Genomic DNA, 57032 nt, shown 5'->3' with positions numbered 1-57032 from the left:
GGCGAGAACACCGCGCCCGGCATCGGCACCCAGACCTGGTGGAACGGCGGCGCCGAGGGTGGCCACAACTTCATCACCCTCTACGACGCCTCCTACAAGGTAATGGGCTGACCTGCCCCGGGGCTCCGCGCGGAGCCCCGCCAGGCCCTGGCGCGGCGGCAGGCCGTGCCCCAGCGACGCCCCGGTCCCCCGCGGACCGGGGCGTTTCGCGTTTCCGGGCCCACCGGCAGCCGGTGGCGGCGTGAAATTTCCGTCCCGGCGCCCCTGCCCGACCCTGCCATGCCCCGGCAACGACCAGCGCCGCTACAGCCTGCAAGCCCTTGTCCGCATGGGCTCCGGACCTCCGCCATGGCGTCGGGGACACAGTTTTCATTCAAAAATCGAATGAAAAACGTGATCGTTGGATCACAACTCGGCGATTGATCGCGTAGGTTGTGTACGACATACCGTGTTCCCGCACGGTGCAATCACGTTTTCGTGCGACACGAAACTGCGGGGAAAGAGCCTGGGTCACGCGGCAGGTCGGGGCAGATCACGTCCACGATCTCAACTTATGGTTGTTCGTCGATGGCGTTCCACGCCTCCGCGGCGACCAGGCCGGTGACCCAGGCCTCCAACCCCGCCCAGCGCAGGAAGCCCGATCATGGCCGCAACTTCCAACCCGCCCGTCCTCCGCACCATCGGCACCGGCGCCGACAGCCTGGTGCTGAAGATCTCGCAGGACGCCTACCAGGGCAGCGCGCAATACACCGTCAGCGTCGACGGCAAGCAGGTCGGCGGCACGCTGACCGCCGGCGCCGCGCATGCCGCGGGCCAGGACGACACCATCACCGTCCATGGCGACTTCGGCATCGGCGCGCATACCGTCACGGTGAACTTCCTGAACGACGCCTTCGGCGGCACCGCCGCCACCGACCGCAACCTCTATGTCGACGGCATCACGCTGAACGGCAAGGCGGTCGCCGGCGGCAACGCGACGCTCCTCGCCGCCGGCCCGGTGAACTTCGGCTTCACCAAGGCCGCGACTCCGGTGACCACCACCATCGGCACCGGCGCCGACAGCCTGGTGCTGAAGGTCTCGCAGGACGCCTACCAGGGCAGCGCGCAATACACCGTCAGCGTCGATGGCAAGCAGGTCGGCGGCACGCTGACCGCCGGCGCCTCGCATGCCGCCGCCCAGGACGACACCATCACCGTCCATGGCGACTTCGGCGTCGGCAACCACACGGTGTCGGTGAACTTCCTGAACGACGCCTATGGCGGCAGCGCCGCCGCCGACCGCAACCTCTATGTCGACGGCGTCTCGCTGAACGGCAAGGCGGTCGCCGGCGCCTCCGCCACGCTGCTCGCCGCCGGCCCGGTCGATCTCGGCTTCGCCAAGGACGGCTCCGTCTCCACCACCATCGGCACCGGCGCCGACAGCCTGGTGCTGAAGGTCTCGCAGGACGCCTATCAGGGCAGCGCGCAGTACACCGTCAGCGTCGACGGCCATCAGGTCGGCGGCACGCTGACCGCCGGCGCCTCGCATGCCGCGGGCCAGGACGACACCGTCACCGTCCATGGCGACTTCGGCGCCGGCAACCACACGGTGTCGGTGAACTTCCTGAACGACGCCTATGGCGGCAGCGCCGCCGCCGACCGCAACCTCTATGTCGACGGCGTCTCGCTGAACGGCAAGGCGGTCGCCGGCGGCAGCGCGACGCTCCTCGCCGCCGGCCCGGTCGATTTCGGCTTCGCCAAGGACGGCTCCGTCTCCACCACCATCGGCACCGGCGCCGACAGCCTGGTGCTGAAGGTCTCGCAGGATGCCTACCAGGGCAGCGCGCAGTACACCGTCAGCGTCGATGGCCACCAGGTCGGCGGCACGCTGACCGCCGGCGCCTTGCACGCCGCCGGCCAGGACGACACCGTCACCGTCCATGGCAGCTTCGGCACCGGCGCGCATACCGTCACGGTGAACTTCCTGAACGACGCCTTCGGCGGCACCGCCGCCACCGACCGCAACCTCTATGTCGATGGCATGACGCTGAACGGCAAGGCGGTCGCCGGCGGGAATGCGGACCTGCTCGGCGCCGGGCCGGTCGACTTCGCCTTCGGCGACACGCCCAGTGGCGGCGGCGGCGACCCGGTGAACGGCGTCCCGGGCAACTGGAAGACCGTCTGGAACGAGAGCTTCGACAACGGCTCGGGCATGTTCTCCAACCACTGGGGCCCGGGCACCGACAGCTCCGTCCCCGGCCAGATCACCGTCTGGACCTCGGCCGACGACCAGGACAGCGGCATGATGACGCAGCCCGCCGGCTACGGCACGCCCGCCGGCGGCTGGGGCTACGGCCTCTACAGCTTCACCTTCAAGACCGAGGGCACGGTCGGCACCTATGCGCTCCTCTGGCCGGCGAGCAATGTCTGGCCCGGCCCGGAGCTCGACCTGATGGAGATCGACGGCGGCGGCACGCCCTACACCACCATTCACTGGAAGGGCGATGACGGCTCCAACCAGTTCACCTCCTACTCCCTCAATGGCGTGGATCCGTCGAAGACCCATACCTATGCCATGAACTGGCAGAACGACTTCATCGACATCTATGTCGACGGCAACCTCATGCACCACATCACCGACCACGTGCCGCACGACTATGCCCATGGCGGCGAGAACGAGGCCCCCGGCATCGGCACCCAGACCTGGTGGAACGGCGGCGCCATGGGCGGCAACAACTACCTGACCCTCTACGAAGCCTCCTACAAGGTCCTCGCCTGACCGGAACGGCCGGGGCTCCCCGCGGAGCCCCCGCCAGCCTGCGGCGCGGGGGGCCTTACGCCCCCCGCGCTTCTGCTCTAAGCGCTGCCGCCATGTCGTCCCTGGATGGAATGGCGGTGCCCTCCCTGGCCGCCGCCCGCCGCATCGTCGTCAAGATCGGTTCCGCCCTGGTGGTGGAGGAGAAGACGGCGGCCCCGCGCGCCGCCTGGCTGGCCAGCGTCGCCGCCGATGTCGCCGCGCTCCGCGCCCGCGGGACGGAGGTGATCCTGGTCTCCTCCGGCGCCATCGCCCTCGCCCGCCGCGCCCTCGGCCTGACGCGCAAGCGCCTCAAGCTCGAGGAGAAGCAGGCCGCCGCCGCGGTCGGCCAGATCCGCCTCGCCGGCGCCTGGCAGGAGGCGCTCTCGGCGCATGGCCTCGCCGCCGCGCAGCTCCTGCTGACGCTCGAGGACAGCGAGGACCGCCGCCGCTACCTCAATGCCCGCGCGACCCTCGGCACCCTGCTCGAGCTCGGCTGCGTGCCGGTGATCAACGAGAACGACACCGTCGCCACCACCGAGATCCGCTTCGGCGACAATGACCGGCTCGCCGCCCGCGTCGCCGAGATGACCGGCGCCGATGCGCTGGTGCTGCTCTCCGACATCGACGGGCTCTATACCGCCGACCCGCGCAAGGACCCGGCGGCGCGGCACCTGCCGGTGGTCGAGCGCATCACGGACGAGATCATGGCCATGGGGGGCGAGCCGCCGCCCGGCTATTCCTCGGGCGGCATGCGCACCAAGCTGATCGCCGCCCGCATCGCGACCGGCGCGGGCTGCGCCATGGCGATCGCCATCGGCCAGCGCGACAACCCGCTGCGCGCCATCCTCGACGGCGCCCGCTGCACCTGGTTCCTGCCCGCGCCCGAGGGCCGCACCGCGCGCAAGCGCTGGATCGCCGGCTCGCTCGCGCCGCTCGGCAGCCTCGTCGTCGATGCCGGGGCGGCGCGCGCCCTCGCACGCGGCTCCTCGCTGCTGCCGGCCGGCGTCCGGGCGGTGGAGGGCAGCTTCCGCCGCGGCGATCCCGTCGGCATCCGCGACGAGGCCGGCCGCGAGGTGGCGCGCGGCCTCGCCGCCTATGACGTCGAGGATGCCCGCCGCATCGCCGGCCACCGCAGCGAGGAGCTCGAGGAGATCCTCGGCTGGCGCGGCCGGGACGAGATCGTGCACCGGGACGACCTCGTCCTCATGTGACGCCGCCCGGCCGGCGCCGGCTCACGCCGGGTCGGAGAAGAAGGCCATGCCGAGGAGATGGGTGGGCTCGCTGCCGCCATCCGCGGCGAGCGGCAGCAGCAGGCGCTCGAAGAAGACCGGCGCGCCGCCATCGCCGAAGTGCAGCCGGGCATAGTCGTGGCAGGGCACCTGCAGCCGGGCGCAGCGGCGATAGGCGGCGCCGAGCCCGCCGAAGACCTCGTCCCCCTCCAGGTCGTCGCCCGCGACCTCGCCCGGCAGCGGCCGCCCGGTGCGCCGGGCGAGCGCCGCACCGACCTGGACGAAGCGGAAGACCGGCTCCCCCTCGCCCGGCTCGATGGCGACCAGAAAGGCATGCGCCGCGCCGGCGCGGGCCTCGATGCCGATCGCCTCCGGCCGCGGCATTCCCTCCCCGCCGGCCGCTTCGCGCGCCTGCCGCCAGGTCATGTAGAGCTCGCGTAGCTCGGGCCGGCTCAGGCGCATGAGCATCCTCTCATGCGGTGTCGCGGGCAGCCGGCCGAGGGCGGACAGCACCAGCCGCGCCAGCTCGCCCGGGGCGAAGGGCTTGGCGAGGACGATCTCGCTGCCCAGCGTGCCCGGGTCGCCATAGCCGCTGACGAAGATCACCGGCACGCCGGGATGGGCGGCGCGCAGCCGCAGGGCGAGGTCCGGCCCGCGGCCGCCCGGCATGGTGATGTCGGTGACCAGCAGGTCCAGCCGCTCGGCCGTCATGGCCTGCACCATGGCCGAGGCGACGCTGTCCGCCTCGATCACCGCATAGCCGAAGTCGCGCAGCAGGGTGGCGGTGACGAGCCGGACCTGGTCGTCGTCGTCCACCACCAGGATGGTCGCGGCGCCGTGCAGCGCCGGGTCCGGCTCGGCCGCGGCGGCGACCGGCGCGGCCTCCCGCGCCGCCCGCGGCAGCCAGATCTCCGCCAGGGTGCCCGCGCCCGGCGCACTGGCCAGCCGCAGCGCGCCGCCGCTCTGCCGCGCGAAGCCATGCACCATGGCAAGGCCGAGCCCGGTGCCCTGGCCGCGCGGCTTGGTCGTGAAGAAGGGCTCGGAGGCGCGCGCGAGCACCTCGGGCGGCATGCCGGGGCCGCTGTCGCGCACCGCGAAGACGACGTAGTCGGTGGCGGGGTGCAGGCCCTCGGGCCGGGCCTCGCCGCCGCCGGCGGCCGCGTTGCGCACCACGACCTGCAGGCTGCCGCTGCCATCCATGGCGTCGCGCGCATTCACCGCGAGGTTCAGCAGCGCGACCTCGAGGCGGTGCGGGTCGGTCAGCACCGGCCAGGTCTCCGGGGCGGCGCGCAGGCTGACCGTGACGCCGGAGCCGACGGAGCGGCGGAGCATCTGGTCCGTCTCCGCCAGGATGTCGGCCGGCCGCACCACGCTGGGCGTCAGCTCCTCGCGCCGGGCGAAGGCGAGCAGCTGCCGGATCAGCGTCGTCGCGCGGTCGGCCGCCCGCGTCCCGCTCTCGGCGAGGTCGAGGATCTCGCGGTTGTCGCGCGCCCGGCGGGCGATCAGCCGCAGGCTGCCCATGACGGCGGCGAGGATGTTGTTGAAGTCGTGCGCCACGCTGCCGGTGAGCTGGCCGAGCGCCTCCAGCTTCTGCGCCTGCACCAGGGCGCCGTGCGTCTCCTCGCGCCGGCGCAGCTCGGCCCGCAGCTCCTCGGCCGCCTCGCTCAGCGCGCGGGTGCGCTCGGCGACGCGCAGCTCGAGCTCGGCATTGGCCCGCGCCAGCGCCTGCTCGGCCCGGCGCTGGGCGGTGACGTCGACCAGCGCCTCCATCACCACGGTGGCGCCCTCGGGCGTGCGCCGCAGCGCCTTCTGCGCGGCGACGACCAGCGCCTCGCCCGACCGCGTCCGGTGCCTGAGGTCGCCCGACCAGGCGCCGTCGCGCCGCAGCGCCGTCTCGATCGCGGCGAGCGGCTCGGGGAACTCGGTCCTTAGCAGGTCGTGCGCGCTGCGGCCGAGCGCCTCCTCCCGCGGCCAGCCGTAGAGCCGCTCGCAGCCGCCGGACCAGAAGCGGATCGTGCCGTCGAGGTCGCGGGCCATGAAGGCGCCGAGGTCGAGCGTCTCCAGCAGGTCCCGCAGCCGCGCCTCGCTCGCGGCCAGCGCCGCCTCGGCCTGCTTGCGGGCGGAGATATCCTCGACGACGCTGATGAAGTGCTCGGGCCGCCCCGCGGCATCGCGGGAGAGCGAGACCGTGAGGTTGGCCCAGACCAGCGAGCCGTCCCGACGGCGGTAGCGCTTCTCCATGGCATAGCTGCGCAGGCTGCCGTCGAGCAGCGCCTGCACCTGCGCCAGGTCGGCGCCGAGATCCTCGGGATGCGTGAGGTCCTGGAAGCTCAGCCCGAACAGCTCCGCCTCCTCGTAGCCGAGGATCTCGCAGAGCCGCCCGTTCACCCGCAGCCAGCGCCCGTCGAGGCCGACATGCGCGAGGCCGACCGAGGCCTGTTCGAAGGTGCCGCGGAACCGCGCCTCGCTCTCGGCCAGCGCCCGGGTGTCGTGCTGCTCGCGCGTGACCGGCCGGACCGCGATGCTGACGCCCCGGACCGCGCCCGCCTCGTCCCGCACCGGATGGTAGGAGACGAGCCAGTGCCCGCTTTCCACCCCCGGCGTGCGGCCGGAGACGGGGCGGTCGACGAAGGACTCGCCGCGCTCGAGCACGGCGCGGAAGACCGGCTCCAGCTCCGGCCAGAGCTCCGGCACCAGTTCCTGCAGGCTGCGCCCGATGCATTCCTCCACCGGGAGGCCGTTGATGGCGGCGAGGGCGGCGTTGAGGCTGCGGTGGCGGTAGTCGCGGTCGACGAGCCCGAGGCCGATCGGCGCGGTGGCGTAGACGGCGCGGATCTCGTCCAGCGCCTGCCGGGCGCGGAGTTCGGCCAGCTTGCGCGCGGTCACGTCGATGACGACGCCGCGCAGGCGGCCGGGCATCCCGTCCGGTCCCGGCTCGCCCTCGCCCATGGATTGCAGCCAGCGGTGGCTGCCATCGGGCAGGACGACCCGGTACTCCGTGTCATAGCGGCCGCCCTCGGCGGCGAGGCGCCGTTGCTCCGCCGCGACCGGCGCGCGGTCCTCCGGATGGATGCGGGCCAGCAGGGCGGGAAGGTCACAATGCGCACCGGGCGGCATGCCGTGCAGGGAACGGAAACCGGGCGAGACCCGTGCCTCGCCGCCTCCGCCGGGCTCCGTCACCTCGAAGGTGGCGACATGCGCCGCCTCGGTGATGCGCCGCAGCGCCGCCTTGCTCTCGGCCAGCGCCAGCTCGGCCTGCTTGCGGTCGGTGATGTCGAAATCGATGCCGATCATCCGGGTCGGCCGGCCGGTGCCGTCGCGCTGCACGGTGCCGCGCGCCACCACCCAGCGCTCGCCGCCATCCGCCCGCCGCATGCGGAACTCGATGTCGTAGGGCGCATCCTCCGCCAGGGCCCGGTGAAGCGCGGCCTCGACCCGCGGCAGGTCGTCCGGGTGGACCAGGGCGCGGAAGGACTCGACGGTGCCGCCGAAGGTGCCCTCGGCCATGCCGAGCGCCGCCTCGAGGCCCGGCGACCACTGCACCGCGCCGGTGACCACGTTCCAGTCCCAGGAGAAGATGCGCGCCGCCTGCATGGCGAGGCGCATCTGCTCATGCGCCCGGGCCAGCGCCGCCTCGGTCGCCTCCCAGCCCGAGAGGTCGACCACGAAGGCCGAGGCGGCGCCGACCGCGCGGTCGTGGAAGGCGAAGAACATCAGCACCGGGACCCGGGTGCCGTCGGGACGGACGTATTCCTTCTGGTAGGGCGCGCAGGCGCCGTGCCGGACGGCCTCGGCGATCGCCGCCTCGTCGCGGCCGATCCATTCGGGCGGCGTCAGGTCGTCCCAGCGGACGCGCCCGGCGGCGAGGTCCTCCCGCGTCATGCCGACGATGCGGAGGAAGGCGTCGTTGGCCGCCGTGACCCGGCCGCCCGCATCCGAGCGCACGACACCGACCGGACTCGCCTCGAACAGCGCGCGCGCCTCGGCCGCTGCCTGCTCGCGCGCCTCGGCCCGGCGCGCCAGCAGCGCGCCCAGCTCGTCGATCTCGCGAACCGCAGTGCCGCGCGCGATGCCCTCCACGCCGGGCTCGCCGAGCTGCCGCAGCGACCGGGCCAGGCGATTGGCGAAAAGGGCGCCGCAGGCGAGGCTGGCCGAGAGCAGGAGCGTGCCGATCAGCAGCGTCGGCAGCAGCGCCTGCCGGAGCGAGGCCTCCATCGCGGCTTCCGGCACCATCACCTTGACCCGGAAGCCGGATTGCGGCGCCACGGCATAGGCCGCATGCATCACCACGCCCTCGAAGGTGGGATGCGGCGGGATGATCCCGGCCTGCTGCCGCATCGCGGCCAGCACCGCCTCGGATGGCCTGGCCGCCACCATCTCGCGGTCGCGGGCGGTCCGCGCCACGATGGTGAGCTGCCGATCGAGGGCGGAGGCGACGGCGCCCGGCGGCAGGCGCTGCTCGGTCAGGGTCGAGAGCAGCCGCTCGCGCGGCAGCACGAGGCCGAGCGCGTGCCGCGCGGGCGCGCCCCCCGGTGCAAGGGGCGCCTCGAGCGGCACGGCGACGGCGACCGACCACTCGCCCACGCTCGGGCTGACGAACAGGTTGCCGACCACGCTGCGCCCGGTGGCGAGCACCTCGGCGGCGGGGCCGGTGGGGAGGACTCCGAGCCGCTCGCCCGGTCGCCAGCTCGTGCTCAGCAGGATCTGCGTATCCGGGCCGATGAGATTGACGGCGCGGGCGCCGAAGGCAGCGGAGGTCGCGCGCATCTCGGCCCAGAAGGTCGGCAGGTCGCCGCGCGCGAGCGCGGGCGAGCCCGCCAGGGCGCGGAGCACCCGCTCGGCCGCCGCGAACTCCCCGTCGAGCAGCAGGGCCATGGCATGGGCCCGCGCGACCAGCGCCTCCTCCGCGCGCAGCCGTTCGGCCCGGTTCTGCTGCCAGACCGCGCCGCCCGCCAGGGCCAGCAGGGGCAGGGCGACGGCGAGCGCGAAGAGCAGGAGACGGTGGCGCAGGGTTGGCACGGGCCGCAGCGCTGCAGCAACGCGTGCGGGCGCCGCCATCGCGGCGCGGCGGCCGGCGTCGACGCCCGGCTCGATGGTCATGGCCGTCCTGGTCTCCTGAATACCCTCAGGGTTACGCCGCTTCCGGTTGCCGTGAAAGAGTTCACGAATGGGAGAGAACATGAAATCTGTTTAGGAATCGATCCTGGAAATCAAGTGGCGATTCATTGTCCCGGAAAGAAGCCGTAAGTGTAGCACGCAACATGTCGGGACCGCAGGCCGGGCCCGGATCGCCGCTGCAGCGAAGGAGGCCCGAGGGATCGGCGCGCTACATCGAGGGTTCCTCGCGGCCACACCCGTTGCATTTCTGCACAAATCTACCGACTCGGGCGCGGCAGGGTCCGGTGCCCCTGCCGGACCCCGGACGGCTGACGGGGCGGCGGGCGGGGGAGGGTCGCGCCCGGCCGGGGACGCCCCGACGGATCGGCCGGCCCCCGGCCCGCGCCTCAGGTGAGGCCGAATTCCAGCTCGCCCAGCTTCTCGATGCGAGTCACCACCCGGTCGCCCGGCTTCAGCCAGACGCGCTTCTCCGCGGGGTAGCCGGCGATGACGCCCTCCGGCGTGCCGGTGAAGATGATGTCGCCCGGCCGCAGCGTCATGTACCGGCTGCAATAGCTGACCAGCCGGCGGCAGTCGTGGATCAGCATCGATGTGTTCGAGCTCTGCCGCACCTCGCCGTTCACCAGGCACTCGATCGTCAGCGAGGCCGGATCCACCTGGTCCGCCGTGACCAGCCAGGGCCCGACGGGCCCCCAGCCGTCGCCGGCCTTGCCGAGCATCCACTGGCTGGTCCGCATTTGCAGGTCGCGCGCCGAGAAATCGTGGCCGCAGCAATAGCCGAAGACATAGTCGAGCGCCTGGTCCTCCGGCACGTTGCGCGCCGCGCGGCCGAGCACGACCACCAGCTCCGCCTCGTAGTCGAAGGCCCTGGCATTCTCCTCCGAGACGTTGATCGTGCCGCGGTGGTGGTTGAGCGCCGAGGTGAACTTGTTGAAGAGGATCGGCACCTCGGGCGCCGGCTGCTGCGCCTCCGCGGCATGGGCACGGTAGTTCAGCCCGACGCAGATGATCTTCTCGGGGTCGGTGACGCAGGGGCCGAAGGGCGCCTCCGCCTCCGCGATGAAGAACCGCGCGGCGCCGGGATCGCCGACCGCCCGCTCCACCAGCACCGGCAGGGCGGCGAGGTTGCCGCGGCCATGCAGCACGTCGTCGATCAGCACCGGCGCGCCGGTGCGGAACTGCGCCTCGGCCCGCTTCACGTCCAGCACGCCGCGGCGCGTGCGGATGCCGAGCGTCGGCGCCGACCCGCCCGTGGGGCCGCCGCCGCGCAGCGTGCAGAAGCTGAGGCCGCGTGGCATGGGTTGCGGCGCGCCCGGCGCGGGGCGCGGCGGCGCGGCCTCGGCGGCGGCGGGCAGGATGCCGGCGGCGCCGGCCAGGCCGGAGGCCTGCAGGAAGCGGCGACGGTTCTGGGACATGCGCTCTCCTCCCCCCTGTCTCTGCAGGGCGGGGAAGCCTCGCATGCCTGGGTTCAGGCGGGGGAGTGGTTCCGCGCCCGGTTCCGCGCCCAGGCCAGCGCCGCCCGCCCCGCCGCCACGCCGGTGGCGAAGCAGGCCTGCAGCAGGTAGCCGCCGGTCGGCGCCTCCCAGTCCAGCATCTCGCCGCAGGCGAAGGTGCCGGGGCGGCGGCGGAGCATCAGGCGCTCGTCCACCTCCGCCCAGCGCAGCCCGCCGGCCGAGGAGATGGCGCGGTCGAGGCCCATCGGCGCCTCGAGCCTGAGCGGCAGCGCCTTGACCAGGTGGGAGAGCGGCGCGGCGGCGCCGGCATGCAGCGCCTCCTGCACCAGCCCGATCGCGACCGGCGCCAGCCCGGCGCGGCGGAGGTGGTTCGCCAGCGACTGCCCGCCGCGCGGCCCGTCCAGCCGCGCGGCCAGCGCCGCCTCCGGCACGTCCGGCCGCAGGTCCAGCAGCAGGGTCGCCGGCCCCTCCGCCGCGATGGCGTCGCGCAGCGGGCCCGAGAGGGCATAGACCGCCCCTCCCTCGATGCCGGCGGCGGTCACCACCGCCTCCCCGCGCACCCTCCGCTCCGCGAAGGCGAGGGCGATGCGCTTCAGCGGCGTGCCCTCGAAGCGGGCGCGGAAGCGGTCCGACCAGGCGATGCGGAAGCCGCAATTGGCCGGGACCAGCGGCGCCACCCCCTCCAGCAGCCCGGCCCAGGCGCCGTCCGAGCCCAGCCGCGGCCAGGAGGCGCCGCCGAGCGCCAGCACCGCCGCCGCCGGCCGCAGCCGCAGCGGCCCTTCCGGCCCTTCGAAGGCGAGCGCCCCCTCCTCCCACCCCGTCCAGCGGTGCCTTGGCCGCAGCGCGACGCCCTGCCCCGCCAGCCGCGCCAGCCAGGCCCGCAGCAGGGGCGAGGCCTTCATGGCCCGCGGGAAGACCCGGCCGGATGTGCCGGTGAAGACCGGCTGGCCCAGCCCCTCCGCCCAGGCGGTGAGGGCGGCGGGCGGGAAGGCCTCGATGAAGGGGGCGAGGCGGTCCCGCGCCGCGCCGTAGCGGCCGAGGAAGGCCTCCGGCGGCTCGGAATGCGTCAGGTTCAGCCCGCCGCGGCCGGCGATCAGCAGCTTGCGCGCCGGGGAGGGCATGCGGTCCAGCACCGTGACCCGCGCGCCGCCGGCCGCCGCGGCCTCCGCCGTCATCAGCCCGGCCGGCCCGGCGCCGATGACCACGAGTTCGGGGCTTTCGTCCAGCGGCGTCATGGCCGGCTCTTAGGCCGGATGCGATCGCGGCGCATGTCCCCGCGCGCAGCGCAGGGTTGTAGCCGTTGCGGAGAACCCTCGCCGCCGCTGGCCGTTCAGGGCGCGCAACCGATTGGGACGGAGGTTCCTCATGGCCGATGGTTTCCTGTCCGGCTGGCGATCCAGCGCGCGCGACGCCGCCGAGGACTACAGCCGCCGCGCCGGCGACAGCCTGCGCGACGCCCGCGACAGCGCCGAGGATTACGGCCGGCGCGCCGGCAGCCGGCTGCGCGATGCGCGCGACGATGCCGAGGACTATGGCCGCCGCACCGCCGGCCGCCTGCGCGACCGCGGCGAGGATGCGCGCGGCGAATTGTCGCGGCTCTGGTCGCAGCTCGAGGACCTGGTGGAGCGGCGGATCGTCCCCGCGGCCTCGGACGCCGCCGGCACGGCGCGGTCCTATGCCCGCAGCGCCGGCTCCTATGCCCGGGACGGGCGGGAGATGGCCTATGACATGGCCGATCAGTTGCGGGACGTCACCCGCTCCCGCCCGTTGCTGGCGATCGGCGTCGCCGTGGCGGCGACCTGGCTGATCACCAGCATGCTGCGCAGCGGCCGGCGGTAAGCCTCTCCCCGGGCGGCGTCACGTCTCGACTCCGGCGCCGCCCGGCCCAAGATAGGGGGTACGATGAACCAGATCGCCCCCGTCCTCTTCTTCCCGCAGAAGCGCCCGGCCCCGCCGCCCGAGCGGGTGCTGAAGGTCGTCTCCCCTTTCGAGCCGAATGGCGACCAGCCGCAGGCGATCCGCGAGCTGGTCTCCGGCCTGCAGGCGAATGAGCGGGACCAGGTGCTGCTCGGCGTCACCGGCTCCGGCAAGACCTTCACCATGGCCAAGGTGATCGAGGCGGTGCAGCGCCCGACCCTGATCCTCGCGCCCAACAAGACATTGGCCGCCCAGTTGTACGGCGAAATGAAGAGCTTCTTCCCCGAGAACGCGGTGGAGTACTTCGTCTCCTACTACGACTACTACCAGCCCGAGGCTTATGTCCCGCGCACCGACACCTACATAGAGAAGGACGCGCAGATCAACGAGCAGATCGACCGCATGCGCCACTCCGCGACGCAGGCGCTGCTCGAGCGCAACGACGTGGTGATTGTGGCCTCGGTGAGCTGCATCTACGGCATCGGCTCGGTCGAGACCTATAGCCGCATGGTGGTGAAGCTCGAGGTCGGCGGCCGGATCGAGCGCGACGTCCTCGTGAAAGGCCTGGTCGAGCAGCAGTACCGCCGCAACGACAGCTTCTTCGCCCGCGGCACCTTCCGCATCCGCGGCGAGACGGTGGATATCTGGCCCTCCCACCTTGAGGACCGCGCCTGGCGCATCTCCCTCTTCGGCGACGAGGTGGACGGCATCCGGGAGTTCGACCCACTGACTGGCGAGGTGACGGCGGAGATGGAGCGCGTCTCCATCTACGCGAACAGCCACTACGTCACGCCGCGGCCGACGCTCAACCAGGCGATCGTGCAGATCAAGCAGGAGCTGAAGCAGCGCCTGGCCGAGCTGGAGGCGGAGGGCAAGCTGCTGGAGGCGCAGCGGCTTGGCCAGCGCACCCAGTTCGACATCGAGATGCTGGAGACCACCGGCTCCTGCAAGGGGATCGAGAACTACTCGCGCTACCTCTCCGGCCGCGGCCCGGGCGAGCCGCCGCCGACGCTCTTCGAGTACCTCCCCGAGAATGCCCTGCTGATCGTGGACGAGAGCCATGTCACCGTCGGCCAGCTCGGCGGCATGTACCGGGGCGACTTCGCGCGGAAGAGCGTGCTGAACGAGTTCGGCTTCCGCCTGCCCTCGTGCATGGACAACCGGCCGCTGAAATTCGAGGAGTGGGAGGCCTACCGCCCGAACACCGTCTTCGTCAGCGCGACGCCCGGGCCCTGGGAGATGGAGAAGAGCGGCGGCGTCTTCGCCGAGCAGGTCATCCGCCCGACCGGCCTGGTCGATCCCGTCACCGATATCCGCCCCGTTGAGGGCCAGGTGGACGACCTGCTGGCCGAGTGCCGTGAGGCCGTGAAGAAGGGCGGCCGCGTCCTCGTCACCACGCTGACCAAGCGGATGGCGGAGGACCTGACGGAGTACATGACGGAAGCCGGCATCAAGGTGCGGTACCTGCATTCCGACGTGGACACGCTGGAGCGGATCGAGATCATCCGCGACCTCCGCCGCGGCGCCTTCGACGTGCTGGTCGGCATCAACCTGCTGCGGGAGGGCCTCGACATCCCGGAATGCGTGCTGGTCGCCATCCTGGATGCCGACAAGGAGGGTTTCCTCCGCAGCACCACCTCCCTGATCCAGACCATCGGCCGCGCCGCCCGCAATGCCGAGGGGCGGGTCATCCTCTATGCCGACCGCATGACCGACAGCCTGCGTCGTGCGCTGGAGGAGACCGAGCGCCGCCGCAGCAAGCAGATGGCCTGGAATGCCGAGCACGGCATCACGCCGCAGACCATCAAGCGGCAGATCGCCGACGTCATGCAGTCCGTCTACGAGCAGGACTACGTGACGGTCGAGGCCGTCGAGGGCGACGCGACGGCGCAGTTCGTCGGCAAGGACCTCCGCGCCTCCATCGCCGAGCTCGAGAAGCGCATGCGCGCCGCGGCGGCGGACCTGGAGTTCGAGGAGGCGGCACGCCTGCGCGACGAGATCAAGCGGCTCGAGGCGCTCGACCTCGGCCTCGAGCCGAACCTCGCCGGGCGCTCCCTGCAGGAGGCGGCGCCGCGCGCGCCGGCCGGCGCTTCGTCCCGCGCCCCGGGCGGACGAGGGGCGGCCAAGGCGAAGGGCGACTGGAAGCCGAAGCCGCTGGGACCCGGCGGCGGCGGCTACGATCCGGAGAAGCGCCGCGGCGGCCGCCGCGCCGCCGGCGGCAGGGGGCGCTGACCCTTTCCATCGGGAGGCGCCCTGACCACGGGCGCCCGACGCCGCCGAAGGCGCCTGCGGCGCGGCCGCTCCCGCTCCGGCCGGCTGCGGGAACGCCCCGCCCCGCCGCCGCGTTCGCGCCGCGAACCGAGAGGAGACGCCCCATGGGCGAGTATACCGGCCGCATCCAGATCGCCCGGCCCCCGGCTGAGGTCTTCGCCTTCCTCGCCGACCTGCGGAACATGCCGCGCTATCTGCCCACCGTCTCGCATGTCGGGCCGCAGGGGCATCATGACGACCACGACGACGTGGCGATCGAGGGCAAGGCGGAGGACCGCACCTACCGCGACGAAGGCTGGCTGAAGGCCGAGCCGGAGGGCCGCCGCATGCGCTGGGGCTCGCACAGCCTGAAGGACTATGGCGGCACGCTGCAGGTGACGGAGGCCTCCGGCGGCGCGGCGGTGGAGATGCGCCTCCAGCTCACCCCGAAGCCCGAGGTCGCGGAGCGGATGCAGCGCGAGCACGGCAATGTCGACCACGGCATGCGCCTCGCGGTGGAGCGCACGCTCGCCGCCATCAAGGCCTGCTGCGAGGGCACGGCGGTGAGTGCGGCCGAGAAGGACACCACCCGCAGCGCCGACGACCTGCCGGACAGCCGCCCCTTCGGCAGCAGCGCGACGCTGAACCCGGATATCTGAGCGGGCGGCGCCCGCCGGTCCTTCCGCCGCCAGGAGCCGGGCGATCGCCCGGCTCCTGGCCGGGCGGGTATCGGCCCGGCCATGCTGCGCCGCAACAGCCCCCCTTGCGCCCGCCCCCCTCTTCGATAGGCTCCCGGCACTGCCTCCGGGAGATTCCACCGCCCATGTTCCGCCGCAGCCTTGCCGCCGGCGCCGCCGGCCTGCTTGCCGCGCCCGCCATCCTTCGCGCCCAGGGCCTGCCGAAGGTCACCATCGGCATGTCCGGCTGGACCGGCTTCGCGCCGCTGACGCTGGCCGAACAGGCGGGCCTCTTCCGGGCGAACGGGGTCGAGGTGGAGACCAAGTTCGTCCCGCAGCGGGAGCGCAACCTGGCGCTGGCCTCCGGCGCGCTGAACTGCGTGGTGACGACGGTCGACACCATGATCCTCTGGGCCAGCACCATCCCGCTGGTGCAGGTGCTGGTGCTCGACCGCTCGCATGGCGGGGATGGCATCGGCGCGCGGCCGAATATCGGCAGCTTCGCCGACCTCAAGGGCAAGACCATCGCGGTGGATGGCCCGGGCACCTCGCCCTATTTCCTGATGGCCTACATGTTCCGCGAGAACGGGCTGTCGGTGAAGGATGTCCAGACCGCGACGCTGGCGCCGCAGCCCGCGGCGCAGGCCTTCGTCGCCGGCCAGTTCGACGCCTGCGCGACCTATGAGCCCTACCTCTCGCAGGTCCGCGGCATGGGCGCCGACAAGGGCAGGATCCTGTCGACGACGCTCGATTATCCCTGCATCGTGGATACCCTCGCCTTCCAGCCAGGCTTCATCCAGGCGAATCCCGATGCCGTGCGGCGCGTGGTGAAGTCCTGGTTCGACGCCGTCGAGATGATCAAGGCGCAGCCCGACAAGAGCTTCGAGATCATGGGCAAGCGGGTGAACCAGACGGCCGAGCAGTTCAAGGCCAGCGCCGCCTTCATCGAATGGCTCGATGCGCCGACCAACAAGGACTACGTCGCCAACGGTCTGCCCGCCTTCCAGCAGAAGGCGCATGCCGTGCAGCGGGAGACGGGCGTGGTGCGGCAGGACGTCGATCTCTCGAAGCTGCTGGACACGCGCTTCGTCGCTTAGAAAAGAGCAAAAAATGACGGTTTACCCTCTAGACTTCGTGCCATCGTTTGGCGGTGTCGCAGCTGAAACGGACACCCTTCTCAAAGAGGCGTTTGAAGACCATCGCGCATATCTCGATGCGCGCGCGCATTCAAAATTTCTTATTCTTGGGCGTAAAGGAAGCGGAAAGTCGGCGATCTTCCGCAAGATCACCGACCAAACAAGCAGCGATATTCTCACCATAGGTCTAAATTTTGACGATTACCCGTGGCATTTCCATGGCAAACAAAAGGAAGAAGGGGTTCCTGCTGAACAGTGCTACCTCCGAAGCTGGGAATATCTAATCTACCTTGCTCTTGCGAAGCTTCTGCTTGAGCATGCAGATTTAACATGTCTCACCGGAGCCGCGCCAGAAAGCTGGCGCCAGATTCAGCAGTTTATTGAGGATACTTACGGCAGCACGAATCCTGAACTCACTCAAGTATTTTCGCCAAGCTACGAACTCAAGATTAGAGGCGAGCTCGGTATTAACTGGAAACTGCTTCAAGGAAAGGTATCCGGAGAGCGTGTGCCAATTGCACATCTACCAGTCTTGTTCGCGGATATTAATAAAAACGTTCTCGGCAAGATAGTCAATGTAGTTCCGAGCAGCAAGAACATTTATATATGCTTCGATGGATTAGACATTGGGTCTAGCTTGAATGCTGACGACTATGAGCACAGACTAATGGGCCTTATTCAAACAGCGCGTCGGATCAACCGCGCCCTGCACGACGCTGGTAAGGCGGCAACCGCTGTCCTCTTTCTTAGAGACGACATATACGGACGCCTCCGCTTCGAAGACAAAAATAAAGTTACCACCGAGAGTTCTGTTTCGATTCGGTGGGATTCTGCAAGCCTGAAGCGTCTTATGGAGAGGCGTTTTGCAAAAACTTTAAATATACCAATCCAAGGTGCTTGGGCAGATGTCTTTGATGACACAAAGAAGATGCCCGGTAAACAAGAGAAGCTTGCTTATATTGCGGATCGCACGTTTCTTAGGCCACGCGACATGATTATGTTTTGTAACAAAATACTTGAAGCTTACAAAGAAAGTGAAGCAGAGAGGGGCGCAAAATTCTCAAATCAGGACCTGCATCATGCCCGCGAGAGCTATTCACATTGGCTGCGCAGTGAGTTGGATGATGAACTCCCACGAAATGTGCCCAATTATGAGAAGTACATGGAGCTACTTCGGCATATCGGCAGCCTCGGCTTCAGCCGCGACCGATTTCTGGCTGCATGCGACGAGCGTAAAGATCTAGTTTCAGATACCATGAGACCTATTGATATTCTGAAGTCTCTTTTCGATTTTTCTATAATCGGCTATTATCGTCCGGGAGGGAGAGGTCAAGGCGGAGCTGAGTATGTCTGGAATTATAGATCCACCAATGTTTTGTTTAATGAGCACGCCCAGTCTTTTAGAACACATCCTGGCCTGCAGGAAACTCTTGGGGTGAAGATGTGGACCACTGCCAGTTAGGCGAGACCCCGTGCACCCGCTGAAGCCGGTTCCGCCCGGCGCCCGGATTGCCCTCGGCGCCGGCTTCTTCGCCGCCTTCCTCGGCCTCTGGGCCTGGCTCACCTATGGCGGCCATGTGCCGGCGCTCTTCCTGGCATCGCCGGGGAAGACGCTGGCCGCCGGCTGGGCGCTGCTGACCGAGTTCGGTTTTCTCGGGGATATCGCCGTCACGGTCTTCCGCGTCGTCGGCGGCTTCCTGATCGCCGCCGCCATCGCCGTCCCCCTCGGCCTGCTGATGGGCGCCTTCAAGCCCGTGGAAGCCTTCTTCGAGCCCTTCTTCTCCTTCGCCCGCTACCTGCCGGCCTCCGCCTTCATCCCGCTGCTGATCCTCTGGGCCGGGGTGGGCGAGGCGCAGAAGCTGGCGGTGATCTTCATCGGCAGCGTCTTCCAGCTCGTCATCATGGTCGCGGTGACGGCGGGCAGCACGCGCCTGGACCTGGTGGAGGCGGCCTATACCCTCGGCTCCCGGCCCCTCTCGATTCTCCGGCGCGTGGTGATCCCGGCGGCGGCGCCGCAGGTGGCGGAGACGCTGCGCCTCGTGCTCGGCTGGGCCTGGACCTATGTGATCGTCGCCGAGCTGATCGGCGCGAGCAGCGGCATCGGCCACATGATCATGGACAGCCAGCGGCTGCTCGACACCGGGCAGATGATCTTCGGCATCGTGGTGATCGGCGTAATCGGCCTCGTCACCGATTTCGCGGTCAAGGCGTTGAACCGCACGCTGTTTCCCTGGGCCGCGCTGTGAGCGCGAAGACCCTCCGCATCGCGGGCGTCACCCGCACCTTCCCCGCGCGTGGCCGCACGCCGCCGACGCTGGCCCTGCAGCCCACCGACATCGCCGTCGCGCCGGGCGAGTTCGTCGCCATCCTCGGCCCCTCCGGCTGCGGCAAGTCCACGCTGCTGCGCATCGTCGCCGGGCTGGATGCGCCGAGCGCCGGCAGCGTCTCCCTCGACGGCCGCCCCATCGCCGGCCCCGGCCCCGACCGCGGCATGGTCTTCCAGTCCTACACCCTCTTCCCCTGGCTGACGGTGGAGCGGAACATCCGCTACGGCCTCGAGGAACGCGGCCTGCCGGAGGCCGAGCAGCGCGCCATCGCCGCCCGGTTCATCGAGCGCGTGGGCCTCCGCGGCTTCGAGCAGCACTGGCCGCGCCAGCTCTCGGGCGGCATGCAGCAGCGCTGCGCCCTCGCCCGCGCATTGGCCAATGACCCCGAGATCCTGCTGCTCGACGAGCCCTTCGGCGCCCTCGACCACCAGACGCGGGAGCTGATGCAGGAATTGCTGCTCGAGATCTGGCAGCAGGACCGCAAGACCGTCCTCTTCGTCACCCACGACATCGACGAGGCGGTGTTCCTCGCCAACCGCGTCCTCGTCATGTCCGCCCGCCCCGGCCGGATCAAGGCGGAGGTCCCGGTGCCCCTCCCCTATCCCCGGGAATGGACGGTGAAGACCACGCCCGACTTCGCCGCCCTGAAGGCGCGGCTGATGGCCGAGATCCGGGACGAAGTGCGCCGCGCCGCCGCCACGATCGGTTCATGATCCCGCGGCAAACCCCGCCGATGCTTGTGCCATCGGAAGGGAGTTTGCCCATGACCGTCACCACCCGCCTCGCCGCCGCCGCGCTCCTCCTGCTCTCGCTCGCGGGCTGCGAGGGGATGAGCCGCGGCCAGCAGCGCGCCCTCTCGGGCGGTGCGATCGGCGCGGCCGGCGGCGCCGCGCTCGGCGCCCTCACCGGCGGCTCGGCGCTGACCGGCGCCCTCCTCGGCGGCGCCGGCGGCGCGGCCATCGGCGCCATCACCCGCTGACATTCCGCGCGGGGGTGGCATGCGCCGCCCCCCGCTCCCCTTGCGCCGCCGCGGCTGCTACAGAGATGCGGCGCATGAGCCTTCCCATCCCCCCCTCGATCCCCCGCGCCGCGCTGGTCACCGGCGGCGCGAAGCGCCTCGGCCGCGCCATCGCCCTCGCTTTGGCCGAGGCCGGCTTCGATGTCGCCATCCACTATGCCGGCAGCGGCGATGCGGCGGCGGAGACGGCGGCGGCGATCCGCGCCCTCGGCCGCCGCGCCGCCACGCTGCAGGCCGACCTGGCGCAGGAGCCGGAGGCCGAGTCGCTGCTGCCCGCCGCCGCGGCCGCCCTCGGCCCGATCGGCGTGCTGGTCAACAATGCCAGCACCTTCGAGCGCGACGAGTGGCAGGACGCGACCCGGGCAAGCTGGGACGCGCATCTCGAGCCGAACCTGCGCGCGCCCTTCCTCCTCATGCAGGCCTTCGCCCGTGCCCTGCCGCCGGGGGCCGAGGGCGCGGTCATCAACATGCTGGACCAGCGGGTCTGGTCGCTCACGCCGCATTTCGTCTCCTACTCCCTCTCCAAGGCCGGGCTCTGGGCGCTGACCCAGTCCATGGCGCTGGCGCTGGCGCCGCGCATCCGGGTCAACGGCATCGGCCCCGGCCCCGCCCTGCCCAGCCCGCGGCAGAGCCAGGCACAGTTCGACCGCCAGGCCGCCAGCGTGCCGCTTCGCCACGGCACCAGCCCGGAGGAGGTGGGCCGCGCGGCCATCGCCATCCTCGCCCTGCCGGCCATGACCGGGCAGATGATCGCCCTCGACGGCGGGCAGCACCTGCAATGGTCGCCCGCCGCGCCGGCCGCGGAGACGGAGGAGTGAGCTTCGCCCCGGATGCCGGGCGGCGGCTCAGGCTGGTCTTCGTCCGTGGCCTGACGCTGCAGGCCCGGCTCGGCATCCACCCGCACGAGAAGGCGGCGCCGCAGCGCGTCGTCATCGGGATCGAGCTGGCGGTGGAGGACGATGCCGCCCCCGCCTCGGTCGGGGTGGATGATTTCGGGCGGGTGGTGGACTATGCCGCCGTCGTGAAGGCGGCGCGGGCCGTCGTCGCCGCCGGCCATACCCTGCTGGTCGAGACCCTGGCCGAGCGGATCGCCGCCGCCGCCCTCGCCGACCCCCGCGTGCAGCGCGCCCGCGTCATGGTGGAGAAGCCGGATGCCTTCCCCGACGCCGCCTCGGTCGGGGTGGTGGTGGAGCGCATGCGCGGCGGTTGATGCTTCCCACGTGAAAACTGTCCACCGCGCTCGCGAAAACAAGATCAACGACATCAGGCGCGAGACAATGTTACAGTTGACCTATTCCGAATCCGGGGTATCCCAGGAAACCGTTTTCCATCAGCATCTTAGGAAAGTGCCGAAATCCTGGGCATTGTCATGTGACCGGCCTGTGACGCGGCTTTGCACGGGACTCACGGCTTTGCGTCCACAGGGTTATCCACAGTCGCCGTGGAGAACCGCGGCTTGCCGCGGCCAGCCGCGCCGCCCTAATCGGGGCGCATGAGCCAAGCCGAGACCGGAGAGGCCGAGGCCCCCGTCATGGAGGGGGTCCGGGTCATCGAGACCGCCCTCGCCACCCTGCCGCTCTCGCCCGGCGTCTACCGCATGCTCGATGCCAAGGGGGATGCGCTCTATGTCGGCAAGGCGCGGGCGCTGAAGAAGCGCGTGGCGACCTATGCCCAGATCGCCCGCCTGCCCGAGCGGCTGCGCCGCATGGTGCACGAGACGCGCAGCCTCGAGGTCATCACCACGGCCTCCGAGGCCGAGGCGCTGCTGCTCGAGGCCAACCTGATCAAGCGGCTGCGGCCGCGCTACAACATCGTCCTCCGCGACGACAAGTCCTATCCCTGGCTGGTCCTGACCGAGGACCACCCCTATCCGCAGATCACCAAGCACCGGGGCGAGCGGCGCAAGGGCGCGAGCTACTGGGGCCCCTTCGCCTCGGCCTGGTCGGTGAACCAGACGCTGACCGCGCTGCAGCGGGTCTTCCTGCTGCGCTCCTGCCGCGACACGGTGTTCGAGAGCCGCGACCGGCCCTGCCTCCTGTATCAGATCCGCCGCTGCTCCGCCCCCTGCGTCGACCGCATCGGCCGGGAGGACTATGCCGGGCTGGTCCACCAGGCGAAGCAGTTCCTCTCCGGCGAGACGCCCAGCATCCAGAAGGAACTGGCCAAGGAGATGGAGCAGGCCGCCGAGGCGCTGGAGTTCGAGCGCGCGGCCGCCATCCGCGACCGCATCCGCGGCCTGACCCATGTGCAGGGGCGCGACCGCATCAACATGGAGGGCATCGGCGATGCCGATGTCGTCGCGCTGCACCAGGCGGCGGGGCAGACCTGCGTGCAGGTCTTCTTCTTCCGGGGCGGCCGCAACAACGGCAACCGCCCCTTCTTCCTCTCCAAGGGGGAGCAGGGGCCGGAGGAGGTGATGGGCGCCTTCCTCGCCCAGCTCTATGACGACCTGCCGCCGCCGCCGCTGGTGCTGCTCAGCCACGCGCCGCCCGAGCAGGCGCTGATCGCCGAGGCCCTGACGATTAAGGCCGGGCGCAAGGTCGAGCTGCACCGGCCGCAGCGCGGCGACAAGCGCGCCGCCGTGGAACATGCCGAGACGAATGCGCGGGAGGCGCTGGAGCGCAAGCTCGCCGAGGGCACGGCGCAGGAGGCGCTGCTGCAGGGCGTGGCGCGGGTCTTCGACCTCTCCTCGACGCCCGAGCGGATCGAGATCTACGACAACAGCCACATCCAGGGCAGCAATGCCTATGGCGTCATGGTCGCGGCCGGCCCCTCGGGCTTCCTGAAGCAGGCCTACCGCAAATTCTCCATCAAGTCGGATGTCAGGCCCGGCGACGATTTCGGTATGATGCGGGAGGTCTTCGAGCGCCGCTTCGGCCGCGCCCTGAAGGAGGACCCGGAGCGCGAATCCGGCACCTGGCCCGACCTGGTGCTGATCGATGGCGGCCTCGGCCAGCTCAACGCGGCGCGGGAGGTCTTCTCGCAGTTGGGCGTGCACGACGTGCCGCTGGTGGCGATCGCCAAGGGGCCGGACCGCGATGCCGGGCGGGAGTGGTTCCACCAGCACGAGCGCCCGGCCTTCCAGCTCCCGCCGCGCGACCCCGTGCTCTACTACCTGCAGCGGCTGCGGGACGAGGCGCACCGCTTCGCCATCACCACCCACCGCGCGGGGCGCTCGAAGTCGCTGGTGAAGAGCGAGCTGGACGAGATCCCGGGCGTCGGCAGCGCGCTGAAACGGAAACTGCTCAACCACTTCGGCAGCGCGCGCGGGGTGCGCAACGCGGCGCTCTCCGACCTGGAGAACGCGCCAGGCATCGGGCCGAGCGTCGCGCGCAAGATCTACGGGCATTTCCATCCCGGCACGACGGACGGGTAGCAGGATCGGGATGTGGCGTCGTGGTCCCGTCAGGCGCAGCCTCCCCGGCAGTTGCTCGACCCAGGGCGGTCGTCCGGACCAGCGCCGCGAACGCAATCCGTACTATGCTTGCGACCGAACCGGTGGCTCGGTCACGGGGGCAAAGGCGCAGCGTGTTGCCCATGCGAAAGGTTGCCGTATTCGGGAATGCCGGGGGCGGCAAGTCGACGCTCGCGCGACGCCTGGCAGAGATCACCGGCCTGCCGCTCTTCGTGACCGACGTCATCCAATTCCGCGACGGTCGCTTCCGCGCCGATGCGGCGGATGGCGGCAGGCTGTCCCGCGATGCCTACGAACGGCTCCACGACGACATCCTCGGCAGGGACGCCTGGATCATCGATGGCTTCGACGACATCGCGCTGGCCTGGAAGCGCTTCGAGGCCGCCGACACGCTCGTGCATATCGATCTGCCCGTCGCCCTGCATTATTGGGGCGTGACGAAGCGACTGGCCCAGGGACTCTTCAGGACACCGGGCGGCTGGCCGCAGGACGCGCCGGTCTGGGCAAGCTCGCTCAGTTCCTACCGCGTCGTCTGGCCCTGCCATAGGAGGCTGACCCCGCGGTACCGCAGGCTCGTCGCCGCGGCGACGTCCAAGCGGACCTATCGGCTGCGATCCCACTCGGACATCCGGTGCTTCCTGCGGTCCGTCGAGACAGAGCAGCGTGCTCGCCGCGAAGCGGCCTGAGGGCGCGAAGCCGATCCGGCCGTGGCGGCGCGGATATCGGGCGGCATGCGCCGCGAGGACGTCACTCCGCGCCCACCGAACCTCCGGCCGGGCACCCGGCCTCGGCCGCGCCCCCTACCCCGCCACCGGCGGCAGGTGCTGCGCCCAGGGCCGCGCCGCCTCGAAGGCCGCGCTCGCCTGCAGCACGCCGAGGTCGTCGAAGCGCCGCCCGACGATCTGCAGCCCGACCGGCAGGCCGGCCGGGGTGAAGCCGCAGGGAACGCTTGCCGCCGGGCTGCCCGACCAATTGAAGGGGTAGGAGAACTCCGCCCACATCAGCCAGTCCCAGGGGTGCTGCGGCCAGTGTTCCGGCTGCAGCCGGTCGGCCGGGAAGGCGGCGACGCTGACCGCGGGCGAGAGCAGGAAGTCCCAGTCCTGCATGAAGGCGTGGATCGCCTCGATATAGGCGAAGCGGCGCTCGCGCATCTGCATGAACTGCGGCACGGTCCAGTCGGCGGCCGACCTGATCATCGCGACGAAGCCGGGATCCATCCGGCTCTCGAATTCCGGCAGGTAGCGCAGCCGCGCGGTGAAGGTGGCCGGCCAGAAGAAGCGGACCAGCTCGGGCCCCAGCTTCCCCCAGGCGGGCGTCACCTCCTCGACATGCGCGCCCATCGCCTCGAAGGCGGTGACGGCCTTCTCGACCAGCTCCGCCACCTCCGGGTCGACGCGGGCATGGCCGAGGTCGCGGGTATAGGCGATCCGCTTGCCCTTCATGCTCGCCGCCCCGAGCCGTGCGGCATAGTCCTGCGGCGGCGCCTCGAGCGAGGTGAAGTCCGCGGGGTGCGGCCCGGCGATCGCCTGCAGCATGACGGCGGCATCCGCCACGCTGCGGGTCAGCGGGCCGATATGGGTGGCGAGGTCGTTGTTCGACATCGGCCAGTTCGGCACCCGGCCATAGGTCGGCTTCAACCCGTAGACGCCGGAGAAATGCGCGGGCATGCGGACCGAGCCCGCGCCGTCGCCGCCCTGGTGCAGCGGCCCGTAGCCGCAGGCCGCGGCGACGCCCGCGCCCGAGGAGGAGGCCCCGGCATTCAGCCCCCGCCCCCAGGGATTGTGGGTGATGCCGGAGATCGGCGCCTGGCTGACGCCCTTCCAGCCCCATTCCGCGGCCGAGGTGGTCTTGCCCAGCATCATGCCGCCGGCCTCGAGCAGCCGGGTGACCACCGGCGCGTCGGCATCCGGGATCGTGCCCTGCATGACCGCGGAGGCGTAGTCGGTCTGCACGCCCTTGGTTGGCTGCAGGTCCTTGATGGTGACGGGGATGCCCTCCAGCAGCCGCGGCGTGCCGCCCTCCCGGAACACCGCCTCGGAGCGGCGGGCGGCGGCCAGCGCATGTTCCGGCGTCACGCGCATCATGGCGTTCATCTGCGGGTCGATGCGCTCGATCCGCGCCAGGATGGCCTGCACGACCTCGACCGGGGAGAGTTGCCGCGCGCGGTAGAGCGCGCCGAGTTCCGCGACGCCGAGCCAGCCGATCTCGTCCCTGTCCATCACCCGCCGCCCCTGCCTGCCTTGGGCGCCAGCTTCGGCGGTCGCGCCGGGGTGTCAAGCGCCGGCGGCGCGTCCCCCGGGCCGGGCCGGAAGGACGGCGCAGTGGCGGCCGGGCGGACGGGCGCCCGCATGGCGCAGCCGCGCGGCACCCGCCTGCAGCCGCTCCCCGGGACGCCCTGCGCCTCGCCGCCCCCTGGGCGGCTCATGCCGCGCCGTCCCGGGCCGGCGCCGCAGCCAGCCCCTGCCCGAAGGTCCGCGCCAGCCCCTCGGCCAGCGGCATGGGCTCCACGCCCAGCCGCGCCCGCATCGGCCCGATATCGAAGGCCTTATCCTCCGTCAGGCGGCGGATCTCGTCGGCCTCGATCCGCGGCATGCCGGGCAGCAGGCGCGTGAGGGGCGCCAGCAGGCGCAGCGGGCCGGCAGGGACGGGCAGCACCGCCGGCACCCGCAGCCCGGCGGCGCGCGCCACGGCCACGAGGAAATCCCGGTAGGCCAGCGGCGTGGGCCCGGCGATCACCAGCGCCTCCGGCGTGTCCGCCGGGCGGCGCAGGGCGGCCAGGAAGCAGCGCGCCACGTCGTCCTGATGGATCGGCTGCACCAGCGCCCGCCCGCCGCCCGGCAGCGGCGCGACCGGCAGGCGGCGCAGCAGCGCGGCGAGGCGCCGGACGTTGTTCTCGCCTTCGGTGCCGTAGATCATCGTCGGGTGCAGCATGATGCCGGGGCGGCCGCTGGCCAGCAGCGCCGCCTCGCCGGCCCGCACGCCATCGCCATGCGCGTCCGGCCAGCGGGAGAAGCGGCGCGTGGACCCGGTCAGCACGAGCCGCGCCGCCGGCGGCGCGGCGGCCAGGATCGCCGGTGTCCATTGGGCATGCACGCAGGCGACGACATGCGTGGCATCCCGCAAGGCGCGCTGCAGGGCCTCGGCGCCGCGCAGGTCGGCCAGCCGCGGCTCGCCGGCCAGGTCGAGGGCCCGCCAGCGCGCCGGGTCGCGCAGCACCGGCACGAAGGCCTCGCCCGCCGCGGCCAGGGCGCGGCACAGCGCCGCCCCGGGCCGGCTGGTCGCGCCGACCACATGGACCGGCGCGCCGATGCGGCCCGCCGGCCTCGGCCCGCCGGCGCGCTGCAGGATGCCAGTGCCCGCGCTCATGGATTCCTGGTGGCTGATCGAGGGTGAACGGCAGCGCCCGGCGGCAGGTTCCGGCCGGAGGCGGCCCGGCCCAGGCCGGCGGGCGCGGAGCACGGCAAGGACGGCGGCGGCACGGCCGACCGGTGATGCGGCCAGGCGCCCCCGGCCGGGGTCGAGCCCGGAGGTTCGTCCCCGGACATGCGCCGCGCCGTCCCGGGTGATCGGCAGGCCATGCGGCCGGTCCGGTCGGCGGCGCGGGTGTTCGGGGACCTCAGGCCCCTGCCCGCACCGTGCGGAGCGATGCCCATCCCGGCGGCAATCCGCCCGGGGCCCTGCCGACTCCGCCGTCCGATGGCTCCGGCCGCCGACCGCGCAAGGGCCTGCGCCGGAGATCGCGCGCCCCGGCACCTGCGCCCGGGCGCTTGGCGCGCCGCCCTGGCCCTGGCCCTGGCCCTAGCCGGGAGAGGACCGGAATCGGAACGGAGATATAGGATTATTTTCTTGAAGACAGCAGGATTCCGGACTAGCCTCCGCCACCCGCCGCTGCGGAGAGGCCTGCCCATGCCGACATGCCCTCCTCCACCGGCGCGCCGCGACCCGCCAGCCGCGACCGGATCGCCCGAGCCAGGTACCGAAGGCAGGCCCGCGCTCAGCCCGCGCGGCCCCACCGCCCGGCGCAGCCCGCCCCTGACCGCCACAATCCCGCCGCAATCGCCCCCGGGGACTTTGTCCGAAAACCACATCCCGCACCGCCAGGCCCTGCCGCCCGTCCGTCTCCTCCCCTCCCCAGGCTTGCCCCGGCCGGGCGCCTCGGCCATGACTGCGCCGCGCATGCCGACCGACCTGCCGAACCTCCTGACCCTCTCGCGGATCGCCGCCATCCCACTTCTGGTGGCGCTGGTGGCGCTGCGCACGCCCTGGGGCGATGCCGCGGCCTGCCTGGTCTTCTCCGCCGCCGCCATCACCGACTATTTCGACGGCCGCATCGCCCGGCAGCGCAAGCTGGTCTCCGGCTTCGGCCGCATGCTGGACCCGATCGCCGACAAGCTGCTGGTCGGCGCCGCGCTCATGGTGCTGGCCGGGCACGACCGGCTGACCGGCTGGACCCTCTATCCCGCCATCGTCATCCTGCTGCGGGAGATCCTGGTCAGCGGCCTGCGCGAGTACCTCGCCGATCTCCGGATCGGCCTGCCGGTCTCCCGCCTCGCCAAGTGGAAGACCGGCTTCCAGATGGGCGCGCTCGGCACCCTTCTGGCCGGCGACACCGCGGCGGGGGCGCTGCATCTCGGCTTCCTGCCGGTCTCCCTGATCGGGGAGGCGATGCTCTGGACCGCCGCGGCGCTGACGCTGGTGACGGGCCGCGACTACCTGATCGCCGGCCTCCACCATGCCGCCGCCGAGCCTGCCGGGCCGCCGGCGGAACGGCGGCCCGAACCGCTGGTGCGGCCTTGAGGGCCGGCGGCGTGCGACGCATCTTCGGATCATGGCCCCAGCCGGGGCGACGGGAGTTGGTCATGCGACGGATCGGTGTCACCGCGGCGAAGGCGACCCTGCTCGGGGCCGCGGTGCTGCTCGGCGGCTGCAGCTACAGCAGGACGACGGGTTGGCTGGACGACAGCAGCGCCCGGGCCACCGACCGGCTGGCCGATGCCGGCGCCGCGCTGGGCGCGCCCTGGGGCCGCAGCCGCCCCATCCCGCCGCAGGACAGCGCGACCATCGCCCGGGTCACCGGCACCGCCGCCCCCCTCGCCCCGCTGCGGCCGGAGGACGGCGATGTCTGGCCGGTGCCGGAGGCACCCCGCGCCACCCTGGCCAACCCGGATGCGGCCATGCGCGGCATCCCGAACTACCGCCAGGGCGAGCTCGACCGCCCCTCCGGCCCCGCGCCGCGCTCGGAATGGCAGCCGACCGATCCGGGCCTGCCGCCCGGCCTGCGCGGCGGCGCCTCCACCCCGCCGCCGCCGCCGCTGCGGCAGCCGGGCTTCCCGCCGCCCACCGCTGCCGCGCCGGTGCCCGGCACCACCGCGCCGCCGCCGGCCCGCGCCGATGGCCGGGTGATCACCACGCCGAACGGCCCCGCCATCACCACCGGCGGCACCGACCGGGTGCAGAGCTTCATCACCCCGGGCGGCGGCACCGGCACCGCCATCAACGACGGCAACACGACGACGCTGATCGGGCCGAACGGCCAGGTGCAGAGCGTCCCGTCGCGGTGAGCCCCGGCATGCGGGTCCTGTACTTCGCCTGGGTGCGGCAGAAGGTGGGCCTGGCGGAGGAGGAGATCGCCCCGCCGCCGGAGGTGCGCGACGTGGCCGGGCTCGTCGCCTGGCTCGCCGGCCGGAGCCCCGGCCATGCCGCGGCCTTCGCCCAGGCGCGGCAGATCCGCGCCGCGGTGAACCAGGAATTCGCGACGCCGGACGCGCCGGTCGCGGCCGGGGACGAGATCGCCTTCTTCCCGCCGGTGACGGGCGGATGAGCCGGGTCGTCCCGCGCGTCAGCGTGCAGGCGGAGCCCTTCGACCTCGCCGCCGAGAGCGCGGCGCTGACGGCCGGCCGCGTCGATGTCGGCGGCATCGCCAGCTTCGTCGGGCTGTGCCGCGCCGATGACGGGCTCGCCGCCCTGGTGCTGGAGCATTATCCCGGCATGACCGAGCGGGCGATCGCCCGCATCGCCGAGGAAGCCTGCGCCCGCTGGCCGCTCTCGGGCTGCACCGTGATCCACCGCCACGGAAGGCTGGAGCCGGGGGCGCCGATCGTGCTGGTGCTGACCGCCTCCGCCCACCGCGCCGCGGCGCTCGAGAGCTGCGCCTTCCTGATCGACTGGCTGAAGACCCGCGCGCCCTTCTGGAAGCGCGAGGAGTTCGCCGGCGGCGCGGAGCGCTGGGTCGAGGCCAAGGCGGAGGACGACCTGGCCGCCGCCCGCTGGGATGGGCGCCGGTGAGCCCCGGCCCGCTGGCGCGGGTGGAGCTCGCCTGCCGCGACCCCCACCGGCAACGCGAGTTCTTCGGCCGCATCCTCGGCCTCGCGCCGGCCGAGCCGGGCCAGGCGCTGCGCTACCGGCTGGGCGGGGTGGAGCTGGTGCTGCGGGCGCGCGGCGACGCGCTCTTCCCCAGCGCCCGGGCGCCGGAGGCAGGCACGCTGCTGGCCTTCCCAGTCGAGGATGCCGAGCTCGAGCGCTGGCACCGCCGCATGCTGACAGCGCGCGTCGCGGTGCTGGACGCGCCGGGCCCCTCGGGCGCGCCGCCGCGGGTGCTGCGCGTGGCGGACCCGGAGGGCAACGTGATCGAGCTCTACGCCGCGGCGTGAGGCGCACCGGGGACCAGAGCGCCGCAGGGCGCGGAGGTCCGGATCGGCCCGCCCGACATGCAAGGGCGGCGGCGATCGCCGCGGGGGCGGCGCTGCTGCTCTGGCCGGCGGCGCTGAACGGGTACCCGCTGGTCTTCAGCGACACCGGCGCCTTCCTGGCGCAGACCGTCCTGGGCTGGCCGGTCTGGGACAAGCCCTTCGTCTATGGGCCGGTGCTGCATGCCTTCCATTGGCGGCTGACGCTGTGGCTGCCGGTGGCGGCGCAGGGGCTGGCGCTCTCCTGGCTGCTCTGGCTGGTGCAGCGTGCCCTCGGCGGCGCGACGCCCGGGCGGCACCTGCTGCTCTGCGCCGGGCTCGCGGCCGCGACGGCGGCGCCCTGGTTCGCGGCGAGCCTGATGCCGGACTGGCTGGCGCCGGCGCTGGTGCTCGCGCTGTTCCTGCTGGGCTTCGGCTGGGACGGGCTGGCGCGGTGGGAGCGCGCGGCGCTGGGGCTGCTGGCGCTGCTCGCCTGCGCGGCGCACCTCTCGCACCTGCCCCTCGCCGCCGCGCTGGCGCCGCTGGTGCTGGCGCTGCGGCGGGACTGGCGGCCGGCGCTGCGCTGTGCCCTGCCGCTGGCGGGCGCCCTCGCGCTGCTGCTGGCGACCAATGCCTGGGCGCATGGGCGGTGGGCCGTCTCGCCCCATGGCGCGGTCTTCGCCCTGGCCCGGCTGGTCGCGGACGGCCCGGCGGCGCGGACCATCGCGGCCCGCTGCCCGGAGGCTGGTTGGCATCTCTGCCGCTGGGCCGGGCGGCTGCCGGCGGACAGCGACGAGTTCCTCTGGAGTCCGGCAGGACCGGTCTGGGCGCCGCGGACGGATGGCGCGCAGCCGGGCGGGCCGATCTCCCTCGCGCCCGAGGCCGCCGCCATCCTCGCCGAGACGCTGCGGCGTGAGCCGCTGGCGGTGCTGCAGGCTGCTGCACTGAACACCTGGCGGCAGTTGTTCATGGCGCGGGTCGGCGACACGCTGGGGCCGGAGAACCTCGAGGCCTCGGTCGCGCGGCAATTGGCGCTGGGCTTCCCGCGGGCGGAGCAGGCGCGCTTCGCGGCCTCGCTGCAGGCGCGCGGCCTGCTGCGGCCGGCGGCGCAGCCCTTCCTCGCGCTGCACCCGGCGGCGCTGCTGCTCGGCGCCGCGGGCACGCTGCTGGCCTGGGCGCGGGTGCGGGACAAGCGCCGCCTCGGCCTCGTGCTCTGCGTCCTGGTCGGCGTCGCCGCCAATGCCGCGGCGACCGGCGCCCTCTCCGGCCCGCATGACCGCTACCAGGCGCGGATCGCCTGGCTGCTGCCGCTCGCCGCGCTGCTCGCCTCCGCCGCCCCCGCCAGGGCCGATGCCGTGCGGGCGGGTTCGCCGGCTACGCCGTCGCCGTGCCCGGCGCCGCCTTCGCCGCCACCGGCGCCTTTGCCTTCCGCTCGAACAGGCCGGCCATCCCGCGCGGCATGTAGAGCATGAACAGCACCAGCAGCAGGCCATAGACCAGCGGCGCGGCGCCAGTCAGCTCCGTGCCGAAGAAGATGCGCAACCCTTCCTCGAGCCCGATGGTGATCAGCGCACCGATGGTCGGGCCGAAGGAGACGTACATCCCGCCGGCGATGGCACCGAAGACGATCTGCAGGGAGATGCCGAGGCCGGCCAGCGATTCCGGGTTCAGGTACTGCCGGTACTGCGCGGTCAGCGCGCCGGCGAGCGCGGCGAGCGCCACCGAGATCACCGTGACCTTCAGCTTCTCCATCGTCACCCGGATGCCGATGGAGGCGGCGGCGTCCTCGTCCTCCGAGATGGCGGCGAGCGCCTTGGATGACATGGAGCGGTCGAGCATCCGCCAGCAGAACAGCCCGAAGCCCCAGGCGACGAGCGCGATCCACCAGAAGCCCGCCTTGTCGAACTGCATGGCGAGGAAGGCCGCGCCCTCCGGCGCCTTGGCGGGCGTCATGCCGAGCGAGCCGCCGGTGTGGTCGCGGAGTGCCACGATCAGGATGCGCACGATCTCGCCCGCCGCCAGCGTGACGAGGGCGAAGTAGTGGCCGACCACGCGCAGCCGGAAGGCCGGCCAGGCCAGCGCGATGCCCGCCGCGACCGCGACGGCGATGCCGACGGGGATGCCGAGCCATGGCGTCAGCCCCGCCTCGTTCCAGAGCAGGGCCATCGTATAGGCGGCGAGGCCGAGGAAGGCGCCATGGCCGAAGGAGACCAGGCCGAAGCGCCCCATCATCGCCCAGCCCGTGCCGGCCAGCGCCGTCAGCAGGGCGGTGATGAGAAGGTGCATGACATAGTCGGGCGGCGAGAGCAGCGGCACGCAGGCGAGCGCCGCGATCACCGCGACCGGAAGGGCCAGGCCGTTCATCGCGCGAAGAGCCCTTTCGGCCGGAGGAACATGACGACGATGAAGAAGGCGAAGGCGACGACGTAGGAGAACTCCGTCGTGCCCCAGAAGCCGCCGACCGAGATGATGAGCCCCATCAGGAAGGCCGCGAGGAAGCCGCCGAGCATGTTCCCGAGACCGCCCATGACGCAGATCATGAAGGTGATCGGCCCGAAGGAGAGGCCGACGAAGGGATGGACATCGAGCTGCACCACCAGCAGGCAGGCGGCGAGCCCGGCCAGCGCCCCGCCCACCGCCGAGGCGATGAGGTAGATGCTGCGGGGATCGACGCCCATCAGCGGCATCACCTCCCGGTCGCGGGCGATGGCGCGGATGGCGGTGCCGACATAGGTGAATTTCAGGAAGGCCCAGAGGACGGCGGCGCCGAGCAGCGCGGCACAGAAGGCCGCCAGCTTGGTGCCACTCACAAAAACCTCGCCCACCTCCATCGGCGGCATGTCAACGCCGAGCGAGCGGAACTCGGTCGAGAAGACCAGCGTCGCCGCCCCCTGCAGCACGAAGAGCACGCCGCCGGTCGCCAGCACCTGGTTGATCGGCGGGCTGTTCAGCAGCGGCCGCACGACGATCAGGTGCAGCAGCAGCCCGAGGAGGGCCACCAGCGGCAGGCAGAGCGCAAAGGCCAACGCCAGCGGGAAGCCGGCCTGGGTGTAGAGGAACCAGACGGCATACATGCCGGCCATGACCAGCTCGGCATAGCAGAGCCAGACCACGTCCACGACGCCGAAGACCAGATTCAGCCCCAGCGCCGGCAGGGCGAAGACGCCGCCGAGCAGGATGCCGTTGACCAGCGCCTCAAGAAGGAACGGATCCATCAATGCCCCCCGAGATAGGAGCGGCGGATGGCGGGATCGGCGGCGAGGTCGGCGCTGCGCCCCTCGGCGGCGACGCGCCCCGTCTCCAGCACATAGGCGCGGTCCACCACGCGCAGCACCTGCGCCACGTTCTGCTCGACGATCAGCACCGTCAGCCCTTCCTGCCGGATGCGCCGCACCAGTTCGAAGACCTGCTGCACCACCAGCGGCGCGAGGCCGGCGGAGGGCTCGTCGAGCAGGAGAATGCGTGGCCCCGACATCAGCGCGCGGCCGATGGCGCACATCTGCTGCTCGCCGCCCGACATGGTGCCGGCCAACTGGTGCCGGCGCTGCTTCATGCGGGGGAAGAGCTCGAAGACATGCTCGCGCCGCTGCTCGAACCGCGCCCGCGCGGACCGGGTGAAGGCGCCGACCTTCAGGTTCTCCTCCACCGTCAGATGGGGGAAGAGGCGGCGGTTCTCCGGCACATGCGCGATGCCGAGGCCCGGCAGCGCATGCGGCGGCACCGCGGTCAGGTCCTGCCCGCCATAGCGCAGCGTGCCGGCACGCGGCCGGATCAGGCCGGAGATGACGCGGAGCAGCGTGGTCTTGCCCGCGCCATTGGGGCCGACCACGCCGACCGCCTCGCCGGGCTCGACGCGCAGCGAGACGCCGAAGAGCGCCTGAAAGTCGCCATAGCCGGCCTGGATGCCCGAGAGCTCGAGCACCGGCCCCGGCCCCTGCTGCAGCGCCACGCTCATGCCGCCCTCGATTCCGGTGGCCCGAGATAGACCTCGGCGACCTTGGCATCCTCCTGCGCCTCGGCGGGGGTGCCGCGGAAGATGACCGCGCCATGGTCGAGCACCACCACGCGATCGACGACGGAGAGAAGCACGCCCATGATGTGCTCCACCCAGACGATGGTGATGCCGCGCTCGTCGCGGATGCGCTTCAGCATCTCGGCGGCCTGGCGCATCTCGCCGGAATCCAGCCCGCCGAGGCTCTCATCGGCCAGCAGCAGTTTTGGTTGGGTCGCCAGGGCACGGGCCAGTTCCAGCTTCTTGAGGCCGGCGGCGCCGAGGCCATGCGTGGTGGCGTGGGGGTCGTCCGGCAATTGCGCCAGCCGCAGCGCGTCGCGCGCCCGCCGCGTGGCCTCCGCCGCGTCGATCCGCCCGGACGCGCCGTAATGCGCGGCGAGCACGGCATTCTCCAGCAGCGACAACCCGCGGAAGGGGCGCGGGATCTGGAAGGTGCGGCCGATGCCGCGCCGGCAGGTCTCCTCGGCCGGCAGGCCGCCGATCTCCTCGCCGGCGAGCGTCACCGAGCCCGCGCTCGGCTTCAGCATGCCGGCGATGCAATTGAATGTGGTGGACTTGCCCGAGCCGTTCGGCCCGAGCAGGCCGAGGATCTCGCCCTGCGCGACGGTGAAGGAGACGCCGTCGACGGCCGTGAAGCCGCCGAAGCGTTTCGTCAGCCCTTCGACCTGCAGGAGCGGCGTGGCGCCGCTCACCCTCAGGACCGCAGCGCGTAGGGGTTGGAGGCAGGCAGCGGCAGCACCGGCTCGCGCCCCAGCGCGGCCGGCCAGATGACGTGCGACTTGGCGTTCTCGAACTGCATCACCACGCAGATGCTGCGGCCGTTCTGGCCGGACATGCTGCTGCCCGGCGGCTCGAACTTCACGCCATAGCCCTGGATGGTCCCGCCCTGCGGGATGTCGACCTCCAGCGCCGCCTCGCGCAGCGCCTCGGCGCTCATCCCGCCGGTCTTGCGCACGGCGGGCTTGAGGACGTGCTCGAGGAAGATCCAGGTGTTGTTGAAGCCCATGGAGGCATGGGTCGGCAGGTCGTTGACCTTGTGCTTCGCCTGGTAGCGCGCGACGAAGGTCTTCGCCAGGTCGCCGACGCCGGGCTGCAGCTTCTCCCAGTCCAGCATCTGGGTCGCCGCCGGGTCGGCGTTGCACATGAACTCGATGTCCTTGCCGAAGGTCTCCCAGAGCTTGTCGATCTGCGACCAGCCCGCGCCATGGCCGAAGAGCATGCGGAAGCGCAGCCCGCCCGAGCGCGCCTGGCGCAGGAAGAGCGTGATGTCGGGGTTGTAGCCGACCTGGTAGACGATGTCCGGCCGCTCCCGCCGCAGCTTGGTCACCAGCGTCGAGAGGTCGGGCGTGGTCGCCGAATAGGCCTCCTTCAGCACCACCGGCATGCCGCGGGCCTTGGCATTGGCCTCGATCGCCGAGGAGACGCCGGTGCCGTAGGGCCCGTCCTCGTAGATGACGGCGAGTTTCACCTTCTCCGGGTCCATGCCGAGCTTGGCCTTGGCCTGCTCGGCGACGACGGAGACGGTGCCCTCGGCATACTGGTCGCTGTGCACGGTGGGGCGGAAGACGTAGCGGAAGCCCTTGTCCTTCAGCACGGCGGTGGCGATGGCCGAGGTGATCCACATGATCTTCTTCTGCGCCTCGAACCGGCCGGAGAGCGGCACGGCATGGGCGGAGGAGTAGATCCCCGTCACCACCTCCAGCTTCTCCTGCCCCAGCAGGCGCTCGGCCTCGTTGATCGCGACATCGGCCTTGGACTGGCTGTCGGCGGAGACGGCGGCGACCGGGCGGCCATCGACGCCGCCGCGCTCGTTGAAGAGCTCGATCGCCACCTCGGCGCCCTGGAAGAGCGGGACGGAGCCGGCGCCAGCGAAGGGGCCGGAGAGGTCGGTCATGACGCCGATGCGCAAGGGATCGCCGCCGCGCGCCGGGCCGGTCTGCGCCCGCGCCGTCGCCGGCACGCTGGCGGCGAGGCCGAGGCCGGCGCCGGCCTGGAGAATGGTGCGGCGAGACGTGCCGTTGCCCTGCATCCTTGGTCTTCCTCTCCCAGGGCCGCGGATGGGGTTGTCCCTTCCGGATCGGGGCATGCGGCGATGGGATGGGGGCGCGATCCACGCGGCGGGGCTGCGACGTCTCCCTCGCCGCATCCTTGTCCGCGCGGCCGTTGCCAGGAGTGGACGATGGCCGCGCCGGGCCGTCAAGCGGGAGCGAAGGGGTTCACCGAAGCGTCGAGGGGCATGCGTGCGCGGCGCAGGGGCTCGGCCTCGGTGAAGATGCGCCGGCGACGGAAGGCGATCGGGCTCTCGACCAGCAGCAGGGGCGCGAGGCTCTTGCCCATGCTGCCGACGAACCAAGGCTCGGACACCTCGCGGTCATCGGCGGCGGCCCAGGCCGGGACGGGCAGACCCCAGCGGCGCGCCAGATGCTCGGCCACGGCGCCGACATAGGCGTCATCCCGCTCCCGCCCCAATCGCGGCGGCTCTTCCCGGATCATCGCGGCGCGCCGGCCGGGATCGGTTTCCGTGTAGAAGGCATCGAGGAACTCGTCGATTGTCACCGCCAGGGCGTCGCCGCCCTCGGCGGCCCAGCGGACGGCCTCAGCCAGGCTCGTTGGATGGGGGCGCATGCAGCGTCTCCGCAAATCGGGCAATCAGCAGCACACGGCGCGGATCGGGTGGCTCTGCCGGAAAATAGCGCTGCAGCAGGCCGACCATCGCCTCGCGGCTCGTGATGCCGCTGGCGCGGGCCAGCATGGCGGCATCGGCCTCGTCACGCGTGCCAAGCCGCAATGCCCGGAGCTTCATCGCCAGCAGGTAGTCGGGCTTGGCTACGTAGACCCGCAGGCCGGCGCGGGTCTCCTTGGATAACTGCCGTGGAATGCAGTGGCGCCGGCGCCGCTCAGGTAAGTGGTCACGGCCTCGCTGAACCAGGAGCGCAGCCACCCGCGGCGGTCCCCCACCTCGCGGGCCGCCGCCATCAGGGCGCCGTGGTCTCCGGCCTCGACACGCGCATCGACATCGCCCGTGCGGAACTCCACCTCGAATTGGAGCATAATGGCCGCGCCGCCGAAAACGGCGATCTCGGCCGTCTTGCGGGCGCGGACCAGAGCCTCGCCCATCTCACGGAATGCGGCCTCCACCTCGGCGCGGGAGAGTTGCTGCACCATCGCCTTCGACTGTTCCAGCCTCTTCGGCCCTAGAGGGCGGCGCGGAACCGTGCAACGAAAAACCCGTCCATGCCACCGCGTCCGGACCAGAGGTCGGGGCGCGTGCGCAGCGTGCCGCCCGGCGCGACAGCCTCGGCGAGGCCGGGCAGCTCTTCCGGCCGCACCGGATCGAGGGCGAGGCCGAGCGCAGCGGCGGCGCCCAGATGCGCCTCGCCCTCCTCCGCCTGCAGGGAGCAGGTGGCGAGGACCAGCCGCCCGCCCGGCCGCAGCAGCTTCGCCGCCGCCGCCAGCAGGCTGCGCTGCAGCTCCGCGGCGCTCGGCACGTCCTTCGGGCGCTTGAGATGCGGCACGTCGGGGTGGCGGCGGATGGTGCCGGTCGCGGTGCAGGGGGCGTCCAGCAGGATGGCGTCGAACCCCTCCCCCGGCGACCACTGCGCGGCATCGGCTACCACCACCTCGGCCGGCAACCTGAGGCGCTCCAGGTTCTCGCGCAGCCGCGCGGCGCGCTTCGGGTCGCGCTCCACCGCCGTCACCTGCGCGCCGGCGGCGGCGAGTTGCGCCGTCTTGCCGCCCGGCGCGGCGCAGAGATCGGCCACGCGCTCGCCCGGCCGCACGTCCAGCAGCCGCGCCGGCAGCGCCGCGGCGGCGTCCTGCACCCAGAAGGCGCCCTCGGCGAAGCCTGGCAGCTCCGTCACCCGCGTGCCGGCGGGGTAGCGCCAGGTGCCGCTCGGCAGCGCCTCGCCGCCCTCCGGCGCCGCGGCGCCCGGCTTCAGGCTGAGGTCGAGCGGCGCCTCCACCCGGTGTGCCGCGGCGATGCTGCGCACCGCCGGGCCATAGGCGGCGTGCCAGGCGGTCCAGAGCCAGCCCGGCGTGTCCAGCCGCTCGGCATCCAGTCCCTCCAGCGCCGCCGGCCCGGCCTCCGCCACCCGGCGCAGCACGGCATTCACCAGCCCCGCGAAAGGCTGCGGCACCAGGTCCACCGCGCTGGCGACGGCGGCATGCGGCGGCGTCGCCAGCAGCAGCAATTCCGCCGCGCCGATGCGCAGCGCGTTGCGCACCACGGGCGGCGGCTCCCGCCTGATGAAGGGCTCCAGCACCGCGTCCAGGCTGCCCGCCCGGCGCAGCACCGCCGCGGCGATCCGGTGCCCCGCCGCCTTGTCGCGCAGCGAGACGGCGGCGCCCGGCCGCGCCTCTCCCTTCTCCCGCACCTTATGCGGCCTGCCATCCGTCGGCAGGGCGTCCAGCGCCTCCTCGAGCGGCCGATGGCGGACCAGCACCGCCTCCAGCAGGGCGGCGGCGGCGCGGCGGGCGGGATTCTGGGTCGGGGCTGCCATGAGGCCGGGTTTATGGCCCCCGGGTCCGGCCCATGCTAGTGCGCGCGCCCATGCATATCTCGGCGCCGTCCCGCCCCGACCGCTCCTTCGGCGCCCTGCCGGAAGCCCTGCAGAGGCGGCCGCGGCTGGCGCTCGTGCTGCTCTGCCTGGCTCTCTGGCTGCCCGGCTTCTTCACCCTGCCCGCGACCGACCGGGACGAGAGCCGCTTCGCCCAGGCGACGAAGCAGATGGTCGACAGCGGCGACTACGTCCGCATCCGCGTCGGGGAGGAGGAGCGGAACAAGAAGCCCGCCGGCATCCACTGGCTGCAGGCCGCCTCGGTCCATCTGCTGGAGGCGACGCGGCTGGGCAACCGGCAGGACATCTGGGCCTACCGCATCCCGAGCCTGTTCGGCGGCATCCTGGCGGTGCTGGCGACCTTCCACTGGGGGCGCTCGCTGGTCGGGCGGCGGGCGGCCTTCCTCGGCGCCGCCATGCTCGCCTCCTCGCTGGTCCTGGTGGCCGAGGCGCATATCGCCAAGACCGATGCGGCGCTGCTGGCAACCGTCGCCGCCGCCATGGGGCTCTTCGCCCAGGCCTATCTGCGGCCGGGGCAGTTCACCGCGCGGCAGGCGGCGGCCTTCTGGCTGATCCTCGGCGCCTCCGTGCTGCTGAAGGGGCCGGTCGGGCCCATGGTGCCGCTGCTGGCCGGCATCACGCTGGCCGTCGCCGACCGCGGCGCGCCCTGGCTGCGGGCGCTGCGGCCGGGCTGGGGCCTGCCGCTGCTGGTCGCCGCCGCGGCGCCCTGGTTCGTCGCCATCGGCGTCGCCACCGAGGGCCGCTTCTTCCAGCAGGCGGTCGGCGGCGACATGCTCTCGAAGATCGGCAGCGGCGAGGAGAAGCATGGCGGCCCGCCCGGCTTCTACCTGCTCAGCTTCGGCATCGCCGCCTTCCCCTCCGCCTGGATCGTCCTCTGCGCCCTGCCGACCGCCTGGCGGGAGCGGCTGAACCCGCCGACCCGCTTCCTGCTGGCCTGGGTCGTGCCCTCCTGGCTGGTCTTCGAGGCGGTGCAGACCAAGCTGCCGCACTATACCCTGCCGCTCTATCCCGCGCTGATGCTGCTGGGCGCTGCCTGGGCCATGGACCCGCTGCGGCGGATGCCCACCCGGTGGTGGCAACGGGTCGCGCTCGCGGTGCTGGCGCTCGCCGGGCTCGGCCTGGCGCTGGCGGCGGCGGTGGCCGGGGATGTGCTGCTGCGGCGGCTACTGGGCCCCGGGCTGCTGGCCCTGCCCTTCGCGGCGCTGCTGGTCTGGGTGGTCGCCCGCGCCGCCCGGCAGGGCGCCTGGGGCTGCGCCGGGCTGCTGGGCGCGCTGCTCGCCATTCCCCTCTATGCTGCGGTGCTGGAGGGTCTGGCGCCGCGCCTCGCCCCGCTCTGGATCGCACCGAGGCTGGCGGCGACGCTGGCGGTGGCAGCGCCGGGGCTCGACTCCCGCGACTTCGGCATCACCGGCCATTCCGAGCCCTCGGTGCTCTTCGCGGTCGGCGGCGGGACCAGCCTGCTCCGCACCGGCACGGATGCCGCCCGCTTCCTCGGCGCCGGGCCGGGCCGCGTCGTCGCCGTGGGCAACCGGGCGGAGCAGGATTTCCAGCGGGAGGCAGCGGCCCTGAACCTGCCGGTGCAGGAGATCGGCACGGTCACCGGCTTCAACTACACCCGCGGCCGCTGGGTGACGCTGATCCTCTATCGCCAGGGCGCATGAGCGAGGGGCGATCCCTCGGGCGCCGCCGCTCCGGAAGCTCCTCAAGCTGATCGTGCAGCGCGGGGCGCCCCCGGGCGCTTCGATCCATGGAGCGGAAGCGCCTTTCCGGGCGTTTCCACGCCGCAGCGATCCGCCCTAACGGGCGCCCTTCGGCAGCGCGGCGATGGCTCCGCTGAAGGCCTGCAAGGTCAGCGCCACGTCCTCCTCGGTATGGGCGAGGGAGACATAGTATTTGCTCTCCCCCTTCAGGATGCCGGCGGCGCGGAGCTGGGTGTTGAAGTGCTTCTGCAGCCCGGCATCCGCCTGCAGCGTGTCGCGGTAGTTGCGCACCGCCTCGGTCGTGAACACCACGTCGAAGAGCGGCGGCTCGCCCACCACCTGCGCCGGCAGGCCGGCCTTGGCGATCAGCGCCGAGAGCCCCTCCATCAGGCTCCGCCCGGTGGCGAAGGCCTGCTCATAGGCGCCGGGCCGGCGCAGCACCTCGAGCGTGGCGAGGCCGGCGACCGCGGCCACCGGATTGCCCGAGAGGGTGCCCACCTGCATCAGGAAGCCGTCCTCGCCGACCAGCCCCTTGTCGAAATGCGCCATGATGTCGGCCCGCCCGGCGACCGCCGCCAGGGGGAAGCCGCCGCCGATGATTTTTCCCAGTGTGCAGAGGTCGGGGGTGACGCCGTAGTAGCTCTGCGCGCCCCCGTAGGCGAAGCGGAAGCCCGTCACCACCTCGTCGAAGATCAGCGGGATGCCGTATTGCGCCGTGATCTCGCGGATGCCCTGGAGGAAGCCGGGCGCCGGCGGGATCAGGCGCTGGAAGGGCTCCAGGATCACCCCGCCGAGCTCGTCGTGATGCGCGGCGATCAGCGCCCGCGCGGCCTCGAGGTCATTGAAGGGAGCGACCAGCACCTCCTCCCGCGCGCTGCGGGGGATGCCGGCGGAATCCGGCACGGCGACCGGAAAGTTCGCCAGGCGCTTCGGCGCCAGGCTCATCAGCCCCCAGTCCGACATGCCGTGGTAGCCGCCCTCGAATTTCAGGATGCGGTCGCGCTTGCGGAAGGCCCGGGCGACGCGCATGGCATAGAGGTCGGCCTCGGTCCCGCTGCTGACGAAGCGCACCTGCTCGGCGCAGGGCACGGCCTCGACGATCGCCTCGGCCAGGCGGATGCCATGCTCGTTGTTGGCGAAGAAAGTGGTGCCCTTCGGCACCTGCGCGACCACGGCCTCCGTCACCTCGGGATGCGCATGGCCGATGAACATGGGGCCGGAGCCGAGCAGATAGTCCACATACTCGTTGCCCGAGACGTCCCAGACGCGTCCGCCGCGGCCCTCCCGGATGACGAGGTCGGCGGCGAAGTTGCCGAAATGCCCGGCCGGCAGGACGCGGTGCGCCGTCCTCACCAGCGCCTGCTCGAGTGCGTTGCGCGTCATCCCGTCCATGATCCGCCCCCGGATGTCGTCTGTTCCGGACCGAGGCTAGGACAGCTTCGTGCAGGCGTCATCGGCGGAGGGAGCGGGCGCCGCGCCATCCTTCGCGCGGCGGCATGGCTCCGTCGGCGACAGGGCCGAGTCGGCGGCAGCGACGCCCGGGCCCAGGCCAGGCCATGGCCGCGGAACCGCCGATCCGCGCCCGCCCGGCGCCGGGACATGCGACCGGCCACGAAATTTCATGGCATCAAACGTATTTCCACGACAGGCTGGCGCCCGCTGCCGGATCGCTTATGCTAGAGCCTTGGCAGTGGCCTCAGGACCGGTTCCCCCCGGGCCGGTCGAGGCAGGCCGGGTTCCGGGAACGGGGCGTGGCCAGAGGAGCACCGAAGAGTTCGAGAGATGGCCAAACACGACAGCTGGCGCCCCCGCAAGCCCCGCAAGCGCGGGTTCGACGACGACACACCCGAATTCGGCGGCGGCGGCGGCTGGGGCGCCCCGCCACCCTTCCCGATGCCGAGCACCATGCCCGCTTCGCGCGGTCCTTCGGTCTTCGCCACGGGACCCGAGGTCGAAGCCACGGTCAAGTGGTTCAACCCGGAGAAGGGGTTCGGCTTCGTGGAGCTCGGCAACGGCTCCGGCGATGCCTTCCTGCACATCTCCGTCCTGCACCGCTCGGGTAACGATGCGGTGAACCCGGGCGCCGGCATGCGCGTGCGCGTCGGCCCGGGGCAGAAGGGCCAGCAGGTGACCGAGGTGGTCGAGATCACCAGCCCGGGCGAGCCGGGCGGTGGCCCCGGCGGCCCCGGCGGCGCCCCGCGCGGCGGCTTCGGCGACCGCCCGCCCCGCGGCGCCGGCGGCTTCGGCGACCGGCCGCCGCGGAGCGGCGGCGGTGGCGGCTTCGCCCCCTCCGGCCCGGCCGAGGAGATGCGCGGCACCGTCAAGTGGTACAGCGCGGAGAAGGGCTTCGGCTTCGTCTCGCCGGAAGGCGGCGGGCGCGACGTCTTCGTGCATGCCACGGCGCTCGAGCGCAGCGGCCTCTCGCCGCTCGCCGAGGGCGAGGCGGTGGTGATGCAGGTGGTCCAGGGCCGCAAGGGGCCGGAGGCCTCGACCCTCACCCGCGGCTGACAGGCCGGACGAGGATCCTGACCGGGGGCGGCGTCCAGGCGCCGCCCCCGCTTGCTATCGGGCGGGGCGGACGGGCCGCCTGACGCCGTCATGTCGGGGGCACCGGCGACCGGTCCCCGGGAGAGGAACGGATGCTGCTGCGCCGGGAACGGGCGATGACCGCGGTGGCGATCATGCTCGACGTCGCCTTCCATGCCGGCCGGACCGAGGCGGTGAGCGCCGCCGACATCGCCGAGCGGCTGGGCCAGGCGCGCCGGGGCATCGAGCCGGTGCTGCAGGCCCTCTCCCGCGCCGGGCTGCTGGAATCCATCCGCGGGCCGAAGGGCGGCTACCGGCTGGGCCGGCCGCCGCGCGACCTGCGGCTGGCCGAGATCGTGGCGACCGCGCTCGACGACGACGGCGCCCCCGGCGAGCAGCCGGCGGGGCGCCTGCAGGCGGCTGTCGTGCAGCCGCTCTGGACGGAGCTGGAAGCGCTCTGCCGCGACCACCTCTCCAGGCTGACGGTCGCCGACCTGATCAAGCGCGCCGCCGCCGCGGGCGTGAAGCGGCCGACGGTGGAGCCGCTGAACTTCGTGATCTGACGCGGCCGGCGCGAGGCGCAAGGCATGTCCGCGGGGTTGGCGTTGCGGCCGTGCACCCGGCCAGGGATCATGCCGTCCCCAAGGCAGGGAGTGCGTCCATGGCCCGCGTCCGCAGCATCGAGAGCCACGAATTGCCGCCGGATCTCGCCGAGATCTACGAGCGCTTCGCCGGCAGCTACGGCCCCTTCCGCAACCAGGTCGCGGTCTTCGCGCATGTGCCGGCGGCGCTGCGGCACCTCTTCCCGCTGCTGATGGAGCTGCGCGAGGCGAAGACCCTGCCGAAGCGCTACCTGGAGATCGCGATCGTCGTCGTCTCCAACCTCAATGCCTGCCACTACTGCGTCGCCCACCACAAGCCCTTCCTGGCGGTGGAGGGCATCTCGGCCGCGGGCATCGACCGGATCATGGACTGGCAGGACCACCCGGAACTCGACGCCACGGACAGGCTCGTCATCCGCTACGCCATCGCCGCCTGGGAGACGCCGAGCCGCATCCCGGAGGCGCTGTTCCGCGCCCTCCGTGAGGTCTTCACCGAGGCGCAGGTGGTGGAGCTCACGCTCCGCATCACCCTCTGCGGCTTCTTCAACCGCTTCAACGATGCCCTGCAGATCGAGGAGGAGGCGGAGGCGCATGCCGCGGTGGAGGGGCTGGCGGCGCCGTAGCGGAGAAGGGCGCGACGCGGCCCGGGGCGGAGCGCCCCCCCCTTCTACCCCCGCGCCGCGCGGATCGCCCGCCAGACATTCTCCGCCGTCGCCGGCATCTGCAGATGCGCGACGCCGAGCGGCCGCAGCGCGTCCAGCACGGCGTTCAGGACGGTCTGCGGCGCGGCGATCGCGCCCGCCTGCCCCACCCCCTTCACGCCGAGCGGGTTGGAATGGGTCGGCGCCTCGCCGAAGGCGATCTCGAGCGCCGGCAGGTCCGCCGCCCGCGGCAGCCCGTAATCCATGAAGGAGGCCGAGAGGAGCTGCCCGGAGGCGGGGTCGTAGGCGATGCGCTCCAGCAGCGCCTGGCCGATGCCCTGGGCGAGGCCGCCCTGCACCTGCCCGCGCGTCAGCATCGGGTTCACCAGCGCCCCGTAATCGTCCACCGCCTGGTAGCGGCAGAGCGTCACGGCGCCGGTCTCGGGATCGATTTCCACCTCCGCGCAATGCGCGCCGGAGGGGAAGGTGACGAGGTCCGAGAGGTTCATCGCCTCGGCATCGAGGCCCGGCTCCATGCCGTCCGGCAGGTCGCGCGGGTCGTGGCTCGCCTCGATCAGCGCATCCAGGGTCAGCGCCGCGCCGGTCGCGGTGACGGTGAAGCAGCCCTCGGTGAACTCCAGCGATTCGGGCGCCACCTGCAGCAGGTAGGCGGCGATGCGGCGGGCCTTGGCGAGCACCTTCTCCATGGCCATCACCAGCGCCGTCGCGCCGACATGGAGCGAGCGCGCGCCGCCATGGCCATTGCCGAAGGCGATGCGGTCGGTATCGGCCTGGACGATCCGGAAGCGCGCTTCCTCCAGCCCCAGCCAGGCGGCGGCGACCTGCACGAAGCTCGTCTCCAGCCCCTGGCCGTTGTTCTGGGTGCCGATGCAGAGATCGACCATGCCGTCGGGCGCGAAGCGCACCGCCGCCCATTCGTGCGGCGCGCCGCGCGAGGTCTCGAGGAAGGCGGCGATGCCGAGCCCCCGCAGCAGGCCGCGCGCCTCGCTCGCCGCCCGGCGCGCGGCGAAGCCCTCGCGGTCCAGCAGCGCCCCGAGGTCGGCGAGGTTGTCGCGCATGCGGCCGGTGTCCATCAGCATCCCCGTCGCGCTGCGATAGGGGAAAGCCGCGATGGCGTTGCGGCGGCGGAGCTCGACCGGGTCGATGCCCGTCGCATGGCCGGCGGCCTCGACCAGCCGCTCCGTCAGGTAGTTCGCCTCCGGCTTGCCGGCGCCGCGATAGGCGTCGGTCGGGACCGAGTTGGTGAAGGCGCCCTCGACCTCGAGCAGGATGGCCGGGATGGCATAGATGCCGCCGATGGCGGTCGAGACGGAGTTGGTCGGCACCGCCGGCCCGAAGGCCGAGCAATAGGCGCCCATATCCGCCGCCATCCGGGCATGCAAAGCGAGGAAGCGGCCCTCCCCGTCCAGCGCCAGCCGCGCGGTGCCCTGGAAGTCGCGGGCATGCACGGCGCCCTGGAATTCCTCCGTATGCTCGGCGATCCAGGCGACCGGCCGGCCCAGGCGCCGGGCCGCGGCGAGGAGCGCGACATGCTCGGGGAAGAGGAAGTTCTTCATCCCGAAGCCGCCGCCGACATCGGGGCAGCGCAGGTGGAAGGCCGTCTCCGGCAGGCCGAAGACGGTGGCGAGCTGGCGCCGGATGGCGTGCACGCCCATGCCGGCGAATTCCAGATCGAAGCGCGCCCCGTCGCAGCGGGCGACGGCGCCGCGCGGCTCGAGCGGCGCGGCATGGACGCGGTGGTTGATCAGATCAAGCTCGACGATGCGGGCGGCGCGGGCGAAGCCGGCCTCCATCGCCGCGCGGTCGCCGCGCTCGAAGCGGAAGGCGCGGTTGCCCGGCGCCTCGGGCCAGAGTTGCGGCGCGCCGGGGGTGAGCGCGGCGCGGCTGCCGACCACCGCCGGCAGGGGCTCGTAGTCCACCGCGATCGCCTCGGCGGCGTCGCGCGCCTCGGCCGGCGTCGCCGCGACGACGAGGGCGACGGGCTCGCCGACATGCTTCACCGCGTCGCGGGCGATGGCCGGGCGGTCCGGGACGATGAGCGGGCCGATGGTCTGGACCACGGCGGGACAGGGCAGCGGGCCGATCCCCTCCGCCGCGAGGTCGGCGCCGGTCAGCACCAGCGCGACCCCGGGCATGGCGCGCGCCGCCGCGACATCGACGGCGAGGATGCGCGCATGCGCATGCGGGGAGCGCAGGACATGGGCGTGCAGCGCCTCGGCCGGGACCAGGTCGGCGATGTAGCGGCCCTGTCCCGTGAGGAAGCGGGCATCCTCCAGCCGGCGGCGGTTCTCTCCGATCATCGCCGCCCGTCCCGGCCCGGATGCCGCATCGCCCGCTCCTGCTCCTGACCCGTTGGAGTGTAGCAGCGGCACGGCGCTGCGGCAGGGGTGGGCCTCGCCCTACCCGCGCGCGAGCCGCTGTTCCACGAACATCAGCCGGTCCTGGCCCCAGAAGATGTCCTCGCCGATGACGTAGCTCGGCGCGCCGAAGACGCCGCGGGCCAGCGCCGCCTGCGTGTCGCTCTCCCGCATCGCCGCCCAGCGCGGCTCCTGCGAGAGCGGCAGCAGCGAGGCGGGGTCGAGCCCGGCCTCCGTCACCAGCCGCGCCAGCGTCTCCGGGTCGCCGGTGTCCTGCTCCTCCTCCCACAGCGCCTTCAGGATGCGGTGGCCGAGGCGGATGGCGGCCGCGTCGCCCACCGTCTCCCGCGCCGCGATCACCGCGCAGGCGCCGGGCAGTTCGGCGGCCGGGAAATGCTTCGGCCGGATGGTGATCGGGATGCCCAGATGCGCCCGCCAGCGCGCCAGTTCCTGCAGCCGGTAGGCCTGGCGCTGCGGGCTGCGCTTGGGCAGCGGCAGGCCGCCGGAGCCGGCGAAGATGGTGCCGAAATCGACCGGCCAGATCCGCAGCGTGGCGCCGTGCTTCGCCGCCAGCGCCTCGATCCGCGCCGCGCCCAGATGCGTCCAGGGCGAGTTCAGCGAGGCGTAGTAGTCGATGTGCAGCGGCATCTCAGCCCTCCCGGAACAACGGCGCGCCGGTCGCGGCCTGCGCCGTCTCGAATGCGATCCCCGGCGCCAGTTCCCGCACCGCGAAGCCCTCCCCGGTCGGGGCAAACAGGCCGTAATTGGTGGCGACCAGCGTGACCACGCCGCGCGCCGTCACCGGCAGGGCGCAGTGCCGCACCAGCCGCGGCTCGCCCTTGCGGGTCACGTGCTCGAGGATGATGAAGACCCGCTTGGCCGAGGCCGCGAGGTCCATGGCGCCGCCGATGCCGCCGCCCTTGGCGCCGCCCACCTTCCAATTGGCGAAGTCGCCGGCGGCCGAGACCTCGTAGGCGCCCATGACCGTCACGTCGATCCGGCCCGACCGGATGATCCCGAAACTGTCAGCATGGTGGACGATGGCGGCGCCGGGCCGCAGCGAGACGTTCTGCCCGCCGGCATTGACCAGGTGCAGGTCCTCCTGCCCCGCAGGCAGCACCGGACCGTAGCCGATGACGCCGTTCTCCGCGTGGTAGAGGATCTGGCGGTCGCCGATATCGGTGTTGGAGCAGAGTGTCGGGATGCCGACGCCGAGATTGACGATCCAGCCGTCCTGGAATTCCCGGGCGAGGCGGTCCGCCATCTGCTGCCGGTCCCAGCCTTTCGTCTCCGCGGCGCTCATTTCGCGCGCTCCTGCCGGCGGGTGGTCCAGAGTCCCTCGGGCGGCGGCGGCACCCTGACCATGCGCTGCACGAAGAGGCCGGGCAGGTGGACCTGGTCCGGGTCCATGGCGCCGGCGGGCAGGATGTCCTCCTCCACCTCCACGATGGTCAGCTTCGCCGCCATCGCCATGAGGGGGCAGAAATTCCGCTGCGCCAGGCGGAATTGCAGGTTGCCCGCGGTGTCCGCGCGGAAGGCACGGATGAAGGCGACGTCGCAGGGCAGCGCGTATTCCAGCAGGTATTCCCGGCCGTTGATCACCCGCGTCTCGCGTCCCTCGGCCAGTTCCGTCCCGACCGCGGTCGGGGTGTAGAAGGCGGGGATGCCGGCGCCGGCGGCGCGCAGGCGTTCGGCAAGCGTCCCCTGCGGGACCAGTTCGGCCTCGACCTCCCCGGACTCGTAGTATTTCGTGAAGGGGAGCACGTCGGTCGGGCGGGTAGCGGCGGTGAAGCTGCAGACGACCTTCGCCACCTGCCCGTTCTCCACCAGCATGCCGAGATCGGGCATGCGCGGCTGGTGCGCCCCGCCGGTGGTATTGGCGATGCAGGTCAGCCGCTTCGCCCCCTGGGCCAGCAGCGCCTTCGTCAGGTTGTAGGGCGTCCCCGGGCCCGCGAAGCCGCCGAAGGCGATCACCGCGCCATCCGGGATATCCGCCACCGCTTCGGTAAAGCTGCCGAAGACCTTGCCTGGCTGCGCCATGCGCATCCCCCCCTCCTCGTTGCGGGGAGCCTAGAGCAAACGACGCCCGAGTGGACCCACTCAGGCGGCGTAATTCGCTCGAACGGACCGGGACGGGCCGGGCTCTGGCGTCGATGCATCGCGGAATGGGCAGTTGCCCGCGCTTTGGGCAGCCGCTGGCCGCGTGGCGCAACCCTCCGTCTCGCGAACATCATGCCGCGCATGGCGCCGCTTTTGCTCTAAACCGCCCGATATTTCGCAGGCCACCTCGTCCCATGCCGCTGCACGTCGCCCTGAACCATCGCACCAGCTACAAATATGATCGCGCTGTCACCCTCGGCCCGCAGACCATCCGGCTGCGCCCCGCGCCGCATGCCCGCACGCCGATCGTCAGCTACGCGCTGAAGGTGACGCCGAAGCCGCATTTCCTGAACTGGATGCAGGACCCGCAGGGCAACCACCTCGCCCGCGTGGTCTTCCCCGAGCGAGTGACGCAGTTCGAGGTGGAGGTGGACCTCGTCGCCGACATGGCGACGATCAACCCCTTCGACTTCTTCCTCGAGCCCGAGGCCGAGACCTGGCCCTTCCAGTACGACCATGTCCTGGACCAGGAACTGGCGCCCTTCCGCCGGCTGGAGACGCCGGGCCCGCTGCTGCAGCAATTACTGGACGGGATCCCGCGCCACGAGCAGCGCGCCGTGGACATGCTCGTCGCACTCAACCGCATGGTGCAGGAGCGCGTCTCCTATGTCGTGCGGATGGAGCCGGGCGTCTGGACGCCGGACGAGACGCTCGGCAATGCCAAGGGCTCCTGCCGCGACAGCGCCTGGCTGCTGGTGCAGATCCTGCGGCATCTCGGCTACGCCGCGCGCTTCGTCTCCGGCTATCTGATCCAGCTCGTCGCCGACGTGAAGCCGCTGGAGGGACCGGAGGGCCCGACCGCCGACTTCACCGACCTGCATGCCTGGGCCGAGGTCTACCTGCCCGGCGCCGGCTGGATCGGGCTGGATGCCACCTCCGGCCTCATGGCCGGGGAGGGTCATATCCCGCTGGCGGCGACGCCGGAGCCGGTCTCGGCCGCGCCCATCACCGGCCTCGTGGAGAAGGCGGAGACCGAGTTCGGCTTCCACATGGCGGTGACCCGGGTGCGGGAGACGCCGCGCGTCACCAAGCCCTATACCGAGCAGCAGTGGCAGGACATCCTGGCGCGCGGCCAGGTGGTGGACGCCGCGCTGAAGGCCGCCGACATGCGCCTGACCATGGGCGGCGAGCCGACCTTCATCGCCGCCGACGACATGGACGCACCGGAGTGGAATACCGCCGCCCTCGGCCCCACCAAGCGTCGCTATGCCGGGCGCCTGCTCCGTCGCCTGGCGCCGCTCTGGTCCCCCGGCGCGGCGCTGCAATACGCCATGGGCAAGCACTATCCGGGCGAGCAATTGCCGCGCTGGGCGCTCTATTCGCACTGGCGGCGGGACGGCGAGCCGGTCTGGAAGGACCCGGCGCTGCTGGCCTCGGACGACGACACGGACGATGCCACCGCGCAGGATGCCGGCCGCTTCGCGCGCCTCCTGGCCGAGCGCCTGCAGGTGGATCCGGGGCTGGTCAACCCGGCCTATGAGGACATCCACTACTACCTGTGGCGGGAGAAGCGCCTGCCGGCGAATGTCCTCGCCGAGGACGCGAAGCTGAAAGACCCGCTGGAGCGGGCGCGCCTCGCCAAGGTCTTCGCCCAGGGCCTGGCCTCGGAGGTCGGCTCCGTGCTGCCCATCCGCCGCGTTCTCCAGGACGGCGTGCGGCGCTGGCAGGCCGGCCGCTGGTTCTTCCGCGGCGAGCACCTCTTCCTCGTCCCCGGCGACAGCCCGGTCGGCTTCCGCCTGCCGCTCGATGCCCTGCCCTGGATGTCGGAGGAGGATGCGGCGCGGATCTTCGAGAGCGAGCCCGACCCCTTCGCCCCGGCCGCGCCCCTGCCCCCACGGCAGGCCTTCGAGCGTGGCCGGTCCGGCGCGCGGGAACCCTTCGCCGGTCCCTCCGACGGCTACCGCATGGTCCCGCAGGACCCGCGCGGCGGGCCCGGGGACGGCCATGGCCCGGCCATGGGCGCCGAGCAGTTCCGCCCCATGCCGCAGGACCTGCCGGTGGTCGGCCAGTCCGACCCGGGCGTGGTGCGCACCGCGATGAGCGTCGAGGCCCGCAACGGCCTTATCCATGTCTTCTTCCCGCCGCTCACGGCCGCCGAGGACTGGCTGGACATGGCGGCCGCCATCGAGGCGACGGCGGAGGAGATGGGCCGCAAGGTCGTCCTCGAAGGCTACCTGCCGCCGCGCGACGACCGGATGCTGCATTTCTCCGTCACCCCCGATCCGGGCGTGATCGAGGTGAACATCCACCCGGCGGCGAGCTGGCCGGAGATGGTCGGGCGCACCGAGCAGCTCTACGAGGAGGCGCGGCAGGTCGGGCTCTCCGCCGAGAAGTTCATGCTCGACGGCCGCCATGTCGGCACCGGCGGCGGCAACCATGTGGTGATGGGCGGCGCGACGGCCGCCGACAGCCCCTTCCTCCGCCGGCCGGACCTGCTGAAGTCGCTGGTCGGCTTCTGGCACAACCACCCGAGCCTCTCCTACCTCTTCAGCGGGCTCTTCATCGGCCCGACCAGCCAGCACCCGCGGGTGGACGAGGCGCGGCAGGACGCGCTAGCGGACCTGGAGATCGCCTTCTCCAAGATCCGGCCGGGCGTCGAGACGCCGCCCTGGATGACCGACCGGCTCTTCCGCAACATCCTCGCTGATATGACCGGCAATACCCACCGGACCGAGTTCTGCATCGACAAGATGTACTCGCCGGACAGCAGCAGCGGCCGGCTCGGCCTGGTCGAGTATCGCGCGCTGGAGATGCCGCCGCATGCGCGCATGTCGGCGGCGCAGATGCTGCTGATGCGCAGCGCCATCGCCGCCTTCTGGCGCACGCCCTATGACCGGCGGCTGGTCCGCTGGGGCACCCGGCTGCACGACGAGTTCATGCTGCCGCACTATGTCGGGCAGGACTTCGCCGAGTCGCTACGCGAGCTCGGCATGCTGGGCTTCCCGCTCGATCCCGACTGGTTCGCGCCGCATCTCGAGTTCCGCTTCCCCCGCATCGGCGAGGTGACGCTGCGGGGCATCGGCCTCGAGCTGCGCCATGCGCTCGAGCCCTGGCACGTCCTGGGCGAGGAGCCGGGCGGCGGCGGCACGGTGCGCTACGTCGACAGCAGCACCGAGCGCCTGCAGGCGCGCGTCAACGGCTGGGTGGAGGAGCGCTTCGTCCTCGCCTGCAACGGCTGCGAGGTGCCGCTGGTGCCGACGGAGACGCAGGGCGAGTATGTCGGCGGCGTGCGCTTCAAGGCCTGGGACCCGCCCTCGGCGCTGCACCCGACCATCCGGGCGCAGTCGCCGCTGGTCTTCGACGTCTATGACCGCTGGACCGGCCGCAGCCTCGGCGGGCTGACTCACCACGTGGCGCATCCCGGTGGCCGCAACTACGAGACGCTGCCGGTCAATGCCAACGAGGCCGAGGCGCGCCGCAGGACCCGCTTCCAGCCCTTCGGCCACACGCCCGGCCCGATGCCGGAACCGAGGGTGGTGCCATCGAAGGAGTCCCCCCGCGCGCTCGACCTGCGCCGCGCGGGCTGACTCGGGCCGGGGTCCGGGGGGGTTGAGCGCCGAAGGCGATCAACGGACCCCCCGGCGGGGGTGCGCGAGGGGGCAGGGGCACCCCATCGCGCTGGCGCGATGGGGACCCCGTAGCGCCCCCTCGCATCTTGCGCCGCGGCATGGCATCACGTCAGTCGCATGACCTCTCCCGCCCCGCTCGATGAAATGGTGGACGGCGCCGGCGGCATCCGCCCGCACTGGGGCAACCTGCTCGGCGCCCTGGCCGGGCTCGGCCGCGGCGAGATCGCCGAGCGCGCGGCGATGCTCGACCGCCATGTCATCGAGGAAGGCGCGACCAGCCTGCTGCCGGGCGGCGCCGACATCCCGGCCTGGCGCTGCGACCCGATGCCGCTGGTGCTGGCGCCGGCCGAATTCGATGCCCTCGCCGCCGGCCTCGCCCAGCGCGCCGCGCTGCTGCAGGCGGTGCTGCGCGACGTCTACGGGCCGCAGACCCTGCTGGCGGAGGGGCTGCTGCCGCCGGCGCTGGTCTATGGCAACCCGGCCTTCCTCCGTTCCTGCCGCGCGCCGGAAGGGGTGCGCGACGGCCCGCTGATCCAGCTCTACGCCGCCGACCTGCTGCGCGGCCCGGACGGGCAATGGCGGGTGCTGCGCGACCGCACCGCGGGCCCCACCGGCCTCGCCCATGTGCTGGAGAACCGCCGGGCGCTGGCCCGCTACGTCCCGGAACTGGTCCGGGCGCGGGAGCTGCGGCAGCACGGGCCCTTCTTCGACCTCTGGCAGGATTCGCTGCAGCGCCTCGCCCCGGCCGGCGCCGCCGGGCGCAACCCGGGGGTCGCCATGCTCACCGCCGGGCATTCCAGCCCGCACTGGTACGAGCACGTCATCCTCTCCCGCCGCCTCTCCTGCGCCCTGGTCGAGGCCGGCGACCTGACGGTGCGCGACGGCGCGCTCTGGCTGAAGACGCTGCGCGGGCTGCAGCCGGTGGACGTGCTGCTGCGCCGGATGGACGGGCGGCAGATGGACCCGCTGGAGGCCGACCAGAGCCCCTGGCACGGCGTCGCCGGGCTGCTGGACGCCATGCGCGGCGGCGCGGTACGCATCGTCAACGACCCCGGCGCCGGCTTCGCCGAGGCGCCGGCGCTCGCCGCCTTCCTGCCCGCGCTGGCGGAGCGGCTGCTGGGCGAGAGGCTGCGCCTCGCCTCCGCCCGCACGCTCTGGCTCGGCGATCCGGCGGCGCGCGAGCTGGTCGGCCCCGATCTCGGGCCCTGGCTGCTCCGCCGCGCCATGGATGGCACGGTCCGCTCCGTCACCGCCGCCGCCCTGCCGGAGGCGGAGCGGGCCGAGCTCGCGCGGCGGATCCGGGCGGCGCCCGAGGACTACGTGGCCTGCGAGCGGCTGCCGGCCTCGGTCGCGCCCTGCGCCGGGCGCGAGGGGCTGGAGCCGCGGCCGGTCATCCTCCGGCTCTTCCTGCTGCAGGACGGCAGCGGCTGGCGGGCCTTGCAGGGCGGCCTCGCCCGCAGCCTCGCCGCGGCCGAGGCGGCGACCGGCGCGCGGCCGGAGACGGCCCTCGCCAAGGATGTCTGGGTCCCGGCCGACGAGGCGACCGAGATCCAGGGCCCGCCGCAGCTCACCATCCGCGCCCTGCCGATCCGCCGCGGCACCGGCGACATCCCGAGCCGGGTGGCCGACAATTTCTTCTGGCTCGGCCGCTACCTCGAGCGGCTGGAGAGCGGCGCGCGGCTGCTGCGCGCGACCGCCACGCGGCTGGCCGCCAACGACCCGAGCCCGCGGGAGCTGGCGGCCCTGAAGAGCCTCGGCGCCTGCCTGGTGCGGACGGAGCTGCTGGACCCGGAAGCGGCGCAGCAGATCGGCAGCACGCCGGTGACGGGCGCGCTGCTGCGGGCGGTGCGCGAGCGCGGCCGGATGCAGGCGCTGCTGAACCATGTCTCACGCCTCTCCGGCTTGCTGCGGGACCGGCTGACCGGCGAGATGCACATCGCCCTGCATCGCGGCCTGCGGCAGCTCGCGGAGGAGTTCGACGCCGTCCCCGGCGGCCGCGATGCGGGCCGCGGGCTGGAGGCGCTGGGCCATGCCAGCACCGCGGTGCTCGCCTTCGCCGCGACGGTGGCGGGCCTTGCCGCCGAGAACATGGTGCGCGGCGGCGGACGGCTCTTCCTCGACCTCGGCCGGCGGGTGGAGCGGGCGCAGGCGATCGCGGCCGAGCTGAACCGCTGCCTGGACCAGCCGGGCGCCGCCACCCAGCCGGCGCGGCTGGAGCCCGGCCTCGCGCTCGCGCTCGAGCTGCGCGATTCGGTCATCACCTACCGCAGCCGCTACCTGACGGTGCTGCAGGCGGCGCCGGTGCTGGACCTGGTGCTGGCGGACGAGGGCAATCCGCGCGGCCTCGCCTTCCAGCTCGCGGCGGCGCGGGACATGCTGGCGGACCTGGAAGGCGAACCGGGGGCGCCGCTCGCGCGTCTCGCCGAAGCCCTGCTGGAGGATGCGCGCATGATGGTCGGCGAGGTGGCGGAGGCGCCCTCCCAGGCGGAGGCGGCGATCGGGCTGCGGCCGCGGCTGACCGCCATCGAGGGCGGCGTCGCGGCCCTGTCCGACCGCATCACCCGGCGCTGGTTCGCGCTGCTGCCGCCCGCGCACAGCCTGGGGCCGGCGCCCGCGGTGCGGCTCCGCGGCGCCGCGTGATCTACCGGGTCCGGCATACCACCCGCTACGCCTATGGCAGCACGGTGGACCTCGCGGCGCATATGCTGCACCTCAGGCCGCGCGACCTGCCGCACCAGCGGGTGATCTCGGCCGCGGTGGCCACCGCGCCCGGGCCCTCCCACCGCCGGGATGGGCTGGACCATTTCGGCAACCACGTCACCTGGCTCTTCATCGACGCGCCGCATGCCAGCTTCGAGGTGACGGCGGAGGCGGAAGTCGAGGTGCGCACCCCCGACCCGCCGGCCGCCGGGGCGACCCCGGGGTGGGAAAGGGTGCGCGACATGGCGCGGGCCGGCGGTCCGGGCGCCTGGCAGGCGGCGGAATTCCGCTTCGACAGCCCGATGTGCGCGGCGGTGCCCGCCGCCGGCGACTATGCCGCGGCGAGTTTCCCGGCGGGACGGCCGGTGCTGGCGGGACTGCTGGACCTCAATGCCCGCATCCGGCGCGACTTCCGCTTCCAGGCGGGCGTCACCGACCTCTCGACGCCGGTGGCCGAGGTCCTGCGCCGGCGGGAGGGGGTCTGCCAGGACTTCACCCACCTGATGATCAGCGGGCTGCGTGCCCTCGGCCTGCCGGCGCGCTACATGTCCGGCTATATCCGCACCCGCCCGCCGCCCGGGCAGCCGCGCCGGCGCGGGGCGGACCAGAGCCATGCCTGGGTGGGCGCCTGGCTGGGGCCGGAGCATGGCTGGGTGGAACTGGACCCGACCAACGACGTGCTGGTGCGGGACGAGCACGTGGTGCTCGGCTGGGGCCGCGACTATGGCGATATCAGCCCGGTGCGCGGCGTGATGCTGGGCGGCGGCGACCATGGGCTGGCGATCGGCGTCGATCTCGAGCCGCTCGACGAGGCGGCGACCGCGGCGGGCTGAGGCCCCGCCGGGACGAGGATACTCCTCCCGCACCAGGAGGAGGCAGGCCGCGGCGAAGGCGTCCTCACGCCGTCGGACGAGTCTGGCGGCCAGGTCCTCATCCAAGGTGCCGGGTCCGTCACCCAGCGCGCGACGACACTCGGCCCGGCGCATTCGCACGGTGCTCGTCCCGGCAAGCCGGACAGAACCGGATCGGCGCGCCTCCGGCTTGCCGGTGAGCATGGCCAGCACCGCGCCGTGGCGGCGTTGGTCGTGGTGGATCACGTCTCCATCATCGGAGGACGATGCCGAGCACTCGCCGACCGGCCAGGGTGGCCACCGCCGGCTCGGCCCGCCCCGGAGACTGCGCGTCCCGGAAGCATGCCGCGCCGCGGCGGACCAGGCCGTGGCCCAGAGCAGCAGCGCCTCAGCGCTGGAGTTGAGCGGCCCGCCATTGAAGCCGGACACCACCCGGCGGTCCTAGACAGTTGCAAATACGAACTTCGTCAGTTACAATCTATTCGCGTCGGGCCTCTCCTCTGCGCGGCGCAAGGCTCCGTCACAGAAGACCAACCGCCTTTCGAAAGGCCCGGTGACTCTGCCGAGCCCGCACTACGCGAGTATCGGCCTCCTCGCTCGACAGTCTTCACATGCTTTTTCTTGTGAGGCCGAAGGGAGGTAACAATGACAAAGCGCTCGCTCGCACTGCTGATGCTTGCTCTCTGTGTCAATGTTGCGGTTCAGCTACCGGCAGGCGTCACTGCCGGCCCCACCGAGGACGTGCAGGCTGCGATGCAGCTTCTCAAGGCGAAGGCCACGGCACTCGGGCCACCCAGCATCAGAGGAGAAGAGCTGGTCGCCGGCAGGACGGTCCCTGTCCTGTATTTCGGGTCGACCAAGATGAACAACAACTTCCAACTGGTGGATGAGATCCAGAAGGAAAAGGGCGGAACCGCCACCATCTTCGCCAGGAGCGGCAGCGAGTTCATTCGCGTCGCAACCAACGTCAAGAAGGATGACGGCTCGCGGGCGATTGGCACCATTCTCGACCCGAAGGGAAAAGCCTTCGCAGCCATCCTGAAAGGCGATTCCTATTTCGGAGATGCCGAGATCCTGGGCCGGCCGTACATCACCGGTTATGAGCCGATACGCGGCGCCGGCAGCGACGTCATTGGGGTATATTACGTCGGGTATGCGAGAGACTAGCCCGGATTATGCGCCGGGATGCCCCATTGCCGGCGAGGCCTTGGGAATGGCCGGGCAGACAATTTCATTGCAAAAAACTCCAAAAAATCGGCGATCACGAAGCCAGCGAACAAAATCAAACACTTGGACTCGACGCCGCGTTCGTCGTGCATAATCCGGGCTAGCCC

Annotated in this window: 48 protein-coding genes (1 of these 48 running past the window's edge); 29 read left to right on the top strand and 19 right to left on the bottom strand. The window is 72.2% G+C overall.

The features are described 5' to 3' along the window. The 3 genes from Q7A36_RS15210 to proB all read left to right on the top strand — a co-directional run. A protein-coding gene (locus Q7A36_RS15210) for a carbohydrate-binding domain-containing protein (protein ID WP_305104567.1) crosses the window boundary here: on the top strand, positions 1 to 111 show its final stretch. Its footprint begins 924 nt before the window's first position; 111 of the gene's 1035 nt are visible here — the last part of the coding sequence; its start codon lies off the left edge, out of view; it ends in the stop codon at positions 109 to 111. A 532-nt stretch (positions 112 to 643) separates the two neighbouring features. Next, positions 644 to 2758, top strand: a complete 2115-nt coding sequence (locus Q7A36_RS15205) for a carbohydrate-binding domain-containing protein (protein ID WP_305104566.1) — start codon at positions 644 to 646, stop codon at positions 2756 to 2758. A 110-nt stretch (positions 2759 to 2868) separates the two neighbouring features. After that, positions 2869 to 3987: a glutamate 5-kinase gene (gene proB, locus Q7A36_RS15200; RefSeq protein WP_305104565.1), complete on the top strand. Its 1119-nt coding sequence runs from the start codon at positions 2869 to 2871 to the stop codon at positions 3985 to 3987. A gap of 21 nt (positions 3988 to 4008) precedes the next feature. Here proB and Q7A36_RS15195 read toward each other — a convergent pair whose 3' ends face one another. From Q7A36_RS15195 to Q7A36_RS15185, 3 genes are all read right to left on the bottom strand, one after another. Next, complete coding sequence (locus Q7A36_RS15195; RefSeq protein WP_305104564.1) at positions 4009 to 9105, bottom strand: PAS domain S-box protein; 5097 nt, start codon at positions 9103 to 9105, stop codon at positions 4009 to 4011. Positions 9106 to 9509: 404 nt separating this feature from the next. Further along, complete coding sequence (locus Q7A36_RS15190; protein ID WP_305104563.1) at positions 9510 to 10538, bottom strand: fumarylacetoacetate hydrolase family protein; 1029 nt, start codon at positions 10536 to 10538, stop codon at positions 9510 to 9512. Between the two features lie 53 nt (positions 10539 to 10591). Next, entirely contained in the window at positions 10592 to 11812 is a 1221-nt protein-coding gene (locus Q7A36_RS15185) for a TIGR03862 family flavoprotein (protein WP_305104562.1), read from the bottom strand. 130 nt (positions 11813 to 11942) lie between these two features. Between Q7A36_RS15185 and Q7A36_RS15180 the strand changes: the two genes are divergently transcribed. The 12 genes from Q7A36_RS15180 (at position 11943) to Q7A36_RS15125 (ending at position 24003) form a co-directional block, all read left to right on the top strand. Further along, complete coding sequence (locus Q7A36_RS15180; protein ID WP_305104561.1) at positions 11943 to 12416, top strand: hypothetical protein; 474 nt, start codon at positions 11943 to 11945, stop codon at positions 12414 to 12416. A 63-nt stretch (positions 12417 to 12479) separates the two neighbouring features. Continuing rightward, a complete protein-coding gene (gene uvrB, locus Q7A36_RS15175) occupies positions 12480 to 14726 on the top strand; it encodes an excinuclease ABC subunit UvrB (RefSeq protein ID WP_305104560.1) in 2247 nt (748 codons plus the stop codon). Between the two features lie 143 nt (positions 14727 to 14869). Continuing rightward, positions 14870 to 15403 (top strand): SRPBCC family protein, encoded by a 534-nt coding sequence (locus Q7A36_RS15170; RefSeq protein ID WP_305104559.1) that lies wholly within the window; start codon positions 14870 to 14872, stop codon positions 15401 to 15403. Between the two features lie 164 nt (positions 15404 to 15567). Next, positions 15568 to 16518, top strand: a complete 951-nt coding sequence (locus Q7A36_RS15165; RefSeq protein WP_305104558.1) for an ABC transporter substrate-binding protein — start codon at positions 15568 to 15570, stop codon at positions 16516 to 16518. A 13-nt stretch (positions 16519 to 16531) separates the two neighbouring features. Next, on the top strand, positions 16532 to 18019 hold the full coding sequence (locus tag Q7A36_RS15160) for a P-loop ATPase, Sll1717 family (RefSeq protein ID WP_305104557.1): 1488 nt from the start codon (positions 16532 to 16534) through the stop codon (positions 18017 to 18019). Between the two features lie 10 nt (positions 18020 to 18029). Beyond that, the gene (locus tag Q7A36_RS15155; RefSeq protein WP_305104556.1) at positions 18030 to 18803 is read left to right on the top strand and encodes an ABC transporter permease; all 774 of its coding nucleotides are present in this window, start codon (positions 18030 to 18032) and stop codon (positions 18801 to 18803) included. Next, on the top strand, positions 18800 to 19597 hold the full coding sequence (locus Q7A36_RS15150) for an ABC transporter ATP-binding protein (protein ID WP_305104555.1): 798 nt from the start codon (positions 18800 to 18802) through the stop codon (positions 19595 to 19597). The genes Q7A36_RS15155 and Q7A36_RS15150 overlap by 4 nt, the downstream gene beginning before the upstream one ends. Positions 19598 to 19647: 50 nt before the next feature. Next, the gene (locus Q7A36_RS15145; RefSeq protein ID WP_305104554.1) at positions 19648 to 19863 is read left to right on the top strand and encodes a hypothetical protein; all 216 of its coding nucleotides are present in this window, start codon (positions 19648 to 19650) and stop codon (positions 19861 to 19863) included. Positions 19864 to 19937: 74 nt separating this feature from the next. After that, positions 19938 to 20720, top strand: a complete 783-nt coding sequence (locus tag Q7A36_RS15140) for an SDR family oxidoreductase (RefSeq protein ID WP_305104553.1) — start codon at positions 19938 to 19940, stop codon at positions 20718 to 20720. Continuing rightward, on the top strand, positions 20717 to 21112 hold the full coding sequence (gene folB, locus Q7A36_RS15135) for a dihydroneopterin aldolase (RefSeq protein WP_305104552.1): 396 nt from the start codon (positions 20717 to 20719) through the stop codon (positions 21110 to 21112). The genes Q7A36_RS15140 and folB overlap by 4 nt, the downstream gene beginning before the upstream one ends. Positions 21113 to 21394: 282 nt before the next feature. Further along, entirely contained in the window at positions 21395 to 23278 is a 1884-nt protein-coding gene (gene uvrC, locus Q7A36_RS15130) for an excinuclease ABC subunit UvrC (RefSeq protein WP_305104551.1), read from the top strand. Between the two features lie 104 nt (positions 23279 to 23382). Further along, positions 23383 to 24003, top strand: coding sequence for a P-loop NTPase family protein (locus Q7A36_RS15125; RefSeq protein WP_305104550.1), 621 nt, complete (start codon positions 23383 to 23385; stop codon positions 24001 to 24003). Positions 24004 to 24117: 114 nt separating this feature from the next. Here the strand turns inward: Q7A36_RS15125 and Q7A36_RS15120 are convergent, their stop codons facing one another. Continuing rightward, positions 24118 to 25536, bottom strand: coding sequence for an amidase (locus Q7A36_RS15120; protein ID WP_305104549.1), 1419 nt, complete (start codon positions 25534 to 25536; stop codon positions 24118 to 24120). Positions 25537 to 25738: 202 nt separating this feature from the next. Then, the gene (locus Q7A36_RS15115; RefSeq protein WP_305104548.1) at positions 25739 to 26683 is read right to left on the bottom strand and encodes an NAD(P)H-binding protein; all 945 of its coding nucleotides are present in this window, start codon (positions 26681 to 26683) and stop codon (positions 25739 to 25741) included. 810 nt (positions 26684 to 27493) lie between these two features. Here Q7A36_RS15115 and pgsA point away from each other — a divergent pair. From pgsA to Q7A36_RS15085, 6 genes are all read left to right on the top strand, one after another. Next, positions 27494 to 28114, top strand: coding sequence for a CDP-diacylglycerol--glycerol-3-phosphate 3-phosphatidyltransferase (gene pgsA / locus Q7A36_RS15110; protein ID WP_305104682.1), 621 nt, complete (start codon positions 27494 to 27496; stop codon positions 28112 to 28114). A 62-nt stretch (positions 28115 to 28176) separates the two neighbouring features. Continuing rightward, a complete protein-coding gene (locus tag Q7A36_RS15105) occupies positions 28177 to 28878 on the top strand; it encodes a hypothetical protein (protein ID WP_305104547.1) in 702 nt (233 codons plus the stop codon). Between the two features lie 8 nt (positions 28879 to 28886). Continuing rightward, positions 28887 to 29138 (top strand): molybdopterin converting factor subunit 1, encoded by a 252-nt coding sequence (moaD, locus tag Q7A36_RS15100; protein ID WP_305104546.1) that lies wholly within the window; start codon positions 28887 to 28889, stop codon positions 29136 to 29138. Beyond that, positions 29135 to 29602: a molybdenum cofactor biosynthesis protein MoaE gene (locus Q7A36_RS15095; protein ID WP_305104545.1), complete on the top strand. Its 468-nt coding sequence runs from the start codon at positions 29135 to 29137 to the stop codon at positions 29600 to 29602. The genes moaD and Q7A36_RS15095 overlap by 4 nt, the downstream gene beginning before the upstream one ends. Next, positions 29599 to 29967: a VOC family protein gene (locus Q7A36_RS15090; RefSeq protein WP_305104544.1), complete on the top strand. Its 369-nt coding sequence runs from the start codon at positions 29599 to 29601 to the stop codon at positions 29965 to 29967. The genes Q7A36_RS15095 and Q7A36_RS15090 overlap by 4 nt, the downstream gene beginning before the upstream one ends. After that, entirely contained in the window at positions 29964 to 31454 is a 1491-nt protein-coding gene (locus Q7A36_RS15085; RefSeq protein ID WP_305104543.1) for a hypothetical protein, read from the top strand. The genes Q7A36_RS15090 and Q7A36_RS15085 overlap by 4 nt, the downstream gene beginning before the upstream one ends. Here the strand turns inward: Q7A36_RS15085 and Q7A36_RS15080 are convergent. The 9 genes from Q7A36_RS15080 to Q7A36_RS15040 all read right to left on the bottom strand — a co-directional run bounded on the left by Q7A36_RS15080 (position 31357) and on the right by Q7A36_RS15040 (position 38493). Beyond that, positions 31357 to 32346: a branched-chain amino acid ABC transporter permease gene (locus tag Q7A36_RS15080; protein WP_305104542.1), complete on the bottom strand. Its 990-nt coding sequence runs from the start codon at positions 32344 to 32346 to the stop codon at positions 31357 to 31359. The genes Q7A36_RS15085 and Q7A36_RS15080 overlap by 98 nt on opposite strands. Further along, entirely contained in the window at positions 32343 to 33197 is an 855-nt protein-coding gene (locus Q7A36_RS15075; RefSeq protein ID WP_305104541.1) for a branched-chain amino acid ABC transporter permease, read from the bottom strand. The genes Q7A36_RS15080 and Q7A36_RS15075 overlap by 4 nt, the downstream gene beginning before the upstream one ends. Beyond that, positions 33197 to 33937 (bottom strand): ABC transporter ATP-binding protein, encoded by a 741-nt coding sequence (locus Q7A36_RS15070; RefSeq protein WP_305104540.1) that lies wholly within the window; start codon positions 33935 to 33937, stop codon positions 33197 to 33199. The genes Q7A36_RS15075 and Q7A36_RS15070 overlap by 1 nt, the downstream gene beginning before the upstream one ends. Then, entirely contained in the window at positions 33934 to 34686 is a 753-nt protein-coding gene (locus Q7A36_RS15065; protein ID WP_305104539.1) for an ABC transporter ATP-binding protein, read from the bottom strand. The genes Q7A36_RS15070 and Q7A36_RS15065 overlap by 4 nt, the downstream gene beginning before the upstream one ends. 2 nt (positions 34687 to 34688) lie before the next feature. Further along, positions 34689 to 36023: an ABC transporter substrate-binding protein gene (locus Q7A36_RS15060; protein ID WP_305104538.1), complete on the bottom strand. Its 1335-nt coding sequence runs from the start codon at positions 36021 to 36023 to the stop codon at positions 34689 to 34691. Between the two features lie 167 nt (positions 36024 to 36190). Then, on the bottom strand, positions 36191 to 36619 hold the full coding sequence (locus Q7A36_RS15055; protein ID WP_305104537.1) for a hypothetical protein: 429 nt from the start codon (positions 36617 to 36619) through the stop codon (positions 36191 to 36193). Further along, a complete protein-coding gene (locus Q7A36_RS15050) occupies positions 36591 to 36797 on the bottom strand; it encodes a hypothetical protein (RefSeq protein WP_305104536.1) in 207 nt (68 codons plus the stop codon). Before Q7A36_RS15050 ends, Q7A36_RS15055 begins: the two co-directional genes overlap by 29 nt. Before the next feature lie 23 nt (positions 36798 to 36820). Beyond that, positions 36821 to 37159 carry a hypothetical protein gene (locus Q7A36_RS15045; protein WP_305104535.1) on the bottom strand — a complete coding sequence of 113 codons (339 nt, stop codon included), beginning with the start codon at positions 37157 to 37159 and terminating at the stop codon, positions 36821 to 36823. A 29-nt stretch (positions 37160 to 37188) separates the two neighbouring features. After that, a complete protein-coding gene (locus tag Q7A36_RS15040; protein WP_305104534.1) occupies positions 37189 to 38493 on the bottom strand; it encodes an RsmB/NOP family class I SAM-dependent RNA methyltransferase in 1305 nt (434 codons plus the stop codon). A gap of 50 nt (positions 38494 to 38543) precedes the next feature. Between Q7A36_RS15040 and Q7A36_RS15035 the strand changes: the two genes are divergently transcribed. Next, on the top strand, positions 38544 to 40232 hold the full coding sequence (locus Q7A36_RS15035; protein WP_305104533.1) for an ArnT family glycosyltransferase: 1689 nt from the start codon (positions 38544 to 38546) through the stop codon (positions 40230 to 40232). A 135-nt stretch (positions 40233 to 40367) separates the two neighbouring features. On the opposite strand, the gene Q7A36_RS15030 is transcribed toward Q7A36_RS15035, so the two are convergent. Then, on the bottom strand, positions 40368 to 41654 hold the full coding sequence (locus Q7A36_RS15030; RefSeq protein ID WP_305104532.1) for an aspartate aminotransferase family protein: 1287 nt from the start codon (positions 41652 to 41654) through the stop codon (positions 40368 to 40370). Between the two features lie 399 nt (positions 41655 to 42053). Here Q7A36_RS15030 and Q7A36_RS15025 point away from each other — a divergent pair, with 399 nt between their 5' ends. The 3 genes from Q7A36_RS15025 to Q7A36_RS15015 all read left to right on the top strand — a co-directional run bounded on the left by Q7A36_RS15025 (position 42054) and on the right by Q7A36_RS15015 (position 44022). Next, positions 42054 to 42779, top strand: a complete 726-nt coding sequence (locus tag Q7A36_RS15025; protein ID WP_305104531.1) for a cold-shock protein — start codon at positions 42054 to 42056, stop codon at positions 42777 to 42779. Between the two features lie 131 nt (positions 42780 to 42910). Beyond that, positions 42911 to 43360 carry an RrF2 family transcriptional regulator gene (locus Q7A36_RS15020; protein ID WP_305104530.1) on the top strand — a complete coding sequence of 150 codons (450 nt, stop codon included), beginning with the start codon at positions 42911 to 42913 and terminating at the stop codon, positions 43358 to 43360. Between the two features lie 98 nt (positions 43361 to 43458). Next, positions 43459 to 44022, top strand: coding sequence for a carboxymuconolactone decarboxylase family protein (locus tag Q7A36_RS15015; protein ID WP_305104529.1), 564 nt, complete (start codon positions 43459 to 43461; stop codon positions 44020 to 44022). A 44-nt stretch (positions 44023 to 44066) separates the two neighbouring features. Here Q7A36_RS15015 and Q7A36_RS15010 read toward each other — a convergent pair whose 3' ends face one another. The 4 genes from Q7A36_RS15010 to Q7A36_RS14995 all read right to left on the bottom strand — a co-directional run bounded on the left by Q7A36_RS15010 (position 44067) and on the right by Q7A36_RS14995 (position 48458). Further along, on the bottom strand, positions 44067 to 46361 hold the full coding sequence (locus Q7A36_RS15010) for a xanthine dehydrogenase family protein molybdopterin-binding subunit (protein WP_305104528.1): 2295 nt from the start codon (positions 46359 to 46361) through the stop codon (positions 44067 to 44069). Between the two features lie 99 nt (positions 46362 to 46460). Next, on the bottom strand, positions 46461 to 47066 hold the full coding sequence (locus Q7A36_RS15005) for a 2-hydroxychromene-2-carboxylate isomerase (RefSeq protein ID WP_305104527.1): 606 nt from the start codon (positions 47064 to 47066) through the stop codon (positions 46461 to 46463). 1 nt (position 47067) lies between these two features. Next, positions 47068 to 47721, bottom strand: coding sequence for a 3-oxoacid CoA-transferase subunit B (locus tag Q7A36_RS15000; protein ID WP_305104526.1), 654 nt, complete (start codon positions 47719 to 47721; stop codon positions 47068 to 47070). Next, positions 47718 to 48458, bottom strand: coding sequence for a CoA transferase subunit A (locus tag Q7A36_RS14995; RefSeq protein ID WP_305104525.1), 741 nt, complete (start codon positions 48456 to 48458; stop codon positions 47718 to 47720). Before Q7A36_RS14995 ends, Q7A36_RS15000 begins: the two co-directional genes overlap by 4 nt. Positions 48459 to 48712: 254 nt before the next feature. On the opposite strand from Q7A36_RS14995, the gene Q7A36_RS14990 reads away from it, so the two are divergent. From Q7A36_RS14990 to Q7A36_RS14975, 4 genes are all read left to right on the top strand, one after another. Continuing rightward, positions 48713 to 52105: a transglutaminase family protein gene (locus Q7A36_RS14990; RefSeq protein ID WP_305104524.1), complete on the top strand. Its 3393-nt coding sequence runs from the start codon at positions 48713 to 48715 to the stop codon at positions 52103 to 52105. Between the two features lie 159 nt (positions 52106 to 52264). Then, positions 52265 to 54787 carry a circularly permuted type 2 ATP-grasp protein gene (locus Q7A36_RS14985; protein WP_305104523.1) on the top strand — a complete coding sequence of 841 codons (2523 nt, stop codon included), beginning with the start codon at positions 52265 to 52267 and terminating at the stop codon, positions 54785 to 54787. Beyond that, complete coding sequence (locus Q7A36_RS14980; RefSeq protein ID WP_305104522.1) at positions 54784 to 55680, top strand: transglutaminase family protein; 897 nt, start codon at positions 54784 to 54786, stop codon at positions 55678 to 55680. The genes Q7A36_RS14985 and Q7A36_RS14980 overlap by 4 nt, the downstream gene beginning before the upstream one ends. Positions 55681 to 56343: 663 nt before the next feature. Then, on the top strand, positions 56344 to 56865 hold the full coding sequence (locus Q7A36_RS14975) for a Cache 3/Cache 2 fusion domain-containing protein (protein WP_305104521.1): 522 nt from the start codon (positions 56344 to 56346) through the stop codon (positions 56863 to 56865). The last annotated feature ends 167 nt before the right edge of the window (positions 56866 to 57032 follow it).

Origin of the sequence: Paracraurococcus lichenis (genome assembly GCF_030657435.1) — a bacterium.
Taxonomy (GTDB): domain Bacteria; phylum Pseudomonadota; class Alphaproteobacteria; order Acetobacterales; family Acetobacteraceae; genus Paracraurococcus; species Paracraurococcus lichenis.
This window is presented reverse-complemented; position numbering and strand designations above follow the sequence as displayed.

Bases quoted from the DNA above. Each gene is read 5' to 3' on its own strand.
- Q7A36_RS15205 (WP_305104566.1), top strand. From the start codon at position 644: ATGGCCGCAACTTCCAACCCGCCCGTCCTCCGCACCATCGGCACCGGC.
- proB (WP_305104565.1), top strand. From the start codon at position 2,869: ATGGCGGTGCCCTCCCTGGCCGCCGCCCGCCGCATCGTCGTCAAGATC.
- Q7A36_RS15195 (WP_305104564.1), bottom strand. From the start codon at position 9,105: ATGACCATCGAGCCGGGCGTCGACGCCGGCCGCCGCGCCGCGATGGCG.
- Q7A36_RS15190 (WP_305104563.1), bottom strand. From the start codon at position 10,538: ATGTCCCAGAACCGTCGCCGCTTCCTGCAGGCCTCCGGCCTGGCCGGC.
- Q7A36_RS15185 (WP_305104562.1), bottom strand. From the start codon at position 11,812: ATGACGCCGCTGGACGAAAGCCCCGAACTCGTGGTCATCGGCGCCGGG.
- Q7A36_RS15180 (WP_305104561.1), top strand. From the start codon at position 11,943: ATGGCCGATGGTTTCCTGTCCGGCTGGCGATCCAGCGCGCGCGACGCC.
- uvrB (WP_305104560.1), top strand. From the start codon at position 12,480: ATGAACCAGATCGCCCCCGTCCTCTTCTTCCCGCAGAAGCGCCCGGCC.
- Q7A36_RS15170 (WP_305104559.1), top strand. From the start codon at position 14,870: ATGGGCGAGTATACCGGCCGCATCCAGATCGCCCGGCCCCCGGCTGAG.
- Q7A36_RS15165 (WP_305104558.1), top strand. From the start codon at position 15,568: ATGTTCCGCCGCAGCCTTGCCGCCGGCGCCGCCGGCCTGCTTGCCGCG.
- Q7A36_RS15160 (WP_305104557.1), top strand. From the start codon at position 16,532: ATGACGGTTTACCCTCTAGACTTCGTGCCATCGTTTGGCGGTGTCGCA.
- Q7A36_RS15145 (WP_305104554.1), top strand. From the start codon at position 19,648: ATGACCGTCACCACCCGCCTCGCCGCCGCCGCGCTCCTCCTGCTCTCG.
- Q7A36_RS15140 (WP_305104553.1), top strand. From the start codon at position 19,938: ATGAGCCTTCCCATCCCCCCCTCGATCCCCCGCGCCGCGCTGGTCACC.
- uvrC (WP_305104551.1), top strand. From the start codon at position 21,395: ATGAGCCAAGCCGAGACCGGAGAGGCCGAGGCCCCCGTCATGGAGGGG.
- Q7A36_RS15125 (WP_305104550.1), top strand. From the start codon at position 23,383: ATGCTTGCGACCGAACCGGTGGCTCGGTCACGGGGGCAAAGGCGCAGC.
- Q7A36_RS15120 (WP_305104549.1), bottom strand. From the start codon at position 25,536: ATGGACAGGGACGAGATCGGCTGGCTCGGCGTCGCGGAACTCGGCGCG.
- Q7A36_RS15115 (WP_305104548.1), bottom strand. From the start codon at position 26,683: ATGAGCGCGGGCACTGGCATCCTGCAGCGCGCCGGCGGGCCGAGGCCG.
- pgsA (WP_305104682.1), top strand. From the start codon at position 27,494: ATGCCGACCGACCTGCCGAACCTCCTGACCCTCTCGCGGATCGCCGCC.
- Q7A36_RS15105 (WP_305104547.1), top strand. From the start codon at position 28,177: ATGCGACGGATCGGTGTCACCGCGGCGAAGGCGACCCTGCTCGGGGCC.
- moaD (WP_305104546.1), top strand. From the start codon at position 28,887: ATGCGGGTCCTGTACTTCGCCTGGGTGCGGCAGAAGGTGGGCCTGGCG.
- Q7A36_RS15095 (WP_305104545.1), top strand. From the start codon at position 29,135: ATGAGCCGGGTCGTCCCGCGCGTCAGCGTGCAGGCGGAGCCCTTCGAC.
- Q7A36_RS15080 (WP_305104542.1), bottom strand. From the start codon at position 32,346: ATGAACGGCCTGGCCCTTCCGGTCGCGGTGATCGCGGCGCTCGCCTGC.
- Q7A36_RS15075 (WP_305104541.1), bottom strand. From the start codon at position 33,197: ATGGATCCGTTCCTTCTTGAGGCGCTGGTCAACGGCATCCTGCTCGGC.
- Q7A36_RS15070 (WP_305104540.1), bottom strand. From the start codon at position 33,937: ATGAGCGTGGCGCTGCAGCAGGGGCCGGGGCCGGTGCTCGAGCTCTCG.
- Q7A36_RS15060 (WP_305104538.1), bottom strand. From the start codon at position 36,023: ATGCAGGGCAACGGCACGTCTCGCCGCACCATTCTCCAGGCCGGCGCC.
- Q7A36_RS15055 (WP_305104537.1), bottom strand. From the start codon at position 36,619: ATGCGCCCCCATCCAACGAGCCTGGCTGAGGCCGTCCGCTGGGCCGCC.
- Q7A36_RS15050 (WP_305104536.1), bottom strand. From the start codon at position 36,797: ATGAAGCTCCGGGCATTGCGGCTTGGCACGCGTGACGAGGCCGATGCC.
- Q7A36_RS15045 (WP_305104535.1), bottom strand. From the start codon at position 37,159: ATGGTGCAGCAACTCTCCCGCGCCGAGGTGGAGGCCGCATTCCGTGAG.
- Q7A36_RS15040 (WP_305104534.1), bottom strand. From the start codon at position 38,493: ATGGCAGCCCCGACCCAGAATCCCGCCCGCCGCGCCGCCGCCGCCCTG.
- Q7A36_RS15035 (WP_305104533.1), top strand. From the start codon at position 38,544: ATGCATATCTCGGCGCCGTCCCGCCCCGACCGCTCCTTCGGCGCCCTG.
- Q7A36_RS15030 (WP_305104532.1), bottom strand. From the start codon at position 41,654: ATGACGCGCAACGCACTCGAGCAGGCGCTGGTGAGGACGGCGCACCGC.
- Q7A36_RS15025 (WP_305104531.1), top strand. From the start codon at position 42,054: ATGGCCAAACACGACAGCTGGCGCCCCCGCAAGCCCCGCAAGCGCGGG.
- Q7A36_RS15020 (WP_305104530.1), top strand. From the start codon at position 42,911: ATGCTGCTGCGCCGGGAACGGGCGATGACCGCGGTGGCGATCATGCTC.
- Q7A36_RS15015 (WP_305104529.1), top strand. From the start codon at position 43,459: ATGGCCCGCGTCCGCAGCATCGAGAGCCACGAATTGCCGCCGGATCTC.
- Q7A36_RS15010 (WP_305104528.1), bottom strand. From the start codon at position 46,361: ATGATCGGAGAGAACCGCCGCCGGCTGGAGGATGCCCGCTTCCTCACG.
- Q7A36_RS15005 (WP_305104527.1), bottom strand. From the start codon at position 47,066: ATGCCGCTGCACATCGACTACTACGCCTCGCTGAACTCGCCCTGGACG.
- Q7A36_RS15000 (WP_305104526.1), bottom strand. From the start codon at position 47,721: ATGAGCGCCGCGGAGACGAAAGGCTGGGACCGGCAGCAGATGGCGGAC.
- Q7A36_RS14995 (WP_305104525.1), bottom strand. From the start codon at position 48,458: ATGGCGCAGCCAGGCAAGGTCTTCGGCAGCTTTACCGAAGCGGTGGCG.
- Q7A36_RS14990 (WP_305104524.1), top strand. From the start codon at position 48,713: ATGCCGCTGCACGTCGCCCTGAACCATCGCACCAGCTACAAATATGAT.
- Q7A36_RS14985 (WP_305104523.1), top strand. From the start codon at position 52,265: ATGACCTCTCCCGCCCCGCTCGATGAAATGGTGGACGGCGCCGGCGGC.
- Q7A36_RS14975 (WP_305104521.1), top strand. From the start codon at position 56,344: ATGACAAAGCGCTCGCTCGCACTGCTGATGCTTGCTCTCTGTGTCAAT.